The organism is Pseudomonas sp. MF09150 (assembly GCF_059862355.1).
This window is the reverse complement of the sequence record NZ_JCBCUS010000001.1, coordinates 2,042,299-2,099,465: the sequence shown is the minus strand read 5'-3', so window position 1 is coordinate 2,099,465 and position 57,167 is coordinate 2,042,299. Positions and strand designations below refer to the sequence as shown.

Genomic DNA, 57,167 nt, shown 5'->3' with positions numbered 1-57,167 from the left:
GGATACCCGGCCGATGATTGGTTTTACCTTCCGCCAGCTCGAATACTTTGTGGCCGCCGCGGAGCAGGGCAGCATCAGCGCCGCCGCTCGGGCCATGCATATTTCCCAACCCTCGGTGTCCCTGGCCATTTCGCAGCTGGAAGCGATATTGGGTGAAAAGCTGTTTCATCGTCAGGCCAGCCGCGGCCTTGATTTGAGCCCGGCCGGACGCAAACTGCTGGAGCAGGCGCGGGAGATTTTGAGCAAGGCGGGGGCCATGGGTGGCGTTGAGGATGAGCAGGCCGGCTTGCGCGGGACGCTGAGCCTGATCTGCTTCCAGGACCTGGGACCGTACTTTGCGCCGCGCTTGCTGGCGGGGTTTCGCCAGTTGCACCCCGAGGTCAGCATCACCCTGTTTGAAACCGATCTGGCCGGGGTCAACCGCCGCCTGAGCGACGGCAAGGCCGAGCTGGCGCTGACCTATGAGGTCGGGCTCGACCCGCATATCGAGACTCGAGTGCTGGCGCGGCTGGCGCCCTATGCGCTGCTCCCGGCCGACCACCCGTTGGCGCAGCAGGAGCAGGTGTCGTTGGTGGACCTGGCCGACGAGTGCCTGATTCTGGAAGACATCGCCCGGACCCGTGAGTATTTCCTGTCGTTGTTCTGGGCCTGCGATCTGCAGCCCAGGTCACAGCAACTGACCCAGACCTTCGAGATGCAGCGCGGGCTGGTGGCCCACGGTTATGGGGTGGCGCTGTCCTGTACCCGCCCGGTGAGGGATTGCAGCTATGACGGTCGGCCCTTGGCCTGCCGCCCCCTGGTGGAGGCGGTCAGTCCGCAGTCGGTGGTTCTCGCCCAGTCCAGTGCGATGCCGGCGTCGCGGGTGGCGCAGGCGTTCCTGGATTGGGCGATCGAGCAGTTTCCCGCCTAGGGTTGCAGACGTGAGGCGCTGGCCTTGGGCTGTATGCCGAGCAGCTTGTCGTGGCGCGCCAGGCACAGCCAGTAGCCGACCGACAACAACGCCAGCCAGGCGATGCCGACATAGAGCGCCATCCGCGTGTCCGGGAACCAGGCCAGCACGCCGAAGATAAACAGCATGAAGACGATCGCGCAGGCCGGGCCCAGGGGCCAGAACGGCACCGGGAATTGCAGTTCGGCGATGTCCTGGGGGCTCATGCGGCGGCGCATCACGACCTGGGACAGCAGGACCATCAGCCAGACCCAGACAATCGAAAACGTCACCACGGCGGCCAGCATCAGGAACAGGTTTTTCGGCGCCAGGTAGTTGAGCAGTACGCCCAGCAGCAACGCGACAGACATCACCAGTACCGTCATCCATGGCACCCCGAAACGCGACAACCGGGCGAAGCTGGCCGGCGCCTGGCCATTGTTGGCCATGCCGTACATCATGCGCCCGGCGCTGAAAATATCGCTGTTGATGGCCGATACCGCCGCCGAGATCACCACGATATTCAGCAGGGTCGCGGCTGAGCTGATCCCCAGGCCGCTGAAGATCTGCACGAAGGGGCTGCCCTCGCCGCCGATTTTCGGCCACGGGTACAGCGACATCAGGACCAGCAGGGTCAGCACGTAAAACAGCAGGATACGCAGCGGCACCGAGTTGATCGCCCGGGGAATCGCCCGCTGCGGGTCCTTGGCTTCGCCGGCGGTGATGCCGATCATTTCCACTCCGCCAAAGGCGAACATGACCACCGAGAACGACGCGATCATGCCGCTCAAGCCATTGGGGAACAGGCCGCCATAGCTCCACAGGTTACTGATGGACGCGGTGTGTTCAGCGGCATTCCCCAACTTGATGCCAAAAATCAGCACTGTGGCACCGGCGACGATCATCGAGATAATCGCGGTGACCTTCAGCAGCGACAGCCAGAACTCCAACTCGCCAAACACCTTGACGCTGCACAGGTTCAGGGCACCGATAAAAAACACAATGCCCAGCACCCAGATCCAGGCGGGGGTGTCGGGAAACCAGAATCCCATGTAGACGCCGAACGCGGTGACATCCGCCAGGCACACCACCAGCATCGAAAACGCATAACTCCAGCCGGTCAGAAAACCCGGGAAGCGTCCCAGGTACTGACTGGTGTACTGGCCGAAGGAGCCGGAGACCGGGTTGCGCACCGCCATTTCACCCAGGGCGCGCATCATCATGTAGATGGCGGCGCCGCCGATCAGGTAGGCCAGCAATACCGAGGGCCCGGCCAGTTGAATGGCCGACGCGGAGCCGTAGAACAGCCCGGTGCCGATGGCCGAGCCCAGTGCCATGAAGCGAATGTGACGGGCATTCAAACCCCGCCGCATTGCAGGTCTTTTGTCGTTCATCCCAAGTAACTCCTGATTGTTTTTATTATTTGGCGATTAACTGCGGGTGATGAAGCGTAGGAAGTGACCTGCACTTTATTGATCTCAAGGCAATCGGCAGGTCATGGCTATTAACCGGTTAATTGCCGGGCCTGACAACAAGCCGGCCATACAAAGTACCTATAGTGACAAATAAGTAATTTATCGTTTACGGCAAAAGTTAAGCCCTCCAATACTGGGATTTATTACAACAAGAGAGGGCAGGCGGATGAACTCGGATATCGAACAGTTTCAACGTGACGGCGCCATCGTATTGCGCGGCGTATTCAGCGACTGGGTGGAACGCCTGCGCGACGGTTTCGAGCAGAACCTCGCCCAGCCCAGTGCCTTCGCCATCGAGAACGTGGGCAATGGTGAGCGCGGACGCTTTTTCGAGGACTACTGCAACTGGCAGCGCATCGCCCCGTTCAAGGACTTTGTCCTGAACTCGCCGGCTGCGGCCATTGCCGGCCAACTGATGCAGTCGCGGCAGGTGCAGGTGTTCCACGACCATATTTTGGTCAAGGAACCCGGCACCTCCAAAGCCACGCCCTGGCATCAGGACCTGCCCTATTACTGCGTGGATGGCCTGCAAACCGCCAGCTACTGGATCCCCCTGGACCCGGTGACCCGCCACAACACCTTGAGCGTGGTCTTGGGCTCCCATCGCTGGCCCAAGCCGGTGCGCCCGAAAAGCTGGGCCAGCAACCAGGACTTTTACGGCGCCACCGATGAGGTATCCGGCGAAAGCCGGTTCATGGACATGCCGGACGTGGACAACGGCGACTACCAGATCCTGTCCCCTGAACTGATGCCTGGCGACGCCGTGGTCTTCGATTTTCGCACCGTGCACGGCGCCGCCGGCAACATCGGCAACGGTCGCCGCCGAGCGTTCTCGACTCGTTTCATGGGCGACGATGTGCGCTACATCCAGCGCCCCGGGCGCACCTCGCCACCGTTCCCCGGCATTGACCTGAAAGATGGCGATCGCATGCGCGAGGACTGGTTTCCGGTGGTCTGGGAACAGCGCTGACAGGCCTGCACCGGGACCGGGCTGATGCCGGTCCCGGTGTTTTTCTCAGGGTGACTTTGCAATAGGCCCAGCTCTGGAACGGGAGTGGGTCTGCCCGCAGGCAAAAAGGCTTTTTCTTCAGCCAGCAGGCCGTCACACTGCGCGCCTGTCTGCGCACGCGTATGCACTGGCTCCAGCGACGGTTCGACGATTGTGTGCCTTGTCGCTCCCTCGCCACAGCGCTCGCCCGCGCCTTACGTTCAAAGGAAAAATGGATGTTCCGCCTCGCTTTTCGCTCCCGTTTCCGCTTCGCCATCAACTCCATCAGCCCGTCTGTTGCTCCGTTGTCCCGGCCGAACCCGGGTCGCACAAGGCTGCTCTGCGCCGTGCTGCTGGCCCAGGCGTTTGCGGCCCAGGCCGCTGAAGCGAGCAGCGACGGGCCATCGCCCGACGTGTTGGCGCAGCTGTATGTCGAGGCCTTTATCAATGACGACCCGGCGAGCTTCGCCCGCTTGAGTTCGGTCCAGCATTACGCCGATGCGGCAAAGGTGCGGGCCAATATGCAGGCCCTGGCCGAACGTGCCGCGTTGCGGGCCGCGCTGGAAAACCTCGGGGACTTTACCCGCAGCGCCATCAGCCGCAGCCCCACGCTTTCTGCCGATCAGGAAAAGCAGTTGCAGGCCCTGGCGCAAGCACAGGTCCGGGCGATTCGACAGGTTCAATGCAAGGTCACTGACAGTCAGGTCATGGCGGCGTGCTCGGCGGGCGATTCGCCCAAGGTCGAGGTGCACCTCGCCTGCCAGGTGCCGCAGATCCCGGCCTGGTCTGCGACTGGCGGTGGCCAGCAGGATCCGGCGGCGCTGGCGCAGCCGTATTTTGCCGCGCTCTCCAGTGCCTGGCAGGGGCCGGCCAGCAAGGTCTTGCCGGTGAAGCTGCGCCTGGACCGGTCGCAGGAAGGGCAGGGCTGGGAGCTGGACGCGTCCCACGACACGCGCGGGGTGATTGCCGCGATCAGTCGCAGCCTGAGCCCGGATGCCGGGCCCGAGACTAAGCGCACCTATATTCCCGGTGCGACCGACATGACCCTCAACCCCTGCATCTACACCAGCAGCTCGGACTTCAATAACCCGCTGATGCTGCTCAATGAGCGGTTCTGGGAGCACGCGACCCCGGCGGATGTGGAACAGGTGCTGGCCAGGTTCGGCGAGGCCTTGCCGCTGGTGTACGACACCGATGACGACACCACGGCCTTTCATGTGGCGCTCCAGGGCAAGGCCGCGCTGCCGGCCATGCAAGCCTTGCGCAAGCATCTGGCCCATATGCCGGGGCTTGAGGGGTTCCGCACGTCGCTGCTGAATGAGGCGATCAAGGCCCATAACCCGCCGGCGACCATCAAGTGGCTGCTGGATGAGGGCGCACCGGCCGACGAATATCGAAACGACGGCTCCATGCGCCCGCTGATCTACGCGATAACGGAAGGGGCAGATACGCAGACCATCGATCTGCTGGTGGCCGCCGGTGCTGATGTTTCCTACTACAACAACACCGACCATCCCGACCTGGATGCATTTCGCGCGGCGCTGGATACCGATCATCCCGCCGCCCGGCAGGCCATTGCCCGGCACCTGCCGCTGCCCGAGCATGGCAGCGAGTTGATGGAGTACGTGCTGGACCGGCTGTTCGTTGGCGTCCAGTACCGGCCGGAACGCCCCGATGCGGCCGGGGATATCTTGCCCATCTTTATCGAGCGCGGCATGCGCCTGGATGAGACCTACTGCGACACCTCCACCACCCGTCGCTACTCCTGCACCCCGGAGCAGCGCAGCAACCTGCTGGACATGGCACTTGAAATCGGCAACCCGGGGTTGATCGAGTTTTTCAAGAAAAAAGGCCTCAAGCCCCATCCCCCCGAGGGGCAATAGCCACGCGCAACTGTGCGTAGACGCCGATCCCGCGACCTCCCTACACTGGCCCCTGTGTTTTTTGGGGCTGGGGGAGCGCTGATGAATCGCAATGAGCTGCGTAAGGCGGACATCAACCTGATGGTGGTGTTCGAGACCCTGATGCTGGAGCGCAATGTCACGCGGGTGGCGGAAAAGCTGTTTCTTGGCCAGCCGACCATCAGTTCGGCGCTCAACCGCCTGCGGGCCATGTTCAATGACCCGTTGTTTATCCGCGTTGGTCATCGCATGGAGCCCACGGCCCGCGCCGAAGAGCTGATTGCCCATTTGTCGCCAGCGCTGGACGCCTTGTCGTCGGCCCTGAGCCTGACCCGTGATTTCGACCCTGCCAGCAGCACCATGACCTTTCGCATCGGCCTGTCCGATGACGTCGAGTTCGGCTTGTTGCCGCCGCTGCTGCGGGCCTTGCGCCAGGAAGCGCCGCTGGTGGTGTTTGTGGTGCAGCACGTGGATTACTGGCGCATCCCCGACCTCCTGGCTTCCGGCGATATCACCGTAGGCATCAGCCAGACCCGCGGCTTGCCGGCCAATGCCAAGCGCAAGCTGTTGCGGCATATCCAGCCCAGTGTGTTGCGCGCGGATGCCAGCTGCACCCCGCTGACCCTCGATGAATACTGCGCGCGGCCCCATGTGCTGGTGTCGCACACGGCCAATGTCAGCGGCTACGCCGATGAGTGGCTGGCGGAGATTGGCCGCAAGCGGCATGTGGTGCTGTCGGTGCCGCAATACAGTTCGCTGCCGGCACTGCTGGCCGGGACCGACCTGCTGGCCAGCCTGCCGGACTACACCGCCGCCGCCATGGCCGCCTCCGGGCACCTGTTCAATGAGCCGTTCCCGTTCAAGACCCCGACCCTGGACCTGTCCATGGTCTGGCTCAGCCATGTCGACACCGACCCGGCCGAGCGCTGGCTGCGCTCGCGCCTGGAAGCCTTCATGAGTGAGCGCGGCCTGCTGGCGCACTGATTCAGCCGCGGGCTTGCTGGCCCGTGGCGCGGCTGCTTTGCTGTGATGCAGGACCGGTGCACATTTCTGGCGGAGATCCCCATGAGCAAACCCCGTTCGCTGTTGCGTGGCCGTGGCAGTCTCGACAGCGGCAAGGTCGGCATGGTCGAGTTGTTCTTCGACCTGGTGTTCGTCTTTGCCGTGACCCAACTCTCCCATTCGCTGCTGGCGCACCTGAGCGTTGGCGGTGCGGTGCAGGTGGCGTTGTTGATGGTGGCGGTGTGGTGGGTGTGGATTTTCACCTCCTGGGTCACCAACTGGCTCGACCCGGAGCAACTGCCGATCCGCATCGGCCTGTTCGGCCTGATGGTCGCCGGCCTGCTGCTGTCGTCTTCGATCCCCCAGGCCTTTGGCGAACGCGGACTGCTGTTTGCCGGTGCCTATGTGTTCATGCAGGTTGGGCGTACCGCGTTTGCCATCTGGGCGGTACGCGGCGAGGCGCTGAACATGACCCGCAACTTCCAGCGGATCCTGGCCTGGATGCTGTTGTCAGCGCTGTTCTGGATCGGCGGGGCGCTGCTCCAGGGTAATCAGCGCCTGTTGCTGTGGGCGCTGGCGCTGCTGATCGAACTGGTCTCGCCCTCGTTGTACTTCTGGGTCCCGGGCTTGGGCCGCTCGACCCTCAAGGACTGGAACGTCGAAGGCAATCACATGGCCGAGCGTTGCGGGTTGTTTGTGATCATTGCCTTGGGCGAGTCATTGCTGGTGACCGGCGCGACTTTCGCCGAATTGGCCTGGAGCGTTCAAGGGCTGCTGGCCTTCGTGGTGGCGGTGCTGGGCAGCATCGCCATGTGGTGGGTGTATTTCGACAGCGGCGCCGAGCGCGCCCACCACCGGATCGCCCACTCCGACGACCCCGGGCGCCAGGCGCGCATCGCCTACACCTACCTGCACGTGCTGATTGTCGCCGGGATTATTGTCAGCGCGGTGGCCGATGAACTGGTGCTGGTGCACCCGGACCACGCCAGCGATGCCGGGATCGTCGCCATCATCGGCGGGCCCTGGTTGTTCCTGCTCGGTTGCGCGCTGTTCAAGTGGGTCATGGCTGACCGGGTGCTGCCGCCACTGTCGCACCTGGTGGGGCTGGTGCTGTTGTTGGGGTTGCTGCCGCCGGCCCTCAATCATCTGTTTTCGGCCCTGGCCCTGGGCTCGCTGACCACGGCGGTAATGGTGTTGGTGGCGGCCTGGGAGAGCCGGGCATTGCGCGATGACAGGGCGGCCACGGAGCATTGAGGCGGCGCGTTGAGCGTGCGCAGAAATATTTCGGCGTTGGCTGGTGGTGATTCCAGAACAAGGGCGGGCTGAACCGGAAGCGCGGGCGCCGGGTGCTTTTTTTCATCGTCGGCTAACTGTATCGAGTCGCCGAGCGGCGCCTCTGGAAAACCGTTCGGTATGGGTCAGTAGCACATTTTCCAAGGCCCGGCCCTGAATGGCGTCGGGTTAAAAAACGTCTGGAAATAGATAGGAAAAGTAGTGTGGCTTAATGCCTCGGGGATATTGTGTTGGTATTTTTTCTATCTGTTTCAGGGGCTTTGAAGTTGAGACTTGGCTTATATCAAGGTGGCCACGGAAGGATTAGCGTGTCACGTCCTTTTCGCTTGAGTCTGAGTATTTTTTATGAGGAACCTTCAGAGTGTATTAAGTTTTTTGTTGCTATTTGGATTGGTAGGGAATAGCCAGGCATCGCCTGTTGTCAAATTTACCTGCAGCTTGTCAGGGAATTATCAAGAGCGTATGAGCGTTCCCGGCACTATAAATATACCCAATGAAGCGACGCAGGGGACCGTGCTCTGGCGCTCGCCCACAATAAGGGGTGTGTTTTTATGTAAAAATACCCCTAATGGCCAATCGCATGCGCTGGCGTACATACTCAATCCTAACAAAAACGTCGAGCCTCTCGGTCTCAATCTTGACTTGGGTGTTACCTACAATGGGAAGGATTATACGTGTCAATCTTCTTGTAATATAGAATTGAAGGCCATCTTGCCCAGCTGTACCGAAAACTGTCCTAATGTGCTTGTTCCCTTCAATTACAGTTTGTTCATCGTCAAAAAAACGCCGCCCGGAGATAATCAGGACGACGTCGTTACAGGGGTGAATAGCCACAAAGTACTTCAGTTGAGCGGCATGGATGCAGGCACGGATGACCCTGCTAAAATGTGGGGGCTTACCCTTGCAGATCTTCATCTAATAAAATATATAAAGTGTCCGATCACGGTAGGGTTTTCTACCCAGAATATTGATTTTGGTACTATGTCATCCGGAAGCGCCGCCGTTGGTAATGTGGCCAGTACTCGTGAAGTGACTCTTTTTGCCAATAAAGATACTTCAGGGTTGTGCCGTGGTGATAAAACGGTGTTTAGCATAAACGCCTTTATGAAGGCTGCTCCCTTAAGTGCCGTCAATGCTGGCGAGAATTTGCTGATTCCCTATGGGGCTGATAATAAGCCCTTCGACTCGGTGGGCATTCAGTTGCTCAGAAACAAGACCGTCATCCCCTTTAACCAAGAAGCCACGATGTTCGAAGCGAGCAGCGAGATCTCGCGCAGTCAAAAGCTCGACGTCAACTTGATCTGGCGCACTGATCGACCAGTAGCAGGGAGGTTCAGAGGCGGGATCATCATGGAGTTTTACCATCGGTAGGGTAGTTTTTACCCGGTCTCGGCGCTCTGTACGATAAGTGATGATGTTGCCCGGCATGTGTTTGGGGCAGTCAACTCGTCTGAACGCCCCGAACTCGGGTTTGCGTTTCATATCGCGTAACGGAACCGCAGGTTGCACTCGATGGTAATTAATGTGTTGGCGAAAGTGAGCTCTTTTTCATGAAGAATAAGAGCGTATTTCCCAGTACTACCTAGCGGTCCTAAATGTTTTGGCAGTTGCCAACCCTGAAGTGCCTGCCATCGCGGAGCTAATCCTAACCATTGTGGATGAATTTTTATTTGTTGTTCAATCGGTTATCGGTGAGTAACCAAGCTAGGACGTGCGACCTATTGGTCAGAAGGTGTCGTCATATTTCGTGGCGGTGACGATCGTTCGAGGCATTGTCCGGTTTTTGTTTTTGCCAGTTTAAGACGATCCTTATGGAAGAAGCTGTTTTTAAGTTGTTTTAATAGGGCCCGTGGTAAGTTTTTGAGTTTTTTGAGGCCAATGGGTCAATTAAAAAACAGTAGCTTTATAGGCTCTATGGGTCGGCAGGTGTTCATGTTTTTTCGGGGTGTCGGGTTCGCCACGCTATTCAAGCTACGGGTCTTGTGGGTTGGGCTTATGTTGTTTGATGTTGAAAATTAAATCATGGGGGGTATAGGCCTTTTAAGTCTTTGCGGTGACTTCTGGGGCTACTCAGGCTGCATGGCTCTCTTTTATCTAGTAAACGGAAGATGGCATATTTCTCGTTGTCATCAGTAAAGCGCCTGGTATATGAAAAGTTTAAGGTGGTGTTTGGTCAGGATGGAAAACGTTCGGCTCTGTGGGAGGTGTAACAATTTAGGTATTTTATTGATTTTTTCAAACAAGAAGATTTGGTCTGGATGACCGTAAGTTCATGGTGGGTTCGGGCGTTGTTATGCCGTCTGTCCGTAACATTTTCGTCGAGGTCGATAAAAAAGCTAATGGTTCGGGAAAGAGATTTTTAAGTCTGCGGTACAACGTTTTTTTTTTTTTGTGAACTAAAGCTGCTTTGGTTTATGCGGTTCTAGTGGGTTTTTTATTTAACTTTTTGTGTTTCTTCAGTTGAATCTTAAACGTGTTGGGATCTGGTCATGTCGAGCGTTCAGTGCCGTCGGGCATCCCGCTGCGGTCGGCTTATCGCGCGCATCAAGCTGGGCTGGTTAGGTCCTGCCTGTAAAGCAACGGATGGCTCAGATCAGTCGGCAGGTCATTACCAAATTGCGATAAACAGTGGGGAGAGGACGAGTGGAAGCGTTCGGTTGCAAGACTGAGGCTGGCAGGGACAAGCCATTTACTGGTCAATGGGGCGGGCGTGTCGAAGGGCCGAGGCAATGCTGGTCCCGAGGCTGTTTGGGTTTGCTGCTGGTGTTGCCGTGGGCCGCATCGGGGGCGGTGTATGTACCCAACGCGGGGCAAGTGATGCGTGATATCGAAGCGACGCAGCCTTCGTTGCCACAAACCACGGAACCTGAGTTGGACCTGCCAACGGTCGATCAACCGAGCGCGACGGCCCCAGATACCTCCGGGTTTCGTTTGCAGGTCAACGATTTTGTCATTGTCGGTAACCAGCAGTTCAGCAGCGAGGTGCTGCAACCCCTGCTGGCGGACTTGAAAGGGCAGGAGCTGGACCTGAACCAGTTGCGTGCGGCTGCCGAGCGTTTAACCCTCTATTACCAGGGGCAGGGGTACATGCTGGCCCGGGCCTTCCTGCCGGCCCAGGAGATCGAAGACGGTGTCGTACGCATCGAGGTCCTGGAGGGCCGTTACGGCCGTATCGAACTGCACAACCAGTCCCGAGCGCTGGACTCGGTGATTCGCGGTCCATTGTCGTCGCTCAAAAGCGATGCCGCGGTATACAGCGACGATCTTGAGCGCAGCCTGCTGCTGCTGAGTGACCTTCCCGGCGTGCGGGTCAAAGGCACCTTGAGCGCCGGTGCGCACCGCGGAACCACCGACCTGCTGATCGATGCCCAGCCCGGCCCATGGGCCAGCGGTACCCTGGAGGCGGATAACTACGGCGGTTTCTACACGGGCGAGTATCGACTCGGGGGCAGCTTCAACCTCAACAACCCCTTGCGCCTGGGTGACCAGCTCAACCTGCGAGTGCTCGGCAGTGACGAGGATCAGCGCTACTACCGCGCCGCCTACAAACTTCCGGTAGGTCCCTGGTCGACGGGCTTGGGCATGGCTTACTCACACATGAGCTATCAGTTGAGCAAGGACTTCGAGGTGCTGGAGGCCCATGGTCAAGCCAGTATCGGCAGCCTCTTTGTCACTCAGCCCCTGGTCCGCAGTCGTTCCTTCGACCTCAGCGCGCAGTTGCAGTACGAAGACAAGCGGCTGCGGGACGACATCGACCTGTTTGAGGCCAGCAGCAGCAAGCATGTCGAACTCTGGAGCCTAAGCCTCAATGGCAACCATCAGGACGGATGGCTTGGGGGCGGGCAGAACATTTTCTACCTCACTTATGGCAGTGGCCGTTTGAGCCTCGACGGACCACAAGACCAGTGGCGTGATCGCCTCACTGCTGGTACGGCCGGCGGTTTCCAGAAGATCAATCTCAACACCGCGCGGATGCAGTACCTGAGCCCGCGCTTTCAGCTCTATACCCAGCTCAATGCGCAGTGGGCGTCGTCCAACCTGGACAGCTCGGAAAAATTCGGCATTGGCGGTCCATTCGATGTGCGCGCCTATCCCCAAGGAACTGGCAGCGGTGACCAGGGCTGGCAGGCGAGCTTGGAGCTGCGTTACGCCCTGGCCCCCCGCTGGCAGCTCAAGGCGTTTGTCGACCACGGCGCGGTGGAGGTCAACAAACACCCCTGGACCCGTGAAGACAACCGTCGCCAGCTCTCGGGCGCGGGCCTGGGCGCCAGTTGGATCGGGCCCTCGCAGCAGATCAGCGTGACCAGCTCCTGGACGCTGGATAACAACAGTGAAGGCAGTGGCCCCGAGCGTACGCCTCGGATCTGGGCCGTCGCGACTCAGTATTTCTGAAGCCCTGTGTGCGCTTTGGAGGCGGTGCCGTCTTGCAGGACTGCAGGACGTTAATTGGAAAAGACAGGAGTTAACGTGAATAGAGTGTATGCATTGGTGTGGAATCAGGCCCTGGGCTGCTGGAACGTGACCCCCGAAGGCGCACGTCGCCGTCGGCGGGCAGGCAGTGGCAAAGGCCTGCTCGTGGCGGTGGCCAGTGTTCTGACAATCGGCGGGCTGCCATCAGCGTTCGCTTTGCCGAGCGGAGAGACGGTGGTATCTGGAACCGCGAATATTCTGACGTACGACAATCAGCAGCAGATGTCTATCAATCAGCACTCTGACAAGCTGATCCTCAACTGGAACGATTTTAATGTGGGCGGCGGCCAGACGGTGACCTTCAACCAGCCGAAGTCGACCTCCATCGCGTTGAATCGGGTCATAGGCGCTAACGGCAGTAATATCCAGGGCCGGATCAACGCCAACGGCCAGGTGTTCCTGATCAACCCTAACGGTGTGATGTTCAGCAACAATGCTCAGGTCAATGTCGGTGGCCTGGTGGCCTCGACCCAGGACATGAAAAACGCCGATTTCATGGCTGGCAACTACAAGTTTGCAGGCACTTCGACGGGCAGGATGATCAACGATGGATCCATCACCGCGGCTGATGGCGGGAGTGTGGCGCTGATCGGCAGAGTCGTTAACAACCAAGGCACCATCAAGGCGAAAAATGGGCGCATAGCCTTGGGTGCGGGCGACGGATTCACCGTCAGCTTCGACAGCAACAACCTGTTGGACCTGAAAGTCGATGCCGCTGCGATCGATGCGCTGGTGAGCAATGGCGGGCTGCTCAAGGCCGATGGCGGGCAAGTACTGATGACCGCCAAAAGTGCTGGCGCGATGCTCAATACCGTGGTCAACAACACGGGCGCCATCGAGGCCCTGACCTTGTCGAAGAAGGCCGGAAAAATCACCCTGGACGGTGGCGACGTAGGTGTGGTGGTGGTCGGCGGCTCATTGAACGCCAGCGCCCTGACAGAGATAGGCGACGGTGGCGTGGTCGAAACCAAGGGCGCCGTCACCCAGGTGCAACTGGCCGCTCGGGTCAATACCCAGGCGGGCAATGGCAAGACCGGAACCTGGAAAATCAGCTCCTCCGAAGTCAAGGTCAATCCAGTCTCCGCTCCACGTAACAACACCGTTTATGGCGATACCCTGGCGCATAACTTGGCCACCACCAATATCGCGTTGAGCAGCCGGGGAGACGTTACGGTGGACGGCGCAGTTTCCTGGGCCAGCGGCAATCATTTGAGCATTGCGGCCGATAAGAATATCCAGATCAACAACAGTCTCAAGGGCAGCGGCGGCGCAACCCGTATCGAGCTCAATGCCGGACAAGACATCGCGCTCAACAGCACGCTGGAACTCTCCGGGACCAACAGCAGCCTCGGCCTGGATTACGGCGGCGCCTATATCCAGGGCAAGGATGGCAAGGTCACGCTGTCCGGCAGCGGCGCGGCGTTCGACTCGCAGGGTCAGCTGTACAGTGTGATTCAGAACGCCACTCAGTTGCAGGGGATCGGTAGCAGCCTTGGTGGCCGGTATGTACTGGGCAACGACATCAAAGGCAGTGGCAGCATCAAGACCATTGGTGGCAGCGCTGAGTTCAGCGGAACGTTCGATGGCCTGGGCAACACCATCAGCGGTTTCACTGTCAATACAGACGGTCCTTACGGTGGTCTGTTCGCCCGATCGTCCGGCAGCATCAGCAACCTCAATCTGGCGGGGATGACCATCTACGGCACGACCTCCAATGCCGGCTTCAGCTATGTCGGCGGGCTGGTGGGCATGAACCACGGGATGATCAGCAACGTCAATGCCACTAATCAGCGGGTCTACGCCAACAGCAATAATTACAACAATTTGGGTGGGCTAGTGGGCGTCAACTCCGGCGGCTCCATCGATCGTTCATCGGTGGCTGGTATTGTCAGCGGTAATGGCTTGACTCTCGCCGTCGGTGGCTTGGTGGGGGAAAACAGCAACAGTCCCAATCCGTTCGGCAGGGGCAGAATTTCCAATAGCCACACCAACGTACAGGTTCTTGGGACCATGCAGATCAGTCCCATTGGCGGTATGGGGGGGCTGGTAGGTCTCAACAAGAACGGTCTGATTACCGACTCGTCAAGTGCTGGAACGGTCGGGACCGGTTTCACCACTTACAAGAAAGACCCGAACTTCGGCGGGTTGGTGGGGTACAACCAGGGTGGCGAAATTAGGAAATCTCACTCCTCGGTCAACGTAGTGGGTTATGTCGCCAGTGTTATTGGTGGCCTGGTGGGCCTCAATGAGGGCTACATCACGGAGTCCAGCGCCTCGGGTACGGTCAGCGGCTTTGGAAGTATGGCTGCAGGTGGCCTGGTGGGTATAAACAGCTACGGCACTCTGGTCAACGTCAAGGCTTCCGGCAAGGTGGTTGATTCCTCAGGCGCCAATGTCGGTGGCCTGGTAGGCAAGAGCATTCGCGGCGCGATCCAATTCGCTGAAGCCACCGGTGCGGTTGTGGGCGGTAACAGCGCCAATATCGGTGGGCTCATCGGGCACAACATTTGGGGCACAACCTCGGAGGCTGCGGCTTGGGGCAAGGTTGATGGCGGAGCTCTAAGCAGTGTGGGTGGGCTGGTGGGTTACAACGAGGGCGACCTGTTATCGGTTGAAGCCCACGGTAAGGTCAATGCTGGTAACAGTAGCGCTGTTGGCGGTTTGGCGGGTACCAATAGCAACAAATCCTCGACCATTTTTTCTGCATCGGCCCACGGTGACGTTGCTGGCGGTAACCAGAGTTCTGTAGGCGGCCTGGTCGGGCAGAACAATGCGTGGATCAGCAACTCCTTGGCCACGGGCCAAGTGAGTGGCGGCAGTTATGCGCGCATGGGGGGCTTGGCTGGCTTGAATTTGGGCTCTGTTCGGGAGTCCGTAGCCTACGGCAAGATCAACGTCGTTCCGCGCAACTACCAGGCCTACGGCGGCCTGGTTGGCGTCAACTACGGCAGCCTGGCCCATAACACCGCATTGGGCTTGGCGGCCTCGGTGCCACCGGTTGGTATCAACCAGGGTGACATTCTTGAGTGATGGCTAGCTCCCGTTAAAGCAGGGCAATTGCAGCCCCTTGGTACGCCTGGCAGGTGCTGGGCGTATCGAGTGACGGTTGCTAGCGGATGCTTTTTATCTCGTGCCTTGTTGCTCCTCTTCCCTGATGGCCGCAAGCAACTGGCTATTGCGCTGCCACCCGATGCGTTGGCGCAGAACGCGTGCCATCTCACAGAGGACAGCGCAGTTCACTTTTACTTTTGTGTACTCACTGAGCGGTGTGCAGTCGGGGCTGTGTTTTGCCTGCTGCGTGCGCCTGTACAGCTTTTTTGAAAGCCTCCGGGCCTCAGAGGGAGTGCCGCTCAGGGCGTTTTATTAATCAAAGGAGTGGTTATGAACAAGATTTATGCATGGGTGTGGAATCAGGCCCAGGGCTGCTGGAACGTGACCCACGAAGGCGCACGTCGCCGTCGGCGGGCAGGCAGTGGCAAAGGCCTGCTCGTGGCAGTGGCCAGTGCTCTGACAATCGGCGGGCTGCCCTCCGCGTTCGCCTTGCCGAGCGGAGAGACGGTGGTATCTGGAACCGCGGATATCCTGAGGTACGACGAGCAGCAGCAGATGTCTATTAATCAGCACACTGACAAGCTGATCCTCAACTGGAACGATTTCAGTGTGGAGGGCGGCCAGACGGTGACCTTCAACCAGCCGCAGTCGACCTCCATCGCGTTGAACCGGGTGATTGGCGCTAACGGCAGTAACATCCAGGGCCGGATCAATGCCAACGGCCAGGTGTTCCTGATCAACCCTAACGGTGTGGTGTTCAGCAAGAGTGCCCAAGTCAATGTCGGTGGCCTGGTGGCCTCGACCCAGGACATGAAAAACGCCGATTTCACGGCTGGCAACTACACGTTTGCAGGTACTTCGACGGGCAAGGTCGTCAACGAAGGCTCCATCACCGCGGCTGATGGCGGTAGCGTGGCCCTGATCGGCAGAACCGTTGACAACCAGGGCACCATCACCGCGCAAAATGGGCGCGTAGCCTTGGGTGCGGGGGACGGATTCACCGTCAGCTTTGACAGCAACAACCTGTTGGACCTGAAAGTCGATGCCGCTGCGATCGATGCGCTGGTGAGCAATGGCGGGCTGCTCAAGGCCGACGGCGGGCAGGTGCTGATGACGGCCAAAAGTGCTGGTGCGATGCTCAATACCGTGGTCAATAACACGGGCGCCATCGAAGCCCTGACCTTATCGAATAGGGCCGGCAAAATCACCCTGGACGGTGGCGACGTAGGCGTGGTCAAGGTTGGCGGTTCATTGAACGCCAGCGCGGCGATAGGGATGGGCGATGGTGGCGTGATCGAGACCAAGGGCGCTATCACTCAGGTGGAACGAGACACTCGGGTCAACACCACGGCAGGTTACGGCCAGACCGGCACCTGGAAAATCAGCTCTGCCGAGGTCAAGGTTGATCCAGTCTCCACCCCTGGGAGCAATACCATTCATGTCGATACGCTGTCGCGCAACCTGGCGACGACCGAGATCGAACTGGCCAGTAGCAAGGGCGACGTGGTGGTAAACGACGCTATCGTCTGGGACAGCGGCAAACGACTGATCCTTTCGTCGGCCAAGGACATTCACCTTGATAAAAACATGAATGGCCAAGGGGACGGTACTCAGGTCCTGCTCGATGCCAAGGGCAGCATCAAGCTCAACAGTCATGTGCAGCTTTCCGGGATCTTCAGCAGTCTTGTGCTCAATTACGCTGGCAACTTTGTCTCGGGTACGAACGGTCGGGTGACCCTCGCGGGCAAAGGTGCCATGTTTGCCGCCAACGGTGCCGAGTACACCGTCATTCAGAACGCCGCGCAACTGCAAGCGATCGATAACAACCTGCAGGGGCGTTATGTCTTGGGGCAGGCCATCCACGGCAACGGCAACCTCCAGTCCATTGGTGATGGAAGGCAGGCGTTCAGCGGGGTCTTCGAGGGGCTGGGCAATACCATCAGCGGCTTTGCCGTCGATACTAACGGCACCTACGGTGGCCTGTTCGCCAGGTCGAGCGGCAGTATCAGTAACCTCCAACTCGCCTCGATGCGTATCAACGGTGCAATGTATGTCCCCGGTGCTTCTGTCAGTGTTATTGGCGGTTTGGTTGGGCTTAACAGTGGCAGTATCGCCAACGTCAGTGCCAGCGACTTTACGGTGGACGCCAACAGCCACCAGAAAAATATTGTCGGCGGGCTGGTAGGGATCAATTCCGGCGGCACCATCGATCATTCGTCCATGGCGGGGTTGGTGACTGGCAACCAATTCACCGTCGCAGCGGGCGGTCTGGTAGGGGAGAACACCCATAGCCTCGTCGCTACCGGCTCCGTGACCAACAGTTGGGCCAATGTCGATGTCCGCACGCCCATAGGTGTTTTTACCATGGGAGCGGCGGGCGGTATGGGCGGGCTGGTTGGCGTCAACAAGGGCGGGAGTATTGTCGATTCATCCAGCTTTGGCAGGGTTGGCCAAGATGCCAGTCGTGACAGTTACAGCGGCCTTAGCGTTGGTGGGTTGGTGGGTGTCAACCAGGGGGGCCGTATTGAGCGCTCTCGTTCATCAGCGGCGGTAATCGGCTATGTCAACGGCATAGCAGGAGGTCTGGTCGGCTCCAATCATTCCGGCGTTATCAGGGATTCTGAGGCTCGCGGCGTGGTAGTGGGTTACGGCTCAGCAACGGTCGGGGGCTTGGTCGGTTTGAATCAGAACAGCGTGTTATTCATGGTCAAGGCCAGCGGTTCGGTTGTGGGGCAAAACGATTCGAATATCGGTGGCCTGATTGGCAAAAACATAGAGAGCGATATCCAGCAGGCCGAGGCATCAGGCGGCGTGACAGGTCGTCGGGGCGCGCGTATTGGTGGGCTCATCGGCCATAACTTCGGTGGTATTACTCAGAACGTCATGGCCAGCGGTGATGTCCTGGCTGGCGACAATAGCGTTGTCGGCGGCCTGGTCGGACAGAACGAGGGCCGGATCATCAACGCCCTGAGCAGTGGCCAGGTCCGTGGCGGTAGGTTTGCCTCTCTGGGTGGTCTGGCCGGCTTGAACCTGGGCCATATTGCTCAGTCTTCAGCCTTGGGCCGCGTTATCGTCTACGCGAACATTGGCCAGAACTACGGCAGCCTGGCCGGTATCAACCGTGGTTCTCTGACCGATAACAAGGTTTCGAGCGAGTTGGCCCAGCTGCCGCTGGCCGGCATCAACGAAGGTGTAATCAGTCACTGATGAGGAGAACCCGCTGCTAGCGGGCTTGTAACTTCGGGTACGCCGTGGCCACAACCGGCGTGCCCGAACCCACCGTTCAACGCCGCTATTGGCCACTGAGCGGGCCGGGACTAGAGCAACCCCTGCTCGGCACACACCTTCACCACCTGTTCGCGAAACCAGGTGTTGGCCCGGTCCTGATCGGTGATCGGGCTCCATTGCATATCCAGAGTGAACCCCGGCAGGCCGCTGGGGGGCGAGCAGTGGCTGAACAGGGTATCGCTGGCCAGCAGTGCCTGGATGCGGCGCGGCAGGGTCAGGATGAAGTCGGTGCCGGTAATCAGCTTCAGCGCGGCGCCGTAGCTGTTGGCCCGGGCGACGATCTGCCGTTTTTGGGCCTGGCTTGCCAGCCAGCCGTCGACCATGTTGCTGTCCGACGTCCAGGGCGTGGGGAACACATGACGGCGCTCGACAAACGCCTGCAGGCTGAAGCGCGGGTGCTGGGGCGCGCTGGCGCGTTTGTCGAACACGCACACCAGTTCGTCCTCCAGCAGCATCTGCGATTTGAAGTCGGCGTGGGTGCGGTGGAAGTTGGGTCCGAAGCAGATCACCAGGTCCAGCTGGCCGCTGCGCAGCTCCTCGGCGGGGATGTCGGTTTCCAGCTTGTGCACATTGACCGTCACTGGCAGGTCGGCGAAATCGAACTGCTTGAGCAGGCGCGGCAGAATCAGCAGCTCGAAATATTCCGGCGCGCAGATGTTGAAGGTCACGGCCTGGCGGATCGGGTCGAAGGCCTGGGCCCCGGAATGGCAGAGGTTGATGCTTTCGAGGATCTTCAGCACATGGCTGTACATGGTGCTGGCTTTGTAGGTGGGACGCATGCCGGTGCGGGTGTTGATGAACAGTTCGTCCTCAAAGGCGTTGCGCAGTTTTTTCAGGCAATAGCTGACGGTCGACTGGCTGACGCACAGGCTTTCCGAGACCCCGGTGACGCTGCTCTGCTCGTACACGGCGATAAACACCATGAGGTCCTGCATATCGAGCTTTCTAAGCAAGTTGCTGTTGAGCATCAGATCCATCTCGTTGAGCTTGGCGCCGGGTGAACGCAAGGGCGTCTGATGCTAACGCAGCGATGGAGCTGATTAAATGCCTGCTTTGGGGCAGGCGGACAGCAGAGAGACAAAACCTTCCGTGAACACGACCTGCGCAGGGTTGCGCAAGTCGTGCACGGCCGCTTCAGCCCAGGGCGGGCGTGCTGCGGCGGCTGAGCAGGATCAGGGCGAGCATGCCCCCCGCCACCAGCAGGGCACCGAGCAGCTCGGTCGGCAAAGGTGGCTGGCCGAGCCAGACCCAGTGGAACAGGGTCAGGAACAAGGTGCTGAGGTAGATGTAGGAAATCACCGTGGCCGGGGCGATCACGCCGATGGCCCGGTGCAGCAGCCAGAAGGTGGCGAGGGTGGCGAACAGGGCCAGGTAGATCAGCCACAGCAGGTCGTTGGCGGTCAGTTGCCCGGCGCTGCGCCAGCCACCGCTGAACAGGCAGAAGACCAGCAGAAACAGCGCCCCGAACAGCATGTTCCAGAAGGTCATGGCCGCCGGGCTGCGGCCTTTGAGGTGGCCGGCCTTGAAGCGTTGGCTCAGGGGCGAGTACAGCGCCATGGCCAGGCAGCCAAGGCCATAAACCGTCATCGCGTACAGCGAAGGCATGGCGTTGGGCCCGCTGCCCTTGACGATCAGCAGCACGGCCCCGGCCGCTGCGATCAGTGTCGGCAGCACCCGCTGCCTGAGGCTGTTGCCCGGCAGCAGGAACCCCTCGAACAGCAGGGTCAGTAGCGGCACCAGGGTGAACAGGGTCCCGGTGTTGACCGCCGAGGTGTAGCGCAGGGCTTCGAACAGCGAACCAAAATACAGCGCCAGCAGCAACCCCAGCACGCCATGGTCACGCAGCCCGCCGCGGGTCATGGGTGTCGAGCCCTTGAGCAGCAGCAAGGGCAAAAACATCAGCGCCGAAAACAGCAGGCGCAGACCGGTCAGCAGCACCGGGTCGATGCCCTGGCCGACCTGGGCGGCGGCGAAGAACGAGGCGGCGATCAGCACGGCCCAGAGCAGCATGCCGATATGGGCGCTGGTGAAGCTTGTGGGTTGCATGGGGGCGTCCTGTCGGTCAGTGAATGTGCCGGGCGTAATGCCGCGGGTCGAAGCGCAGCACCATCAGCAGCATCAGCGCCATGACCGCGGTCAGCGACCACCAGGCCCATTCGAAGCTCCCCAGCTGATCGCGGATCATCCCCGCCAGCAGCGGCGAGAGGCCGGCGATCAGGTAACCGATGCCCTGGACGAAAGCGGTCAGGCCCCCGGCGCGGCGCGGGTTTTCCAGGTGGTCGAGGGACACGATCAGGCTCATCGGAAACAGCCCGCCGATGCCCAGGCCCAGCAGGCAAGGCCACAACAGGCTCAGGTGTTGCGGGCTGAGGATCAGGCCGCAGAAGCCGGCGATGATCAGCAGCAACAACACGCTGAGCACCAGGCGCCGGTCCTGGCTGCGGTTGGCAATGGCCGGGGTGATCAGCCCGGACACCACTTCCATGGCCGTGAGAAAGCCCAGCAGCAGACCGGCGTTCTGTTCGCTCCAGCCCTGCTCCACGTAATAGGGCGCCAGCCAGGCCAGCACGCAGGTGTAGGACGCTGTGCCGAGGCCGAAGAAAATCGCCAGCAACCAGGCCCGGCGATTGCCGAAGAACGACTCATTGCCCGCCGCCGCTGCCGGCAACCGGGGCATGGCGGAGCGCTGGGCGTACCAGAACAGCAGGGCCAGCACCGCCAGTCCGGCCCAGATCGCCAGGCCCAGGCGCCAACTGCCGCTGCGGCTCATCACCAGTGGGCCGAATGAGGCGGCGATGGCGGCGCCGCCCATGATCGAGGTGACGTACAGGCCCATGAACAGCGAGACATTGTGGGTAAAGCGTGACTTGATCAGTGCCGGCATCAACGACTGGATCAGGGCAATGCCGATCCCGGCCAACACCGCGCTCAGAATCAGCTCGGCGGCGGAATCGAGGAACAGCCGCGACACCGTGGCCAGGCCAATGATCAGTAGTGAAATGACCACGGTGCGCTGGTCGCCCAGGCGCTGGCTGATGCGCATGCCGAAGAACATCGCCAGGCCCATGGCCATGACCGGGAGCATGGTCAGCAGCGAAGCGGCGGTGAAACTCAACGCAATATCGCCGCGTATTGCCGACAGCAACGGGCCGACGGCCGCCATCGACGGCCGCAGATTAAGGGCCACCAGAACCACACTGAGCATCAGCCAGACGGCGGGGCGGGTTGTCGCACGAACGTTTTCCATAACCAGACCTTGAGGGAACAGGGCCTGATTAGGCGGCGCCGGGCAAAAGAGGGCAAATCAGAAAGTCGGCCGGCTTATTTAAAAACTAAATAAGACGTCGAGCCCGCTGCACGAACCCAACGTCGAAATATGAACCCGGCAGCGGTTACAGGTATGCGCTGTATTTCCGGTTCAGGGCGCGGCCAACCATTGATTGACCACGCCGTCATAGAACCCGGTGGCCTTGCTCAGGTGCAGCCACTGGTCGACGTAGCTTTTCCAGGCCACATCGTCGCGGGGCAGGAGGAAGGCTTTCTCGCTGTATTGCAGGTAGCGCTCGGGGTTGACCGCACACAGGCCCGGCTTGAGCTTTTGCTGGAAGCGCGCCTCCGAGGCGTCGGTGATCATCACGTCGGCCTTGTTCGCCAGCAGTTGCTCGAAGATCGTCACGTTGTCCGGGAATAGGGTCAGCGCAGCCTTGGGCAAATGGGCGCGGGCGAAGATCTCGTTGGTGCCGCCCGGTGGCTCGATCAGGCGCACCGAAGGCTGGTTGATCTGTTCCACCGTCTGGTAGCGCGCGACGTCGGCGCAGCGTACCAGGGGGATCTTGCCGTCGACCCCGAGGGTGTCGCTGAAGAACGCCTTTTTCTGCCGCTCCAGGGACACCGAAATACCGCCGACCGCGATGTCGCACTTGTTGGCCAGGAAGTCCGGCATCAGGGTTTTCCAACTGGTTTTCACCCACCTCACCTCCACGCCCAGACTTTTTCCCAGAGACTGGGCCATGGCGATGTCGATGCCTTCGTAGCTGCCATCGTCGCGCAGGTAGGTGTAGGGCTTGTAGTCGCCGGTGGTGCAAACGTTCAGGTGGCCGCGTTCGATGACCTGGTCCAGGTGCGAGGCGCTGGGCTCGGCCAGGAGCGGGGTGCTGAGGGTGAGCAACGAGCAGAGTAAAAGACGTGCGTGCATGCGGTCCGATCCTTGAGTGCTGCCGGGGAAGAAGAGGGCGCGGGCATTATTTGCATCAGCGCGCGGCGCGGGCAAGTCTCGATCCGCTCAGGGCCAGTGGCGGGTCAATGTTTAGCCATTTTGCAACCAAGGTTCTTCAAGTGTGGATTTAACGGCTTATGGCAGCGTGTGAGTCTGCCCGGCATCTGTTGTCTGCGGTTTTTCCTATGGACGCTTGGCCCGCTGCGATCAAACCCGAGGTTGTGCCTGGTGCGCCTGCACCCTGCCGTCAGCCCCGTCCTCGCTGCACGCCCGCCACTGCGCCAAAACTCTGTGCTCTCCCTTCCGAACTGGCCTTCTGGGCGCTGTGGCATTGCCGCCATGCGCGCCCGCCGGATGCTCGTATTGCCTGTTGATCCCTCCCACGGATAGCCGTTTGCCCGCTGCGGCGAGCGCTGTCTGCACGACGCTGCCTGCGCGCGTCCGACACGCCAATACGAGAATGACCATGCCTGCCAACACTCCTTTTGCCCCCTTGCAAGAAGCCGAGGATTTTCTTCAGCAGCACCCGGATATCGAGATGTTCGAATTGTTCATCCTCGACAACAACGGCGTCCCGCGTGGCAAGTTGCTGCACCGCGACGAACTGTTGGCGGTGTACCAGAGCGGCCGGCCGCTGCCGAGCACCATCCTGGGCCTGACTATCAACGGCGACGATGTGGAAAACTCCGGCCTGGTCTGGGACGTGGGGGATATCGATTGCCGCGCCTACCCCCTGAGCGGCAGTTTGCAGCCCATGCCCTGGCGGCAGATTCCGACCGCCGCGGTGCAGGTCAGCATGCACCCGGAGCAAGGCTTGCCGGCCACCGTGGCCGACCCGCGGCAGTTGCTGGTCAAGGTCATCGATGGCCTCAAGGCCGACGGCTATTACCCGGTGATGGCGGCCGAACTGGAGTTCTACCTGCTGGATCAGCAACGTGACAGCAACGGCCGGCCGCAACCGGCACGGGATGCCGATGGCGGCCGGCCGCGAGCGACCCAGGTCTATGGCCTGCGCGAGCTGGAGCAGATCGAGCCGTTCCTCGCCGACCTCTACAGCGCCTGCAAGCTGCAGGGCATTCCGGCGCGCACGGCGATTTCCGAGTACGCGCCGGGGCAGGTGGAGATCACCCTCGAACACCGCGCCGATGCCTTGCAGGCGATGGACGAGGCAGTGCGCTACAAGCGCCTGGTCAAGGGCGTGGCCCACAAGCACGGGATGCGCGCGTGCTTCATGGCCAAACCGTTCGCCGACCTGGCCGGCACCGGGATGCACATGCACGTGAGCATTGCCGACCGGCACGGCAACAACCTGTTCGCCAGCGAGGCGGCCGATGGCACGCCGCTGCTGCGCCACGCGGTGGGCGGCATGCTCGACACCTTGCTCGACTCGCTGCTGCTGTTTTGCCCGAACGCCAACTCCTACCGACGTTTCCAGAGCAACAGCTATGCGCCGCTGGCCGCCACCTGGGGCGTCGACAACCGCACCGTAAGCCTGCGGGTGCCGGGCGGGCCGGCGTTCTCCCGACACATCGAGCACCGTATCTGCGGCGCCGACGCCAACCCCTATCTGGCGGCGGCCGCCATCCTGGCGGGCATTCACCGCGGCATCCGCGAGCAGAGCGACCCCGGCGCGCCGGTCGAGGGCAACGGATATGCCCAGGCCACGCATTTGCTGCCCACCGACTGGCTGACCACCTTGCGCGCCCTTGAGGCTTCGGCCTGGGCCCGGGATGCCTTTGGCAGTGAGTTCCTCGGGGTCTACCTGGCAGTGAAACGCGAGGAGTATCGGCAGTTCATGGGCGAGGTCGGCGAGCAGGACTGGCGCTGGTATTTGAACGAGGCCTAAGGGCGGACGCGGCTTTCGACCTTTTTTTCACGAACGCCTGGTTAATCTGGTACGACCCGCACCCACCAAGAGTTCGCGAGTCATGTCAGCGCAACCCCCATCGGCCATGGAACGTGAGTTCGCCCGGCGTTACGACCAGGAGCACGCGCGCGACTGCCTGCAACAGCATCCGCTGAAAACCGGGCGGCGCCTGGCGCTGTGGCGCAGCGAACAGCTGGTGCGCCAGGCCCTGAAAATGGCCGGCGAACCGGGGTTGATCCTGGATGTGGCGTGCGGAGCGGGGCGTTTCTGGCCGGTGTTGGCCGAACATGGCAACCGGGTGATCCTGGCGGCGGACAACTCCCAGGACATGCTCGACCACGCCCAGACCCATCACCCGGCCAGCGTGCTCAAGCGGGTCAAGCCCTTCCAGAGTTCGGCGTTCAACATCGGCTTGTCGGCCAATGCGGTGGATTGCATCTGCTGCCTGCAGTTGTTCCAACACCTTGCCAGCGGCGAACACCGCCTGGCGCTGTTGCGCGAGTTGCACCGGGTCAGTCGCGATGCGGTGATCGTCGCGGCGCGGGTCGATAGCCGTTGCACCGCCCTGCAAAGGCTCCTCGAAAAGCCCCGCAGTCTGGTTCCGGACGGCGCGCCGCAGCTGGCCGGCAAGGTGCAACTGGAGGCCGAGTTCCAGCAGGCCGGTTTTGAGGTGTTGAGCCACCATGACTTCATTCCCGGCTGCGCCGCGTCACGTATTTACGTGCTGCGTAAGCAGGGGTGAGCCGGTTATCTCAGACTATTCTTGGGCTCTGTAAGGCAATTTCGCACGTGCCTCGTCGAGTCAGTGCTCAGAAGTTGCCGGTGGCGATATATACTGCGCGCCATTCTTCAAGGGAGAGCCGTGTGGCCATCGATATTCACTGGATTCGCGACAACGATAGCCTCGGCCGCTTTTGCGCCGAGTGGCAGCAGCTGCCATTCGTCGCCCTCGACACCGAATTCATGCGGGTCGACACCTTCTACCCCATCGCCGGCCTGTTGCAGATTGGCGACGGCCAGCGCGCTTACCTGATCGACCCGTTGACCATCGACGACTGGCAGCCCCTCGCGGCGCTGCTGGAGAACACGGCCGTGGTCAAGGTGGTGCATGCCTGCAGCGAGGACCTCGAAGTCCTGCTGCGCCTGACTGGCAGCCTGCCGGCACCTTTGTTCGACACCCAACTGGCGGCGGCTTACCTGAACCTGGGCTTCTCCATGGGCTATTCGCGCCTGGTGCAGTCGGTCCTGGGGATTGAACTGCCCAAGGGCGAGACCCGTTCCGACTGGCTGCAACGCCCGCTGTCGGAAACTCAGATCAGCTACGCCGCGGAAGACGCGGTGCACCTGGCCGAAGTGTATGTACAACTGCAGCCCAAATTGTCGGCCGATAAATACAGCTGGGTGCTCGAAGACGGCGCCGAGCTGGTGGCCAATCTGCGCCGCGAAGTGGACCCGTACGAGGTGTACCGCGACGCCAAACTGGCCTGGAAACTGTCCCGGGCCCAACTCGCCGTGTTGCGCGAACTCTGCGCCTGGCGCGAGATCGAGGCCCGTGCCCGCGACCTGCCGCGCAACCGTATCGTACGCGAGCATTCGCTCTGGCCCCTGGCCAAGAGCCAGCCGGACAACCTCGGCGCCCTGGCGAAAATCGAAGACATGCACCCGCGTACCGTGCGTCAGGACGGTGAGTTCCTGCTGGACCTGATCAAGCGTGCCGGCAGTGTCGGGCCTGATCAATGGCCGCCGGCGGTGCCGGAGCCTTTGCCGATCGAAGCCTCGGCCCTGCTCAAGCAGATGCGCGCCCTCGGCCAGGCCGAAGGCGAACGCCTGGACATCGCGCCGGAACTGATGCTGCGCAAGAAAACCCTGGAAAGCCTGCTCAAGAGCGGCTACCCCAACGGTCCTTACCAATTGCCCGATTCGTTGCGTGGCTGGCGCCGCGAATTGATGGGCCAGGCCTTGCTCGACTGCCTGGCCGCCGCCGGAGAACAGCCTTGAAACGTATCTGCTCCATCTACCGCAGCCCGCGCAAGAACGAGATGTACCTGTATGTGCTCAAGAGCGATGCTCTGGAGCGCGTGCCGGAAAACCTGCTGCTGGCCTTTGGCAAGCCGTTTCACGCCTTCGACCTGGTGCTGAGCCCCGAGCGCAAGCTGTCGCGCGAGGATATCCACCAAGTGCTGGAGAACCTGGAGAAGCAGGGCTACCACCTGCAGATGCCGCCGGCCGAAGACGAATACATCGAGCATTTGCCCGAAGAGTTGCTGCGCCGTAATGACCCGATGTGATGGATGCCTGTAGATGCTCTGTCCAGGGCATCGAGAAATAATGGAATTGAATATCTGGCGGTGGCCGCGAGCGATGGAGCAAGACTCCGTCGGCGGTCACCCGCGCCTTTTTGATAGGTTTGAACCATGCGCGTTCTGATTGCCGAACACGATCACGCTATTTATGCCCGTTTGTTGAGCCAGGCCGTTCCCGAACTGCAAGTGCTGACCAGCGGTGACTCCGCCGAACTGGCGACCCTGGCCGCCGATTGCCCGATCTGGCTCGGCCAGCCGGACCTGCTGGCCACCCTGCTGCGCCAGGGCCATCAGCCGCAGTGGCTGCAATCGACCTGGGCCGGAATCACCCCGTTGCTCGCCGACGGCTTGCCGCGTCATTACCGCCTGACCCGGGCGGTGGGGATTTTTGGCCAGGTCATGGCCGAATACGTGCTCACTTACATGCTCGGTCACGAGCGTGAAGTGCTGGCGCGGCTGGTCAGCCAGGTTGAGCGCAAGTGGGATAACCGCATGGGCCAGAGCCTGGCCGGGCGCAAGGTGCTGATCGTCGGCACCGGCGATATCGGCCAGAGCGTGGCGCAATTCCTGGTGCCGTTTGGCGTGGAGCTGTATGGCATCGCCAGTGAAGCCCGGGAGCAGGCGCCGTTCGTTGAAGTGGCGGCGCTCAAGGACCTGGGACGCCTGGTGGGTGAGGTCGATTACGTGATCAACCTGCTGCCCAATACCCCGGAAACCCACGATCTGTATGACGCAACGCTGTTCAAGCAGTTCAAGCCCAGCGGCCTGTTCATCAACGTCGGACGCGGCGTGGCGGTGGTCGATGCGGATCTGGTGGAGGCGCTCAAGGAGGGCTATCTGGCGGGGGCGGTGATTGATGTCTGCCGTCAGGAGCCCTTGCCGCAGCGCCATCCATTCTGGACGGCCTGGGGCCTGTTGCTGACGGGCCACAGCTCGGCGCCGACTTCACCGGAGATGATGGTGCGGTTGTTCGTCGATAATCTGCGGGCCTACCAGAGTGAACAGGCGCTGCGCGGTGAAGTGGACTTCAACCGCGGTTATTGACCCGTCCCGGCAGCGGCTACCGTAGCCGCTGCCGCAGGCTGCGCTGGCCCGTTCAAACAACACGCCATTGCCTGACACTCCACGGCATGCATGCTGGCCAGCGCAGCCTCGTCCCTCGGCAGCAGCTACATGACATGGCCAGAAGGATGTTGGCGTCGATTTACAGGGTGAACTCACCCTCGGCCGCCAGCTCGCGCAATGGGCGGCGCGGGCTTGGTTCTTCGCGGGCTTGCAGGTACTCGGCGAGGGTTGCCTTGTCGCCCAGCTTGCCCACGGCCACGGCGGCGTGCAGGTCATAGCCTTCGGGGATCTTCAGTTCCTTGCGGGTCAGTTCCTGGTCGAAACCTGCCATGCCGTGGGTGTGCCAGCCGCTGATACTGGCTTGCAGCGCCAGGTGGCCCCAGGCCGAACCGGTGTCGAAGGTGTGCCACAGGGCCGGGGTTTCTTCGGTTGCGCCGGGCGCGGTGAAGGTGGTTTTCGAAATCACGATCACCAGGGCCGAGGCGTGTTGCGCCCAGCCACGGTTGAATTCATTGAGCAGGCCCAGGAAACGTTCCCAGTTCGGCGTGTCGCGACGGGCGTAGAGGAAGCGCCATGGCTGCGAGTTGTAGGCCGATGGCGCCCAGCGTGCGGCTTCGAAAAAGCTCAGCAGGGTTTCTTCGGGGATGGTTTCACCGGTGAAGGCGCGGGGCGACCAGCGATCGGTGAACTGAGGGTGGATGGCATATTCGGCGACGCGTGGGTTGGCGCTCATAAAACGACTCCTGACGGGCTGTGATAATCGAATGTGGGGTAAACCGGCTGGCGCAGTTGAGCTGGGCGATGAGGTTTTCCTGACCCTTTGCCATTCACCGGGTGCGACGCGTCGAGCGTTAATGGCACGCGGACATGGGCCGTTACGACCCGCAAAGCTACTGCGCGGCGTATCGCCTGACAAGTCTTGATCTACCGACAGTCGCCAGCGCTTGGCCCCAGGGCCCGCGGGCACTAGACTGGCGGCCTTTTCACTGCCTGATATTGATGCTTGAGCCATGGCCGCCAAAGTAGAACCCTTCTGGATACGCAAGACCCTCGACCAACTCGATCAGGAGGAGTGGGAGTCGTTGTGCGACGGCTGTGGCCTGTGCTGCCTGCAAAAGCTTGAGGACGAGGACGACAACAGCGTCTATTACACGCGTATCGCCTGCAAACTGCTGGACCTGAAAACCTGCCAGTGCACCGATTACCCCAACCGCCGCGACTCGGTGCCGGACTGCATCCAGCTCACCCCGGGCAAGGCCGACGAGTTCAAATGGTTGCCGCCGACCTGCGGTTATCGCCTGGTCAGCGAAGCCAAGGACCTGCCGCTGTGGCACCACCTGGTCTGCGGCGATCGCGATGCCGTGCACCATGAGCGTATTTCCCAGTCCGGGCGCATGCTCGCCGAAGGCAGCGTCGCCGAAGACGATTGGGAAGATCATCTGATTTTTCGCGCCGGCTGATGCCCGGCGCCCAGGCTGCGATCTGCGGCCTGCATGAGCCACGAAGGAGTGTGTATGGCTGTTGGGGCAAGGCTGTCGCTGGCCGCGCTGGCGTTGGTGTTGAGCGCGCCGGTATGGGCGGCGAAGAAAGTCGATCTGGATTACCACGTGCGTTTCCTGCCGCAGAGCGATCAGGCCGAAGTGCGCCTGACTCTGGCCGATGGGGCGGCGGTGCGCAGCCTGGATTTCGACCTGGGCCGCAGCGGTGATTACAGCGACTTCCAGGCCGAAGGCCAATGGCAGGGCACGGCGCCCCAGGCCGGGGCCGAGCAACGCGGGGTCTGGCGCCCGGCCAGCGGCAAGGCCAGCCTGAGTTATCGGGTACGCATCAGCCACAGCCCGAAAAAGGGCAGTTTCGACAGCCGCATGACTGCCAAGTGGGCGCTGTTACGGGGTGAAAGCCTGGTGCCGGCGGCCAAGCTCGATCAGCAGGACGGCATCGAGCTGGTTTCGCGGCTGGAGTTTGAATTGCCCAGCGGCTGGAAAAGCGTCGAAACCGCCTGGCCACGCATCGGCAAGAACCGTTTTCGCATCGACAACCCCTCACGCCTGTTCGATCGCCCCAGCGGCTGGATGCTGGCCGGCAACCTTGGCAGCCGCCGCACACGCCTGGGGGAAACCGAGGTCACGGTCACCTCGCCTCTGAGCCAGGGCATGCGCCGCATGGATGTCCTGACCCTGCTGACCTTTGTCTGGCCCCAGGTGCAGGCGCTGTTTCCACGGCACCCGGACAAACTGCTGATTGTCGGCGCCGCCGACCCCATGTGGCGCGGCAGCCTGGCTGGGCGCGATTCGATCTACCTGCACAGCCATCTGCCGCTGATCAGCGAAAGTGGCAACAGCCCGCTGTTGCGTGAGTTGGTGCAGGTGATTGCGCGGATCAACGACAGCGAGCGCAGCGACTGGATCAGCGAAGGCCTGGCCGAGTACTACTCGATCGAGCTGCTGCGCCGCGCCGGCGGCATCAGCGATGAGCGTTACCAGACGCTGGAGCGTGGATTGGCCAAGCGCAGCCACGCCGTCAGCAGTTTGCGAGGGGAACAGGTGAATGAGGCGACGGTGGCCAAGGCGGTGTTGCTGCTGCAGGAACTGGACCGCGAGATCCGCCTCAAGACCCGCAACAAGCGCTCCCTGGATGATGTTCTGGGCGCGTTGATGCGCCTGGAAAGCGTCAGCACCAAGGAGTTTGTGCAGATCAGTGAAAGCGTGCTGGGAGAGACGTCGACGGTGCTGGATACCGACCTGTTGCACTGACCCCGCCAAGCCTGAGTCCGGCGCCCACGCAGCAAGCGCGGGGGGCCGGTGTCAGGCGTCAGGGCTTAAACCCCGGCTTTGGGGGACTTCAGCGATTCATTGCCGGTGACTGTCGCTGTACGGGTCGCCGCCTCGGCATTGGCCTTGAGGTTTTTCAGCTCTTCGCCTGCGCGTTCGATTTTCGCCCGCACGTTGTTCATGTCCTGACGGCTTTTCTCCAGCAGGCTTTTTGCCGAACTGTGGCCGGTAATGCCACGAGCCAGGGCGACCCCGCCGATGGCCACCTGGATCAGGCCGAATACGCCGCCACGGCGCAGGCCCTTGCCCATCATCACCACGCCACCGGCCAGCGAGCCGATACGCTCCCAGCCCTGGACGTTCTGCTCAGGCAGGGTTTGAAACGGGGTGGAGTCGATGCGTTGAATCCGGTTGCTGTCGCTCATGATCTGTCTCCAGAGGGGTAATGGATATAAAGCTGACTGCACAAGGGCGTCGCTTGTTCCATTCAATGTGCGGGCGGTGGCTCAGAATTTGGGGCCGGAGCGGGTGTTGTTGCCTTTGGCCAGACGGTCGTAAAGCACCACGTTGACGGTGGCGGCGAGGTTCATGCAACCGGTGGTCGGGATGTACACCACGTCCTCGCACCAGTCACGGATGTCCTTGTCCAGGGAGCCGTCCTCCGGGCCGAAAATGTACAGCGCGCGGTCCGGGTGGGTGTATTCGGGCAGCGAACGGGCGCCTTCCACCAACTCCACCGCCACCGGCACGCAGCCCAGGGGCAGGATCTTCTTCAGGTCGTCGATGCCGATCAGCGGGATGTCCTGATGCACTTTCTTGGTGTCAGTGACAAAGTCCCGGGCCCGTTCGTAGCGCTTGCCGGTGTAGAACACCGAGGCGACGCCATAGCAGCCGGCGGCGCGCATCACCGAACCGACGTTCTCCGGCGACTTGGGGTTATACAAACCAATGCAGCTGTACCTTTTGTTTGCCACGAGCGGGGAGCCTTCGAGAAAAAGCGCGATTATACGGGGATTGCCCCAAGCCTGGGGGCGCGATGGCGTGCTGTTTGTGGCGGGGGGCTTGTTCCCCCCAAGGCCGAGCTGACGCTGCCGCGCGAAGCGGCCGCACGCCAGTCGGCGGGATCTTCAATCATCCGTGCGGGGCTGGAGTTGCGGCGGTCGCGCAACCGAGCGGGAGCAAACGCCCCCGCCACCCAAAGAATCTGCCGGGCGGCTTACTCGTCTTTCTTCATCAACCCTGCCAGCGCAGCGAAGGGGTTGTGGGTGGCCTTGGCGATGGTCGGGGAACTCAGGGAACCGTCGCCGAAGTACTGCTGGTCGGTGTAGCGCGAGTGCTCGTTGTCGTGGCAGTACAGGCACAGCAGTTCCCAGTTGGAACCGTCCTGCGGGTTGTTGTCGTGGTTGTGGTCGCGGTGGTGCACGGTCAGTTCGCTCAGGCGCTTGCCGGCGAACTCGCGTGCGCAGCGCCCGCAGACGTGGGGGTACATCTTCAGGGCCTTGTCGCGGTAACCCATTTCCCGGTCGCGCTGGGCGTCGGCGAGGATGCGGTCCAGTTTGGAGGTGTTGGTCGAACTCATGGGTTCACCTTTAGTTAGGAAGACTAATGACGGTAATGGACGAAGTTTAGCTCAGCCCTTGAGCTTCTCGGCAATCCAGATGGTGTGCCGGGTGCCCTTGTTGCCATGGGCAAAGACTTGCACTTCCTCGGCCTTGAAGCCGGCCTTGCGCAGCTTGTCGGAAAACTGTTTGTCAGCACTGGCCGACCACACCGCCAGCACGCCCTTGGGCCGCAGGGCCTTGGCGCAGGCCGCGAGGCCGCCGGCGGAGTAGAGCCAGCTGTTGGCTTTCTGAGTCAGGCCTTCGGGGCCGTTGTCGACGTCGAGCATGATGGCGTCGAAACCCTGGGGTTCGGCTTGCAGCACCTTGGCCACATCTTCCAGGCGGATCACGGTGCGGGGATCGAGCAGCGGGCGCCCGGATTTTTCCCCCAGGGGGCCGCGGTTCCATTCCACGACGCCCGGCACCAGCTCGGCCACCACCACTTCAGCGCTCTTGCCCAGGTGCTTGAGGGCCGAGGCCAGGGTAAAGCCCATGCCCAGGCCGCCAATCAGTACACGTGAGCCCGGGCGTCCGGCGACCTTGCGGCAGGGAATCTCCGCCAGGGCGTCTTCGGAGCCGTGCATGCGCGTGTTCATCAACTGGCCGCCGTCACCGCCCTGGATCTTGATCACGAAATCCTCGCCGTATTCGAACAGGCACAGGGCACCGCCGTTTTCAGGAATCGGGGTGGTGTCGAGCAGAACGAAACGTTTCATGAGGGTCTCATTAGAGGAAGGCAAATAGGCCCGGTTGGGAGTAGCCTGACGGCTGATAATTGCGATGGAGCCATTGATGAAGCGCACTATTCTAACGGTCATTGCCCGCGGCGCGCTCTTGCTAAGTGCGGCGCTGTCGATCAGCGGCCTGCAGGCCGAGGAGCTGCAAAGCGTCCCGGTGACCCCGACGCCGGCGATCGGCGCACCCGGCACGGCCACCCCGACCCCCTACCCGCAGGTCACCCCACCCAGCACGCCCAAGGCCGGGGCCCATGGCGGCGCGCCGTTGCTGCCGCCGATCGACATGCCCAAGCCGCCCAAGGACCAGACCCTGCCGGGCCTTGAGCAAAGCGAGAACAAGAGCAAGACGCCAGGCGGCTAGAACTGTTGCGAGAGCAGTTGCCCGTCGGCCATGCGCAGGCGCCTGGACAGCGACACGGCGATGGCGCGAATGATCTTGGCGGCGATTTTCGGCGCATCGTTGAGCATCTTCTCCAGGGAGTCCTTGCCCAGGTTCAACAGCTGGCAATCGCTGGCGGCGACGCAACTGGCCGAGCGTCGCTCGCCGTCGAGCACCGCCATTTCACCGAACGCCCGGCCACTGCGCAGGGTGGCGATGGTCACGGGCTGGCCGTCGCTGGTACGTTTTTGTACCGCCACCTGGCCGGAGTGGATGATGCACATGAAGCTGCCGGCATCGCCCTCGTGAAAGATTTCTTCACCCTGAGCGATGCTGCTGATGCTGAAGTAGCCGGCCGCCGCTACGAAGTCGGCGGGCAGGAGTTGATCGAACAGGCCGCAATCCATCAGCCAGTCGCGAATCTCGTTGTTCAGTAAGGTCGGTTCAGACATATCGTCACGGTCTTTTTCTTGTGTCTGTAGCGGGTCCGGGCGCGCTTGATCGCGCAAGGAGCCGGCGGTGCAATGTAAGACACAGCCGCCGGCGGGAGTTCCTCAGGCCAGGCCCAGAATCTTCAAAACAAATGCATATTCGAGTGCTACGTCACGCAATCCCTGGTAACGCCCGCTCATGCCGCCATGGCCGGCACCCAACTCGGTCTTGAGCAGCAGCAGGTTGTCGTCGGTTTTGCTGGCCCGCAGCTTGGCCACCCATTTCGCGGCTTCCCAGTACTGCACGCGGCTGTCGTTGTAGCCGGCGATCACCAGGGTCGCCGGGTAGGCCTGGGCCCGGACGTTTTCATAGGGCGCGTAGGCCTTGATCCGATCGAAGACCTCGGGCTCCTCGGGGTTGCCCCATTCGTCGTATTCGGTGACGGTCAGCGGCAGTTCGGGGTCGAGCATGGTGTTGAGCACATCGACGAACGGCACCTCGGCAATCGCCGCCTTGAACAGCTCGGGGCGTTGATTGAGCACCGCGCCGATCAGCAGGCCGCCGGCGCTGCCGCCGCTGATCACCAACTGCTCGGGGCTGGTCAGGCCTTCGGCGATCAGGTGTTCGGCGCAGGCGATAAAGTCGCTGAAGGTGTTCTGCTTGTGTTCCTGCTTGCCGGCGCGGTACCAGGCCTCGCCCAGCTCGCCGCCGCCGCGCACGTGGGCGATGGCAAAGGCCACGCCGCGGTCGAGCAGGCTCAGGCGGGCGTGGGAGAACCAGGGGTCGAGGCTCTCGCCGTAGGCGCCGTAGCCATACAGGTACAGCGGCGTCGGCTGGCCCAGGGCTTCGCGCTTGATCACCAGGCTGATGGGCACCTGGGTGCCGTCCGCAGCGCTGGCCCACAGGCGCTGGCTGACATAGGCCTCGGGGTCGAACACGCCCAGTACCGGAGTCTCCTTGAGCACGCTCTGGGCACCGCTGGCCAGTATCAGCTGGCGCACCTGCGCCGGACGGTTCAGGGCTTCGTAGCGCAGGCGGATGCGATCGCTGACGAACTCCAGAGTGTTCTGCACATGCAGGCTGTAGGCCGCATCCGGCAGTTGCACGCGGTAGGCGGGCAGGCCGTCGGGGTGCACCTCGATGATCGGCAGGCCGCCTTCGCGCAGGCTCAGGGTCATGGCGCCAGCGTTCAGGCTCAGGCCATCGAGCATCACCGTGTCGCTGTGGGGGATGAGCAATTGCCAGTCGGCTTCTTCAGGTGCCTGGCCCAGGTCCGGGGCCTGGTACAGGGCGTAGTTGATGCCGTCGCGGTTGCTGCGGATAAACCAGGTCCACTGGCCGTCGAGGAGGCCGTGGTCGACATCGTATTCATGGTCTTCGACCCGTGGCGCCAGGCAGGCGAAGGCCTCTTGCGGCCGCGAGGCATCCAGGGCCCAGACTTCGCTGGTGGTCTTGCTGCCCAGGGACAGCAGCAACTGGCGCTCGGAGCTTGCGCGGTAGCAATGCAGGAAGAAGCGCCCGTCCGGCTCGTGGAACACCTCTTCGGCCGCGGTGCCGTCCAGGCGATAGCGGTACAGCTTGTGCGGGCGATGGGTGTCGTCCAGCTCGCCGAAAAACAGGGTCAGGCTGTCGTTGGCCCAGGTCATGCTGCCGTCGCAGTCCTCGAACGCCAGCTCGCTGAGCTTGCCGTTGGACAGCTCCTTGACGAACAGGGTGTAGACCTCTTCGCCGGTGGTGTCGAGGCTGTAGGCCAGGCGCTGGTGGTCGGGGCTGATGCTGAAGGCGCCCAGGGAAAAGAACCCGCCGCCTGCCAGTTCATTGGGGTCGAGCAGCAGCTGTTCGGCGCTTTCGTCGACGCTCAGGCTGTCGTCGGCCGGGCGCGGGCAGCGGTAGTGCCGTGCGTACTCGTCGCCGGCGGTGGTGCGTGTGTAATACAGGTAGGGGCCCCAAGGCGAGGGCAGGGACAAGTCGGTTTCGAGGATCCGGCCCTTGATCTCCTGGAACAGGGTCTCGCGCAGCGCGGCCTGGTCGGCCAATGCGCTTTCCTGGTAGCTGTTTTCAGCCTTGAGGTAGTCGAGCACCGCGTCGGTGTCGCGTTCCTGCAGCCAGGCGTACGGGTCAGAACCTTCGGCCTTGTGGGCGATCGGGGCGCTGGTGGCGTTGGCAGATAGGGGCATGAATGGCTCTCGGGGGATGACAAATGAGGGCTTGGCAGACGGCGTTGCAGCCTGACATGCGAAAAGCCGTTATCATAAGCGCCTCTTTGCCTGCCTTGCCATGGACACCATGACCGAGAACGACTATCTGATCGCCTGGGGCCTTTACGCCTTTGCCGCCTTGGGCTGCCTGCTGGTGTGCATGCGCATGACCCGCTGGATGTGGCGCTGGCTGCGCGAACCGCTGCGGGTGGTGGTGGCGGTGCTGCTGTTCTGCCCGACCATCATTGACCCGGTCAAGGAAAAGTACGCTCCGGCCGTGGCCATCACCGCCCTGGACCTGGCGTTCAAGGTGGGCAACAACGCCTGGCGCGCGGTTTCCGACCTGCTCATGTACGGCATGATCGCCTTTGGCCTGTACCTGGTCTTTGTGCTGATCCGCTGGCCGATCGAACGTGCATCCGCTGCACGCAAGGAACGCAACGAAGCCGCGAAGGCCGCTGCCCAGGCCGCCGAGCGTGATGATGATCAACCCTTTGGCGGCGCCGGCGACGATCGTTATGGTCGCCCTCCGGTTTCCGGCAGTCCCCAGCGGTCGCGCGTCGAACCGCGTTTGTAAGCCTGTACCGGCATTGAAGCGAGAGTCCGAGCATGTGTGAGTTATTGGGCATGAGCGCCAATGTCCCGACCGATATCGTGTTCAGCTTTACCGGGCTGATGCAGCGCGGCGGCCGTACCGGTCCGCACCGTGATGGTTGGGGCATCGCCTTCTACGAGGGGCGTGGCCTGCGCCTGTTCCAGGACCCGGCGGCCAGCAGCGAGTCGGAAGTGGCCAACCTGGTGCAACGCTATCCGATCAAGAGCGAAGTGGTGATCGGCCATATTCGCCAGGCCAACGTCGGCAAGGTCTGCCTGTCCAACACCCATCCGTTTGTCCGCGAACTGTGGGGGCGCAACTGGTGTTTCGCCCATAACGGCCAGTTGGCCGAGTTTCAGCCGGCGCCGAGTTTCTACCGCCCGGTGGGCGATACCGACAGCGAAGCGGCGTTCTGCGACCTGCTCAACCGCGTGCGTGCGGCGTTCCCCGAGCCGGTAGAGGTCGAGGAACTGCTGCCGTCGCTGGTGGCGGCCTGCGCCGAGTACCGCAGCAAGGGCGTGTTCAACTGCCTGCTCAGCGACGGGGACTGGCTGTTCTGCTACTGCTCGACCAAGCTCGCGCAGATTACCCGGCGCGCGCCTTTCGGCCCGGCGCGCTTGAAGGATGTCGATGTGATCGTCGACTTCCAGGCCGAGACCACACCCAATGACGTGGTGACGGTGATCGCCACCGAACCCCTGACCGAAAACGAAACCTGGACCCGTTACGAACCGGGCCAATGGAGCCTGTGGCGGCGCGGCGAATGCGTCAGCCACGGCCAGACCGAATAAGGACATCCCCTATGTTGCTCAGTTATCTGCGGCTGGTGTTGTTTGCAGCGGGCCTGTTGATTGGCGTGCAAGTGCCGGGTTTTATCAGCGATTACGCCAAGCGCGTCGAAGCCCACCTGATCGAGGCGCAAACCGGCCTGCAAGGCTTCCAGGGCACCGCCCAGCAGTTCTTCAAGGGTGATCTGCAAGCCCTGGTGGCGCATTACCGCGCCAGTGACGACCCGGTGTTCCGCAGCGATGCCGACAGCCTGAGCGCGATGCTCAACCGCCAGTTGGCGCTGGACAAGCAGTTCCAGGCGATGCAGGGCCCGTGGTACATCCGCGTGCTGCAGGTGGCGCTGGCGGCCGATCCGGATATCCGCAAGGAAACCTGGAACGGCTACAGCTATCAGATCCTGCTGACCCCGGAGGCGATGATCTGGGGCATGAGCGGCGCCTTGCTGCTGTCGTTCGGCATCGAGTGCCTGTTCCGCCTGATCGACTGGGTGGTGCTTGGCGGCAAGCGCCTGCGCCAGAGCCGGCCGATCGAAGAGCGCGACTTGCGCGGTCTGTAAACCTGCGGAGCCGGGCGTCGCATCAGCGGCGCCGGCTCACTCGGCCAGGACCATATGGTCCGGGCCCACCTGCCGGGCGTAGCGCTGCACCACCTGCTGGCACAGTTCGACCACGCTTTCGGCCAGCTCCACCCCGATTCGCCACGACACCACTACCTGCAAGTTCGGCGGCCGCTGCTCGATCGGCAGCAGGGTCAGCTCGCCGCGCGCCAGCTCTTCGCTGACCAGCACCGGCGGCAACGCGCCGATACCGAAGCCATCACGCAGCAGGCGGGTGATCGCCGACACCGAGTTCACGCAGTTGAGCCGTGGCGTCAGCACACCATTGGCCTGCATCAGGCTCAGCACATCCTGGTGCGGCAGGGAGTTTTTCGAGTAGGTGATGATCCGTTCCCGGGCCAGTTCGGCGACGCTGGCGTACTCGCGGTTGTAGATCGAATGGCTGGCGACTATCCAGCCCACCGGGTGGCTGGCCAGCTCCAGGCTGCGGATGCTTTCCTGGCGCAACAGGTCGGTTTGCAGGGCCAGGTCGAGAAAGCCTTTTTGCAGTTGATCGCAGAGGTTCAGCGAGGTATCGGCCACCAGCTCGATTTCTACCAGCGGATAACCGTCCATGATTTCCGCCACCAGGGGGCTGAGCCAGGTGTGGATCACGGTGTCCATGACCCCGATGCGGATCCGCCCGACCTTGCTCGACGGGGCCTCGATCGACTGCTTGAGCGACTGCATGGTGTCGAGCATCTGTTCGGCGTAGTCCAGCACCTTCAAGCCGTCGGGCGTCAGGCTCACCCCGCGCGAGTCGCGCAGGAACAGCTTGACCCCCAGTTCGCCCTCGAGCACGGCGATACGGCTGGAGATCGAAGCCTGGGTGGTGAACAGTTTGTCAGCGGTCAGGCGAAAGCTTTTCAGCCGTGCAACCCAGACAAAGGTTTCGAGAAACTTGAGGTTCATGCGATCAACTTTTTCTTATGCCATGAGGCGGTTTTTATTAGTTGGACGGGTAGGGCGCCTGCGTCGAAGAATGCGTCCAGCCCACGATAGGCGTCGTTGTGGCGCACAACAATACCAATAAAATCGACAGGGAGATTTGCCATGAGTGCTTCCGACACGCCCGTCGCCAGCCAATGCCGGCACCGCGCCATCGCGCCCCCGCAAGCCACGCCAGGCTGCTAACTGATAATCTGCGGAGCGCCGTACCCCGCAGTCAAAAGAATAAAACCCCACAGGAGCACCGACCGTGAGCCGCCTGTTATTGAATTGCGACATCGGCGAAAGCTTTGGCAACTGGACCCTGGGTCTGGACGCCGAGGTCATGCCGTTTATCGATTGCGCCAACATTGCCTGCGGTTTCCATGCCGGGGACCCGAGCATCATGCGCAAGACCGTGAGCCTGGCCCTGGCCCATGGCGTGCAGATCGGCGCCCACCCGGCGTACCAGGACCTGGCCGGTTTCGGCCGGCGCTCCATGGCCTACAGCCCGCAGGAAATCCGCGATCTGCTGCACTACCAGATCGGTGCCTTGGATGGCATCTGCCGGGCCCAGGGCAGCCGCGTGAGTTACGTCAAACCCCATGGCGCGATGTACAACGACATGATGGCCAACCCGGCCCAGCTGCGGGCCGTGATCGAGGCGGTAGCGGCCTACAACCCGGAGCTGCCGTTGATGCTCATGGCCACCCGCGACAACAGCGCGGCCCAGGCCCTGGGCGATGAATATGGCGTAACCCTGTGGTTCGAAGCCTTCGCCGACCGCGCCTACGACCACGCCGGGCATCTGGTGTCGCGGCAGTTGCCGGGGGCGGTGCACCATGAAGCGCAAACCATCATCCAGCAGGCATTGACCATCGCCCGGGGCGACGAGTTGCAGGCCAGCGATGGCAGTGCCTTGCTGTTGCGCGCCAATACCCTGTGCGTGCACGGCGACAACGCCAGTTCGGTGGCGGCAGTGCAGCGCATCCGCGAGGCCTTGAACCAGCAGAGCCCAGCATGAAGGCGCGGGTCGAAGTGGTGGCCATCGACTGCTTGATGGTGAGGTTGTTCGACGTGATCGCCGAACCCAACATGCCGTGGATGCTGGCTGCCAGCCAGCGTCTGCGGGCCAGTTTTGCCGGACACCTGATCGATCTGGTGCCGTCCTACACCACCTTGATGGTGCATTACGACCTGCGCGCCTTGAGCCCATCCCAGGCCCGGGAGCTGATCGACACCGCGTTGACCGATCTGCAACCGGATGCCCAGGCGGGCGGGCAGTGCCATGTGCTGCCGGTGTGGTACGACCTGAGCGTCGGGCCGGAGCTGAGCCTGTTGGCCCGGCGCAGCGGCTTGTCGGTGGCCGAGGTGATTGCTCGGCACAGCGGGCGTGAGTACCAGGTGTTTGCCCTGGGTTTTGCCCCCGGATTTGCCTTTATGGGGCTGGTCGACGAAGTGCTGGCGGCGCCGCGCTTGAATACGCCACGCAAGCGCGTGGCCATGGGCAGCGTGGGCATTGCCGAACGCCAGACCGCGGCGTACCCGGTGGTATCCCCCGGTGGCTGGAACCTGATCGGCCGTACCCCAAGCAAACTGTTCGACCGCGAGCGCGACGGCTACAGCCTGATGCAACCCGGCGACCGCGTGCGTTTCGAAGCCGTCGAGCACGCCGAGTTCATTCGCCTCGGCGGGGATGATCGGCCCCTGGAGGTGTCGCCATGAGCCGCCTGACGATCGAAGCCAGCACCCCGTTGTGCCTGTTGCAGGACGCCGGGCGTTTTGGCGTGCGCCACCTGGGGGTGACCCAGGGCGGGGCGCTGGATTGGGTCTCGATGTCCTGGGCCAACTGGCTCCTGGGCAATGCCCTGGATGCACCGGTGATCGAGGTGACCCTGGGCGGCTTCAGCCTGCTGGCCGAGGACTACTGCGTTCTGGCGTTGGCCGGTGCGGATCTGACGGCCTGCATCGATGAGCGGCCGATCAGCCCGGGCCGCAGTTTTATTCTGCAAAAGGGCCAACGCCTGCACCTGACCCAGCCGGTACTGGGAGCCCGGGCCTATCTGGCGGCGCCCGGGGGCTTTGATGCACCGCAGGTGCTGGGCAGTTGCGCCAGTGTGGTCCGTGAGGAGCTGGGCGGGCTGGACGGATTTGGCCGGCCATTGGCGGCAGGCGCGAGCCTGGGCTATTCGGGGAGCGCGACCCGGTTGCGGGAGCTGACTGCCGAGCAGCTGCCGGACCTGCAATCCGCAGCGCCGCTGCAGGTGATCCTGGGGGCGCAGATCGGCGAGTTCAGCGGGCAGAGCCTGTTCGATGCCTTCAATCATCCCTGGACCCTCGACAGCCGGGCCGACCGCATGGGCATGCGCCTGCTGGGGACGCCGTTGCAGTACCAGGGGCGGCCGATGATCTCCGAGGGCATTCCCCTGGGCGCGATCCAAGTGCCGCCGGACGGTCAGCCGATCGTGTTGCTCAATGACCGGCAGACCATCGGCGGCTACCCGCGCCTGGGGGCGTTGACACCGCTGGCCCTGGCGCGCCTGGCGCAATGCCTGCCCGGCCACGAAGTGCGCCTGGCCCCGGTGGTGCAGGAGACGGCGTATCGGCAGCAAGTGGCGTATTTGCGGAAACTTGAAGGGCAGTAACGTGCGGTTAAGCGCGATGCAGTTCTGCCTGACACTTCACGGTGTGTAGAAGGGCCAGCGTTCGGACGCTGGCCCTCCAGAACGCAGACACCTACCTGACACCCCTCAGCGTCCTTCCTGGGCAGCGTCCGAAACGCAGCTACAGGCTCCTCGACTCTACTTGGAAAGAAACCGCATGCCTTCTTCCAGGCCGCGCAGGGTCAGGGGGAACATCCGGTCTTCGATCAGGTCGCGCACGATGTTGGTCGAGGCGGTGTAACCCCAGGTGTCCTTGGGGTAAGGGTTGATCCAGATGAGTTTCTTGTACTTCTCCATGAAGCGCTGCATCCACACATAGCCGGCTTCTTCGTTCCAATGCTCGACACTGCCGCCGGCCTGGGTGATTTCGTAGGGGGCCATGGCGGCGTCGCCGATAAAGATCACTTTGTAGTCGGCGCCGTATTTGTGCAGCAGGTCCATGGTCGAGGTGCGTTCCGAGCCGCGACGCAGGTTGTTCTTCCACACCGATTCATAAATGAAGTTGTGGAAATAGAAGTACTCCAGGTGCTTGAACTCGGTCTTGCAGGCCGAGAACAGCTCCTCGCAGATCTTCACGTGGGCGTCCATCGAGCCGCCGATGTCGAACAGCAGCAACAGCTTGATGGTGTTGCGCCGTTCCGGGCGCATCTGAATATTCAGCAGCCCGGCATCGCGGGCGGTGTGGTCGATGGTGCCATCGATGTCCAACTCGTCTGCCGCACCCTGGCGGGCAAACTTGCGCAGGCGGCGCAGGGCCACCTTGATGTTGCGCGTGCCCAGTTCCACCGAGTCATCGAGGTTCTTGTAGTCGCGCTGGTCCCAGACTTTCACCGCCTTGCCCTGGCGCTTGCCGGCATCGCCGACGCGGATGCCTTCCGGGTTGAACCCGCCGGAGCCAAAGGGGCTGGTGCCGCCAGTGCCGATCCACTTGTTGCCGCCGGCGTGGCGTTCCTTCTGTTCTTCCAGGCGCTTCTTGAATTCTTCGATCAGCTTGTCGAGGCCACCCAGGGACTGGATCTGCGCCCGTTCTTCATCGCTCAGGGAGCGTTCGAACTCCTTGCGCAGCCAGTCTTCGGGGATCAGCGCCTGCAAGTGGTCGTCGAGCTTTTCCAGGCCATTGAAGTAGGCACCGAAGGCTCGGTCGAACTTGTCGTAGTGGCGCTCGTCCTTCACCAGGATCGCCCGGGCGAGGTAATAAAACTCGTCCATGTCGGCGAAGGTCACGCGCTGCTTGAGCGCGTTGATCAGGTCGAGCAGCTCGCGCACCGACACCGGGACCTTGGCGGCGCGCATTTCATTGAACAGGTTGAGCAACATGACAGCAGCCTCTTAGCGGGTGCCGCGACGGCTCATGAACGCCAGGCGCTCCAGCAACTGCACGTCCTGCTCGTTTTTCACCAGGGCGCCGGCCAGGGGCGGAATGGCTTTGGTCGGATCGCGCTCGCGCAGCACCGCTTCGCCGATGTTGTCGGCCATCAGCAGTTTCAGCCAGTCCACCAACTCCGAGGTCGAAGGTTTTTTCTTCAGGCCGGGGACTTTGCGCACGTCGAAAAACACGTCCAGGGCTTCACTGACCAGGTCTTTCTTGATGTCCGGGTAGTGCACGTCGACGATTTTTTGCAGGGTGGTGCGGTCGGGGAAGGCGATGTAGTGGAAGAAGCAGCGGCGCAGGAAGGCGTCCGGCAATTCCTTTTCGTTGTTGGAGGTAATGATGATGATCGGCCGCTGCTTGGCCTTGATAGTCTCGTCGATCTCGTAAACGTAGAACTCCATCTTGTCGAGTTCCTGCAACAGGTCGTTGGGGAACTCGATGTCGGCCTTGTCGATCTCGTCGATCAGCAGGATCACCCGCTCTTCGGATTCGAAGGCCTCCCACAGCTTGCCCTTCTTCAGGTAGTTGCGGATGTCATGGACCTTGTCCACCCCCAGTTGCGAGTCGCGCAGGCGGCTGACCGCGTCGTACTCATACAGGCCCTGGTGCGCCTTGGTGGTGGATTTGATGTGCCAGGTGATCAGGCGTGCGCCGAAGGACTCGGCCAGTTGTTCGGCGAGCATGGTCTTGCCGGTGCCCGGTTCGCCCTTGACCAGCAGCGGCCGCTCCAGGGTGATGGCGGCGTTGACCGCCAGCTTCAGGTCATCGGTGGCGACGTATGCACGGGTGCCTTCGAACTTCATCTGCAATTCCTCGAACGGTAACGCCGGGCTGCCACAGGCAGGCCGGAACAATAAACGGGATGGCCGACTATAGCGCGGCGCCCCGTCGACTGTGAACGCAGACGCCCCATTCAGTCTCTGAATGGGGCGTCACTTGCTGACTCGGTCAGCGCAGACTCAGTCAGCCGACGGCTTGGGTTGCTCGTAGCGGGCGTTGAATGCCTGGACAAAACCATTGCGCAGGATCTGCAAAAACGCCTGGAACGCGCTGATGTCCTGCTGGTGCACGTTGCCGCTGAGCTCGACCCGGGTGGCGAACTGGTTTTTGCTCTGGTTCTTGAGCACGGTCTCGCTGGCGCCCACCAGGGCCTCCCAGACCGAGCGGAAAATGCTTTTGTTCTTGTTCTCCACATCCTGTTGCCAATTGAACACTTCGACGTCGCGCAGCAGCGGCTTGATATAACCCTTGAGCTGGCCTTTGGTGGCTTCGGCCTCGATCACCACATCGCCGTGACCGGCATTGAAGTCGAACTTGCCGTAGGCCGAGGCGAAGTCGTTGAGGCGCTTGAGTTCGATGTCCTTGGCCCGCAGGCGGAACTCGAAATCTTCGAAGTTGCTCAGGGGGTCGAAGGTGGCGCTGCTTTCCAGGGGCGCGTGGCCCAGCAGCAGGGCTTTGCCTTCGAAGCGGGCATCGCGCCGGCCTTTGACGTCGACCACGTTGGTCAGGTTGTACAGGCTGGCATTGACCTGGGTCGCGTTCATGTTGACCGGTGGCTTGGAGTTGAAATTGCGAAAGCTGATCTTGCCGTCGTCGATCCGCACTTCGTCGAGGGTGATCGGCAGCAGCTTGCTCAATTGCGCGCGCCAGTCGGTGCCCTGACCGGTCTGCGACGCCTGTTTGTTGGGGCCGCCGTCGACGAAGTTCAGCTCGGGATTGACGAACTGCACCTTGGCCACCACGGCATGGTCGTACCACAGCGAATGCCAGCTCACCGCCAGGTCGATCAACGGTGCATCGACGAACGGCACCGGCACCTTGCCGTCGACCTTGACGATCTTCAGCCCGTTGATTCGATACGCGCCGCGCCACAGCGCCAGGTCGACATCGGTGATCTGGCCCCGGTAGTCGCCCATGTCCGCCAGCTTGTCGTTCAAGTAGTCGCGTACCAGGTAGGGCAGGGCGATGTGCACGGCCACCAGCAGCACCACAACTGCGGCCAGGGTCCATAGCGGCCAACTGTAACGACGTTTCATGAGCGTGAGTCTCCATCTGTCATTAAAGGGATTGACTGCCACGGCTCGCAGTCGTTCGAAGCAACTGTCGAGGCATGGACGCCGAGCGGCTTTTGTACGATGGTCGGCAGCGCTGTCGGGCCTTGTCTTTCGCCAAAGAAGGTAATTATGGATACCAGGAAGCTGCGTCATGTTCTGGGGCTGGTGGAGCACCTGACCTTCAGTCGAGCCAGTATCGAGGTCAACCTCAGCCAGCCGGCGCTGTCGCGCAGCATTGCCTCGATCGAGGCCGAGCTTGGGGTGCAGTTGTTCGATCGCGGCCCGGCGGGGGTCGAGCTGACGCCCTACGGCCGGGTGTTCACCGAGCGTGCACGCAAGGTGCTGGCCGAACTCAACGAACTGCGGCGCGACATCGAGTGGGTGCGGCGCGGCGAGTATGGCGAGATCGCCCTGGGCTTCGGGCCCACGGCAGCGGCGCTGCTGAAGGCGCCGTTACTCGAGCATTTTGCGCGCAACGCCCCCCGGCTGCGGCTGACCGTCAAGGGCGGGACCTACGAGGAACTGTTGCGGCTGTTGCTGGAGGAGCGGATCGATATCTTCTTTGGCGATGTGGCGCTGCTTTCTTATCGCCATGACCTGCAGGTCGACCCCTTGCCGTGCTGGCTCAGCGGGTTTTTCTGCCGTGCCGGGCACCCCTTGTTGCAGGGCGAGCCGGTGTCGCGGGCACAACTGCTGGCGTATCCCCTGGGCAGCATCCAGTTATCGGCCTGGGCCATGGCGGATCTGGAAGCGTATTTCGAGTGTTCGATCGAGACCGCCCTGCACTTTCAAACCGATCTGCTGAGTGATCTGGAGGCCTTGGCCCTGGCCGGAAACAGCGTGGTGTTCGGCAGTCGGCCGGCGTTCTGGCAGGCGCTGGGCAGCGGCCGCTTGTGCGAAATACCGCTGGACCCGCCCTTGCAACGCAGCGCGCGCTTCGGCTCGGTGAGCCTGGCGGGGCGCACCCTGGCGCCATCGGTGGAAAGCGCCAAGGCCGAGGCGCAGAAGATCTTTGCCGGCTATGCGGGGCAGTTGGCGCTGCCGGTTTGATCAGTCTTCGGCAGCGGCCGAGCGCTGCAACTCTTGGAGCAATGGGTCGATGTAGCGGTTGGCGTGCCAGGTGTAAAAGCCGGTGACCGCGACGCAGAACCCGTACAGGCCGACCCCGACCAGGATTCCGCTGGTCACGCGTGACTCGCTCGACAGCGGCAGGGTCAGCCAGTGCGGGACAAAAGCCACCAGCAGGATAAAGCCGAAGTAGGCGCCCAGGGTCAGCAGGCTCAGGCCCAGGCTGAACCGTGTGCGCAGTTTCTTCAGGCGACGCAGCAGGTGATCGGAGTGGCGGGCGGTGCTGGGCATGGCGGTTTCCTCGTTGTCAGTCAGGGCTCAGTGGGCCACGGCGGCATGGGCGTTGATGCCGGTCAGGGAGCGGTAGTGCTGGGCGTCGAAACGCGCACGCTCGGCCGCGCCCGAGGGGCTGTGATCGGTGACCGAGGCCACCCAGGCGGCGAGGAAGGCCAGGCTCATGGAGAACAGGGCGGGGTTGGAGTAGGGGAAGACCGGCGCCGCATGCCCCAGCACCCCGACCCAGATCGCTGGCCCGAGTATCAGCAGCCCCACGGAGCTGGCGAGCCCGCAGAGGCAGGCGGCGACCACCCCGCGCGTGGTCAGTCCGCGCCAGAAGATCGACAGGATCAGCATCGGGAAGTTGGTGCTGGCGGCAATCGCGAACACCAGCCCGGCGAGGAAGCTGATGTTCAGGTGCTGCACCCATTGCGACAGCAGCAGGGCGACGACAATCAGGGTGACGCTGGCGATCCGGGAGATCTTCAGCTCGCGCTCGGGGTTGCTGGTGGGCTGGCGGAACAGGTGGGTGTAGATATCGTGGCCGACCGCCGAGGCGCCGGAGATGGTCAGCCCGGCCACCACCGCGAGGATGGTGGCAAAGGCCACGGCCGACATCAGGCCGAGGAACAACTGGCCGCCAAAGAAGCTGCCCAGGTGCATGGCCGCCATGTTGTTGCCGCCGATCAGGTCCTGGCTGCCGGCTTCGAGAAACGCCGGGTTGCCGAGGACGAAGATCGCCGCCCCGGCGCCGATCACCAGCAGCAGGGTATAGAAGTAGGCAATGATGCAGGTGGCGTAGAACGCCGATTGGCGGGCGGCGGCGCCATCCTTGACGGTGAAGAAGCGGATCAGGATATGGGGCAGCCCGACCATGCCGAAAATCAGCGACACGCCGAGGGAAATGGCGTCCACCGGGTCGGCGATCAGCTTGCTCGGGGCCAGCACCGACAGGCCCTGGGGATGGGCCTGGATCACCCGGTCGAGTAACTGGTTGGCGCTGAAACCCACGCTGCGCAAGACCATGAAACACAGGAAGCTGCCGATCGCCAGGATCAGCAGCGCCTTGATGATCTGCACCCAGGTGGTGGCCAGCATGCCGCCGATCAGCACATACAGCAGCACCAGGACCCCGACCATGGCCACCGACGCCAGGTACGGCGTGCCGAACAGCAGCTGGATCAACTTGCCGGCGCCGACCATCTGCACCACCAGGTAGAACAGCACGATGACCAGGGAGTTGGCAGCGGTCAGCAGATGCACCGGGCGCTTTTGCAGGCGGAACGAGACCACGTCCGACAGCGTGTAATGCCCCAGGTTGCGCAAGGGCTCGGCCACCAGAAACAGCAGGATCGGCCAGCCGACCAGGGTCCCGACCCCGTAGATCAGGCTGTCGTAGCCATACATCGCCTGCATCGCCACCGCGCCAAGAAAGGTCGAGGCCGACATGTAGTCGCCGGCCAGGGCCAGGCCGTTCTGCCAGGGCTTGATGCCGCCGCCGGCGTTGTAGAAGTCTCCGGTGCCGCGGCTGCGGCGACCGGCCCAGCGGGTGACGCCCAGGGTCAGGCTCACCAGCAGCAGGAAGGGCACCAGGGTGTGCCAGTTGGCGGCATAACTGGTGCCGGAAGCCGCATGGGCGGTGGGCGCCAGTAACAGCAGGGGCAGGCAGGCGAACAGGGTTCTGGGCTTCATGGCGGCTTCCGGGCTGGCGTGTTGTTGTTGTTGTTGTTGTTGTTGTTGTTGTTGTTGTTGTTGTGTCAGGCAGCCAGGCGCAGGCGTACCAGTTGCTCGAACATGGCAACGCCAATGCCGGCCACGTCGTCGTTGAAGTCATAGTGCGGGTGATGGCACATGGGGCCGTCCTGCCCCAGCAGGAAATGGCAGCCGGGACGGGCCTGGAGAAACACCGACACATCGTCCCCGGCCATGATCGGCGCCACGTTTTCAATCAGGTTTTCCGGCCCCACCACCTGCTGCGCCGCCTGCACCACATAGCGGGTCGGCTGCGGGCTATTGACCACCGGCGGGGTGCTGTTGGCCAGGCTCATGTCGATCTGGCAGCCATGGGCCAGGGCCAGCCCCTGGCAGACCTGCTCCATGCGTTCGACCACCTGTTGCCGAACGGCGGTGGACAAGGTGCGAACGGTGCCGTCGAGCACGGCGAATTCGGGGATCACATTGTTGGTTTCCCCGGCCTGGAAGCGGCAGACACTGATCACTGCGTTTTCCAGCGGGTCGATGGTGCGGCTGACGATCCCTTGCAGGGCGCCGACCAGGGCCGCGCCGATCACGATCGGGTCGACACTCAAATGCGGCATGCCGCCATGGCTGCCAACCCCGGTGATACGGATCGAAAAGAAGTCGACCGACGCCAGCTGGGCACCGACCCGCACGCCAATGGTGCCGGCCGCCAGGGTCGGGTGGTTGTGCAGGGAATACACCTCATCGAAGGGAAAACGCTGCAACAAACCGTCTTCGAGCATGGCCAGGCTGCCCTGGATGATCTCTTCGGCGGGCTGGAATATCAGCACCACCTGGCCGCGAAACTGGCGCTGCCGGGCCAGCAGGCAGGCGGTGCCCAGCAGGATGCTGGTGTGCCCGTCGTGGCCGCAGCCATGGAACACTCCGTGATGCTGCGAGCGATAGGCGGGCTGGCCCTCCTCGATGATGGGCAGGGCGTCCATGTCGGCGCGAAAGGCGATGCTCGGGCCGGGGCCGAGGGCGCCGTGAATCACCCCCACGACTCCGGTCTGGCCGATGCCGGTATGGGTTTCGATGCCCCAGGAGCGCAGCAGGGTGGCGACGAAGTGGGCGGTCTGGTGTTCGTTGAAGGCGATTTCCGGCTGGCTGTGGATCTGCTGGCGCCAGGCGCGCATGTCGTCGGCCAGGGACTGGATTTCTGGGGCAATAGCCATCTGCATGATTCCTTTGACGGGGCGGGTAGGGGAGCTGGCCAACTCTTGGGCGGCATCATGGCCCAGACCCGATTGGCCCGACCAATGCGAACTTCAGTCCCGGCTATGCGTCTCTTGCATAGCCCCGGCCCGGGTTTTGCGCGGCCTGTGGCTACGACTGGACGCTCATGGGCCCGAGGCATACCCTTGAGCACTTCTTCAATGCTGCATAAGGACCCAGCCATGAGCCGCATTTTTGCTGACAACGCCCATTCCATCGGTAATACGCCCTTGGTGCAGATCAACCGCATCGCGCCCCGTGGCGTGACCATTCTGGCCAAGATCGAAGGGCGCAACCCGGGCTACTCGGTGAAGTGCCGGATCGGCGCAAACATGATCTGGGACGCCGAAAGCTCGGGCAAACTCAAGCCGGGCATGACCATTGTCGAGCCGACGTCGGGCAACACCGGTATCGGCCTGGCGTTTGTCGCGGCGGCGCGGGGCTACAAGTTGATGCTGACCATGCCGGCCTCCATGAGCGTCGAGCGGCGCAAGGTGCTCAAGGCCCTGGGCGCCGAACTGGTGCTGACCGAGCCGGCCAAGGGCATGAAAGGCGCAATCGACAAGGCGGCGGAAATTCTTGCCAGTGACCCGGCCAAGTACTTCATGCCCCAGCAGTTCGATAACCCGGCCAACCCGGCAATCCACGAAAAAACCACCGGCCCGGAAATCTGGAACGACACCGACGGCGCAGTGGATGTGCTGGTGGCCGGCGTGGGCACGGGCGGCACCATCAGCGGGGTGTCCCGTTACATCAAGAAGACCCAGGGCAAGCCGATCATCTCGGTGGCGGTGGAGCCGGCGGGTTCGCCGGTGATTACCCAGAAGCTCGCCGGTGAAGAAATCAAACCCAGCCCCCACAAAATCCAGGGCATCGGTGCCGGTTTCGTGCCGGGCAACCTGGATTTGTCGATGGTCGACCGGGTCGAGTTGGTGACCGACGAAGAGTCCAAGGCCATGGCCCTGCGCCTGATGCAGGAAGAGGGGATCTTGTGCGGCATTTCCTGCGGTGCGGCGATGGCGGTGGCGGTACGCATGGCTGAAACCCCGGAAATGCAGGGCAAGACCATCGTCGTGATCCTGCCGGACTCGGGCGAGCGCTACCTGTCGAGCATGCTGTTCAGCGACCTGTTCACCGACCAGGAAAACCAGCAGTAACTCCGGCCTTCTCGGGTGCGGCACCTGACGCGAACCGGCCAGCCGCCTTGCCAATGTGCTGATCCACATCAGCCGGGGTTTGGCGGCCTTATGCTAATTAACGCTTTGTTGCGCGACCGTTAACGCTGATTGTTCGGTTGCGCGGGTTTTTCCAAGGCCCAGGAGTGTTTATCATGGCCGGCTGCCAGGTCGGGTGAACGCAACCCCGCAAGTGCCTATTTTCAAGGAGTTGTTGCATGAGCTTTTCCTTCGCTGCCAAGTTCGGGGTGCTGCTGGTGTTTATCGGCAGCACCCTTTACGTGCATTTGCGCGGCAAGGCGCGTCTGCCGGTATTGCGCCAGTTCGTCAACCATTCGGCGCTGTTCGCCCCTTACAACGCCTTGATGTATCTGTTTTCCGGTGTGCCTTCCAAACCATACCTGGACCGCAGCAAGTTCCCGGAACTGGACGTGCTCAAGGACAACTGGCAGGTGATCCGCGACGAGGCCATGCACCTGTTCGACGAGGGTTATATTCGCGCCGCCGAAAAGAACAACGACGCCGGCTTCGGTTCGTTCTTCAAGAAGGGTTGGAAGCGTTTCTACCTCAAGTGGTACGACAAACCCCTGCCCTCGGCCGAAGCGCTGTGCCCGAAGACCGTGGAGCTGGTCAGCCGCATTCCCAACGTCAAGGGCGCGATGTTCGCGCTGTTGCCAGGCGGCAGCCACCTCAATCCGCACCGTGACCCGTTTGCCGGCTCCCTGCGTTATCACCTGGGCCTGTCCACGCCGAACTCCGACGCCTGCCGGATTTTCGTCGACGGCCAGGAATATGCCTGGCGCGATGGCGAAGACGTGATGTTCGATGAAACCTACGTGCACTGGGTGAAGAACGAGACCGAGCAGACGCGGGTGATCCTGTTCTGCGACATCGAGCGTCCGCTGAGCAACCGCCTGATGACCCGCGTCAACCGTTGGGTCAGTGGCCTGCTGGGGCGCGCCACCGCGCCGCAGAACCTCGACGACGAACGCGTCGGCGGGATCAACCAGGCCTATGCCTGGAGCAAGAACTTCAGCGACGGCTTCAGTGGCGTGGTCAAGCAATGGAAACGCCGCAATCCCAAGCTGTATCGGGTCATGCGTCCGGTGCTGGCGGTGGTGGTGCTGGCAGCCCTGGGTTACTGGTTGTTTGGATAAAGCGTTGCAAAGGCTATCGAGCGCTGGTTATAGTCGGCGCTCGGTGCATCAGAAGATTCACCTTCCCTCTTAAGAAAGATCTGCACATGCCCCTTTCCCCGATCAATGCGGTAGTCGATTCAGCGGTCAACGCTGGCGTCGTGCCGTGCGGGAATCAGCAGCCTGCGCAGATCAGTCACTACCCCCCACCTGTCAGTAGCACGCCGGTGTACGCCGTCGTATCACCGCCGGGCGTTGTTGTCCGGGGCTGATCAGCAGTCACTGCTGTGCCCTGTACCCGCCAGAAAAAACTACTGAATTTCAGCCTCGGCTGAGTTGGCTTTTTGCCTGATTACAGGTGGTCTCCATGTTTGTCATTTCGAAAAAGTCCGCGCTTGCGGCGGCCTCCACGAGCCTGTTCGTCCTGCTCTGGAGCAGTGGCGCGATCTTCTCCAAATGGGGGCTGGCCCATGCCTCGCCCTTTGCCTTCCTGCTGCTGCGTTTCGCCATCGCCCTGTGCGGGCTGGTGCTGTTGATTCCACTGCTCAAACTCAGGCTGCCCCGTGGGCGGCAGTCGATGCTGTACGCGGCGGCCACCGGGCTGGTGCTGTTGGGGGCCTATCAGATCTTTTACCTGCTGGCGCTGGACTTGAAGGTCACCCCCGGGGTCATGGCGACCATCATGGGGGTGCAACCGATCCTCACCGTGGTGCTGATGGAGCGTCAGCGCTCCTGGAGCCGGATGTTCGGCCTGGCGCTGGGCCTGGCCGGCCTGATCATGGTGGTGTACCAGGGCATCGGCCTGGCGGGGATGTCCCTGGCCGGGATGCTGTTCGGCCTGCTGGCGCTGGCGAGCATGACCCTGGGTTCGATCATGCAGAAGCGCATCACCGACAACCCCCTCGGCACCCTGCCAGTGCAGTACCTGGCCGGCTTGCTGTTGTGCGGGGTGTTCGTGCCGTTTCAACCTTTCCACTTCGAGCAGTCGACGGGCTTTTTCGTGCCGGTGCTGTGGATGGGCCTGGTGGTTTCGGTGCTGGCGACCCTGTTGCTGTATCGCCTGATCGCCCGCGGCAACCTGGTCAATGTCACCAGTCTGTTTTACCTGGTGCCGGCGGTAACGGCGGTCATGGATTACCTGATCTTCGGCAATCGCCTGGCCAGCCTGAGCATCCTCGGCATGCTGCTGATCATTGTCGGGCTGGTGTTCGTCTTCCGTAAAAACACCTGATACCCATTCGATGACGCTCCTTGCCTGCAACGGGCAAGGTTGCGTCGCGGGTTCGCCCGGTGTCGGAAAGCATTATCGATTTCATCGTTCCGATGAAATTAAATAAGACAATCCTTAAAGTTAAAGAGCCCGCCTAAGCTGACGACATAGTGGCTACACACGGAGGGCGCAGCATGAACGTAAACCACCTATCAGCAGCAGTCGGGTTGTTTTTTGGGGTCATTGGCCCGACCTTCGCTGCAACGCCCTTGTCTCAAGGGGTCATCCACTTCTACGGCAGTATCGTTGAATCTCCTTGCTCGCCTGATACCCATTCAGCCCATCAGGACAGCGGTGCAACCCTCAGCCTGAGCAGGTGCCCGCAGGCCGCACGCGCAGGTTCGCTCAGCGTGCAGCCCGTCGCCACGGTGGCGGCGCTGTCGCCCTCGGCGGTCAAGGTCAAATTGGTCGCCGACAGCGGCCGGTCCGAGCGCTACTACAGCCAGCAATACGCCCTGGTCGATGGCGCAGGGAAGGCAGTCAACAGCGGCGCCTACATCATCACCCTGACGTCGCCTTGAACCCTGCCGATGATGAGCCGGAGGTTTTCGCCAAGCCCTAGGGCCGCGCTCCGGCTTGCTCGACCCGCACCGAGTGCATGAACGCCTGCATGGCCGATGACTGGATGCGATGGCGCCGGGTAATCAGGCCAAAGGGCGGCAGGCGCGTTTCGAAGCTGATCGGCAGTACCGCCAGCAGATCGCGCCCCGGGTAGTCCTCGACCACCGAGACCGGGGTCACGCCAATCATGTCGGTCTGCTGCACCAGTGACAGCAGGGTCATGATCGAGGTGGTCTCGACGATGCTGCTGGGGATGTCGACCCGGGCATTGTGAAACACCTGATTGATGATCGCGCGCATGGGGCTGGGGTGCTGTTGCAGGACCCAGGTTTCGTTCTGCAGCTCGGCCCAGCTCAGTCGGGTACTGTGTGCCAGCGGATTCTGCGCACCGGCGATCACGCACAATTCCTCCTCGCCCAGGCTGTCGAACAGCAGCTCCTCGGCCCTTGCACCGGCGGGGATCCGGCCGAGCACGATGTCCAGTTGATCCTGCAACAAGGCCTGCACCAGCACGTCGCTGGTGTCGACCTGAATGCTCATGGACAAGCGTGGGTGGCTCTTTTTCAAGGTGGCGATGGTTCGCGTCAGCAAGCCCGAGGCCAGCGCCGGAATGGCGCCGACGGCGACCCGTCCGAGGTTGCCGGACTCCAGGGCCACCAGTTCTTCGCGCATGCCGCTGACTTCGGCGAAAACCATCTGCGCGTAATAAATCACTGTTTCGCCAAACGGCGTCGGGCGCATGCCTCGTGGCAGCCGCTCGAACAGCTCGACCCCCAGCAGGTCTTCGGCTTCGTGAAGCATCTTGGTCGCCGCCGGCTGGGTCATGCCGATATTGTCGGCCGCCCGGCGCAACGAGCCGAACTCCTGCAGCGCCAGCATCAGCCGCAATTGGCGCAGGCGCAGGCGACTGTGGATTACGTTGGCATCAGGAATTCGGGTCATCGGGCCGGGCTCGCAAAAGGGACAGTGGCAAGCCTGCCAACAAATGCCAGGCGCTACCAGCGACCATGATCAGGTTCGGGGTTTCTCCCGATAACCCTAAGTGGGCAGGAAGCGCCTTCTGCTATCACCTGAGGCTATCGGTGGATATGCATAAGTGATTAGCCGCTGTGTCGGGCGCTGGCTAAAGTCGCGCCATCGCTCAAGACGCACCGGCCACCGAGGCGTTTCTTCGGGCGACTCAACAACTACAAAAAGCCAGCCCTGGCGCTTGCCCGGGGCCTGTCTCAAGGAACACTCAAATGACCCGTCCAGATCCTGCCCTGGCGTTGTCCAGCGCCATCTCCAAAAGCCGGCTGCGTTTGCTGCCGTTCCTGATCCTGATGTACATCCTGGCGTTTATCGATCGCTCCAATGTCGGCTTCGCCAAAGCCGCGCTGCAGGCCGATACCGGTCTGGGCGACGCGGCGTTCGCCTTCGGCGCGAGCATCTTTTTCGTCGGTTACGCGTTCTTCGAGGTGCCGAGCAATTACATGCTGCACCGCCTGGGCGCCAAGGTCTGGCTGTGCCGGATCATGGTCACCTGGGGCCTGGTGTCGGCGGCGATGATGTTCGCCCACAACGCCGAAACCTTTTACGTGCTGCGCTTCATGCTGGGGGTGGCCGAAGCCGGTTTCTTCCCGGGGATCATCCTTTACCTCACCTATTGGTTCCCCGCGCAAAGCCGTGGCCAGGCCCTGGGCCTGTTCTATTTCGGCCTGCCGCTGGCGCTGGTGTTGGGCAGCCCGCTGTCGGGCTGGTTGCTGGAGTTCCATGGCGTGTTCGGCCTGACCAACTGGCAATGGCTGTTTGTGGTCGAAGGCCTGATGGCTTCGGTGGTTGGCATCGCCGCCTACTTTTACCTGGTCAACCGTCCGGCCGATGCGAGCTGGTTGAGCCCTGAACAGAAGCAGGCGCTGCAAGACGCCCTGGCCGAAGAGGACGCCCAGAAACAACACAGCAGCCCCCACGGTTTCCTCAGCGCCTTGCGCAACCCTCGGGTGCTGCAATTCTGCCTGGCCTATTTCACCATCCAGATGAGTGTCTACGGTGTGGTGTTCTACCTGCCGACCCGTATCGCCGGGCTGCTCGATGGCCATGTCGGGCTCAGTGTCGGCCTGATTACCGCGATCCCCTGGGTCTGCGCCCTGGTTGTCACGCGCCTGGTCACCCGCTATGCCGACCGCAGCGGCCAGCACCGGCGCATGGCGGTGTGCATGCTGACCATGGCCGCACTGGGCATCGCGGCCTCGGCCCTGGGCAACAGCATGGTGCCGGTGGTGCTGGCATTCTGTTTTGCCGCCGCCGGATTCGTCGCGGTGCAGCCGCTGTTCTGGACCATCCCCACCGGTTACCTCAGCGGTGCCGCCGCCGCTGGCGGGATCGCCCTGATCAACTCCATCGGCAACCTGGGCGGCTTTGTCGCCCCCAACCTGAAAACCGTGATGGAAAGCCAGTTTGCCGATCCGCGCGCGGGCATGTTTGCCCTGGCCCTGGTGGGCATCCTCGGCGCCATCCTGCTGGCTCGACTGCGCACCGGCACTACCCCGAACTCTCCCCAACAGCTCAAACCAGCCCAGGTTGGCTGAACTCTACCCAAGCGTTAGCAAGGAACTGTATCCATGAAAATCAAAGCGATCCGTACCCGCGTTTTCGAGTGGAAAGGCAAGGTCGTCCCACCCCAGGCGCACTTCTGCACCAACGCCAGTGACATCCTGTTCGAGCGTGGCGATGCCATGGGCTCGTTCCGTTTCCACGGCTGGCTGGTGGTTGAAGTCGAGACCGACACCGGCCTCGTCGGTATCGGCAACTGCGCCCTGGCACCGCGGGTGGCCAAGGAAATCATCGATACCTACCTGGCACCCATCGCAATCGGCGAAGACCCGTTCGACAACGAATACATCTGGCAGAAGATGTACCGCCAGAGTCACGCCTGGGGCCGCAAGGGCATCGGCATGGCGGCGATCTCGGCCATCGATATCGCCATCTGGGACATCATGGGCAAGGCGGTGAACAAGCCGGTGTTCAAGCTGCTGGGCGGGCGCACCAAGGAAAAGATCTGGACCTACGCCTCCAAACTGTACGCCAACGACAACCTCGACCTGTTCCTCGAAGAGGCCCAGGGCTATCTGAACCAGGGCTTCACCGCGCTGAAAATGCGCTTCGGCTACGGCCCCAAGGACGGCCCGGCCGGCATGCGTCGCAACATCGAGCAAGTGCGCGCCCTGCGTGAGCTGGCCGGACCGGACATCGACATCATGCTGGAGTGCTACATGGGCTGGACCCTGGAATACGCGCGCCGCATGTTGCCCAAACTGGCCGAGTTCGAGCCGCGCTGGCTGGAAGAGCCAGTGATCGCCGATGACATCGAGGGTTATATCGAACTGAAGAAGATGGGCATCATGCCGATCTCCGGCGGTGAGCACGAGTTCACCTCCTATGGCTTCAAGGACCTGCTGGAGCGGCGTGCGGTGGACGTGATCCAGTACGACACCAACCGGGTCGGCGGCATTACCGCGGCACGCAAAATCAACGCCCTGGCCGAAGCCTGGTCGGTGCCGGTGATTCCCCATGCCGGGCAGATGCACAACTACCACCTGACGATGTCCACCACCGCTTCGCCAATGGCCGAGTTCTTCCCGGTGTTCGACGTCGAAGTCGGCAATGAGCTGTTCTATTACGTGTTCAAGGGTGAGCCGCAGCCGGTCAACGGTTACATCCAGCTCGACGATCACAAGCCGGGCCTGGGCCTGGAAATCTCCGACGACTACCTCGGTGATTTCAACAT

General features: G+C 62.1%; 51 protein-coding genes (1 of these 51 running past the window's edge). 30 read left to right on the top strand and 21 right to left on the bottom strand.

The genetic code is table 11. The features are described 5' to 3' along the window. Positions 1-13: 13 nt before the first annotated feature. Positions 14-910 (top strand): LysR family transcriptional regulator, encoded by an 897-nt coding sequence (locus AC19YX_RS09505; protein WP_500606113.1) that lies wholly within the window; start codon positions 14-16, stop codon positions 908-910. On the opposite strand, the gene AC19YX_RS09500 is transcribed toward AC19YX_RS09505, so the two are convergent. Beyond that, positions 907-2,322: an amino acid permease gene (locus AC19YX_RS09500; RefSeq protein ID WP_500606112.1), complete on the bottom strand. Its 1,416-nt coding sequence runs from the start codon at positions 2,320-2,322 to the stop codon at positions 907-909. The genes AC19YX_RS09505 and AC19YX_RS09500 overlap by 4 nt on opposite strands. Positions 2,323-2,569: 247 nt before the next feature. On the opposite strand from AC19YX_RS09500, the gene AC19YX_RS09495 reads away from it, so the two are divergent. From AC19YX_RS09495 to AC19YX_RS09460, 8 genes are all read left to right on the top strand, one after another. Beyond that, a complete protein-coding gene (locus tag AC19YX_RS09495; RefSeq protein WP_078473201.1) occupies positions 2,570-3,373 on the top strand; it encodes a phytanoyl-CoA dioxygenase family protein in 804 nt (267 codons plus the stop codon). Between the two features lie 254 nt (positions 3,374-3,627). After that, on the top strand, positions 3,628-5,274 hold the full coding sequence (locus AC19YX_RS09490; RefSeq protein ID WP_500606111.1) for an ankyrin repeat domain-containing protein: 1,647 nt from the start codon (positions 3,628-3,630) through the stop codon (positions 5,272-5,274). A gap of 81 nt (positions 5,275-5,355) precedes the next feature. Then, positions 5,356-6,276: a LysR substrate-binding domain-containing protein gene (locus AC19YX_RS09485; protein WP_500606110.1), complete on the top strand. Its 921-nt coding sequence runs from the start codon at positions 5,356-5,358 to the stop codon at positions 6,274-6,276. 81 nt (positions 6,277-6,357) lie between these two features. Then, the gene (locus tag AC19YX_RS09480) at positions 6,358-7,548 is read left to right on the top strand and encodes a low temperature requirement protein A (protein WP_500606109.1); all 1,191 of its coding nucleotides are present in this window, start codon (positions 6,358-6,360) and stop codon (positions 7,546-7,548) included. 384 nt (positions 7,549-7,932) lie between these two features. Continuing rightward, positions 7,933-8,958 (top strand): hypothetical protein, encoded by a 1,026-nt coding sequence (locus AC19YX_RS09475; RefSeq protein WP_500606108.1) that lies wholly within the window; start codon positions 7,933-7,935, stop codon positions 8,956-8,958. Positions 8,959-10,335: 1,377 nt separating this feature from the next. Beyond that, positions 10,336-11,979, top strand: coding sequence for a ShlB/FhaC/HecB family hemolysin secretion/activation protein (locus tag AC19YX_RS09470; protein ID WP_500606107.1), 1,644 nt, complete (start codon positions 10,336-10,338; stop codon positions 11,977-11,979). Between the two features lie 75 nt (positions 11,980-12,054). Then, positions 12,055-15,087, top strand: a complete 3,033-nt coding sequence (locus AC19YX_RS09465) for a two-partner secretion domain-containing protein (protein WP_500606146.1) — start codon at positions 12,055-12,057, stop codon at positions 15,085-15,087. 351 nt (positions 15,088-15,438) lie between these two features. Then, positions 15,439-18,315: a two-partner secretion domain-containing protein gene (locus tag AC19YX_RS09460; protein WP_500606106.1), complete on the top strand. Its 2,877-nt coding sequence runs from the start codon at positions 15,439-15,441 to the stop codon at positions 18,313-18,315. Between the two features lie 110 nt (positions 18,316-18,425). Here the strand turns inward: AC19YX_RS09460 and AC19YX_RS09455 are convergent, their stop codons facing one another. The 4 genes from AC19YX_RS09455 to AC19YX_RS09440 form a co-directional block, all read right to left on the bottom strand. After that, on the bottom strand, positions 18,426-19,364 hold the full coding sequence (locus tag AC19YX_RS09455; protein ID WP_078473254.1) for a LysR family transcriptional regulator: 939 nt from the start codon (positions 19,362-19,364) through the stop codon (positions 18,426-18,428). A gap of 166 nt (positions 19,365-19,530) precedes the next feature. Beyond that, positions 19,531-20,442 carry a DMT family transporter gene (locus tag AC19YX_RS09450; RefSeq protein WP_500606105.1) on the bottom strand — a complete coding sequence of 304 codons (912 nt, stop codon included), beginning with the start codon at positions 20,440-20,442 and terminating at the stop codon, positions 19,531-19,533. Between the two features lie 16 nt (positions 20,443-20,458). After that, the gene (locus tag AC19YX_RS09445) at positions 20,459-21,643 is read right to left on the bottom strand and encodes a cyanate transporter (protein ID WP_500606104.1); all 1,185 of its coding nucleotides are present in this window, start codon (positions 21,641-21,643) and stop codon (positions 20,459-20,461) included. Between the two features lie 171 nt (positions 21,644-21,814). Next, complete coding sequence (locus AC19YX_RS09440) at positions 21,815-22,591, bottom strand: transporter substrate-binding domain-containing protein (protein ID WP_500606103.1); 777 nt, start codon at positions 22,589-22,591, stop codon at positions 21,815-21,817. Between the two features lie 487 nt (positions 22,592-23,078). Between AC19YX_RS09440 and AC19YX_RS09435 the strand changes: the two genes are divergently transcribed. The 5 genes from AC19YX_RS09435 to AC19YX_RS09415 all read left to right on the top strand — a co-directional run bounded on the left by AC19YX_RS09435 (position 23,079) and on the right by AC19YX_RS09415 (position 27,826). Beyond that, positions 23,079-24,458, top strand: a complete 1,380-nt coding sequence (locus AC19YX_RS09435) for a glutamine synthetase family protein (protein ID WP_421547798.1) — start codon at positions 23,079-23,081, stop codon at positions 24,456-24,458. A gap of 82 nt (positions 24,459-24,540) precedes the next feature. After that, on the top strand, positions 24,541-25,221 hold the full coding sequence (locus AC19YX_RS09430; RefSeq protein ID WP_500606102.1) for a class I SAM-dependent methyltransferase: 681 nt from the start codon (positions 24,541-24,543) through the stop codon (positions 25,219-25,221). Between the two features lie 122 nt (positions 25,222-25,343). Next, entirely contained in the window at positions 25,344-26,477 is a 1,134-nt protein-coding gene (rnd, locus tag AC19YX_RS09425; protein ID WP_078473214.1) for a ribonuclease D, read from the top strand. Continuing rightward, the gene (locus AC19YX_RS09420) at positions 26,474-26,767 is read left to right on the top strand and encodes a YcgL domain-containing protein (RefSeq protein ID WP_078473215.1); all 294 of its coding nucleotides are present in this window, start codon (positions 26,474-26,476) and stop codon (positions 26,765-26,767) included. The genes rnd and AC19YX_RS09420 overlap by 4 nt, the downstream gene beginning before the upstream one ends. Before the next feature lie 126 nt (positions 26,768-26,893). Continuing rightward, the gene (locus AC19YX_RS09415; protein WP_421547796.1) at positions 26,894-27,826 is read left to right on the top strand and encodes a D-2-hydroxyacid dehydrogenase; all 933 of its coding nucleotides are present in this window, start codon (positions 26,894-26,896) and stop codon (positions 27,824-27,826) included. A gap of 160 nt (positions 27,827-27,986) precedes the next feature. Here AC19YX_RS09415 and AC19YX_RS09410 read toward each other — a convergent pair whose 3' ends face one another. Continuing rightward, entirely contained in the window at positions 27,987-28,580 is a 594-nt protein-coding gene (locus AC19YX_RS09410; RefSeq protein ID WP_020300506.1) for a nitroreductase family protein, read from the bottom strand. Positions 28,581-28,857: 277 nt separating this feature from the next. On the opposite strand from AC19YX_RS09410, the gene AC19YX_RS09405 reads away from it, so the two are divergent. Both AC19YX_RS09405 and AC19YX_RS09400 read left to right on the top strand, forming a co-directional pair. Further along, positions 28,858-29,307 (top strand): YcgN family cysteine cluster protein, encoded by a 450-nt coding sequence (locus AC19YX_RS09405; RefSeq protein WP_020300507.1) that lies wholly within the window; start codon positions 28,858-28,860, stop codon positions 29,305-29,307. A 54-nt stretch (positions 29,308-29,361) separates the two neighbouring features. Beyond that, on the top strand, positions 29,362-30,600 hold the full coding sequence (locus AC19YX_RS09400; protein ID WP_500606101.1) for a hypothetical protein: 1,239 nt from the start codon (positions 29,362-29,364) through the stop codon (positions 30,598-30,600). 65 nt (positions 30,601-30,665) lie between these two features. Here AC19YX_RS09400 and AC19YX_RS09395 read toward each other — a convergent pair whose 3' ends face one another. The 4 genes from AC19YX_RS09395 to AC19YX_RS09380 all read right to left on the bottom strand — a co-directional run bounded on the left by AC19YX_RS09395 (position 30,666) and on the right by AC19YX_RS09380 (position 32,935). Continuing rightward, positions 30,666-31,043, bottom strand: a complete 378-nt coding sequence (locus AC19YX_RS09395) for a YgaP family membrane protein (protein WP_020300509.1) — start codon at positions 31,041-31,043, stop codon at positions 30,666-30,668. Positions 31,044-31,124: 81 nt separating this feature from the next. Further along, positions 31,125-31,592 carry an RNA methyltransferase gene (locus tag AC19YX_RS09390; protein WP_007926908.1) on the bottom strand — a complete coding sequence of 156 codons (468 nt, stop codon included), beginning with the start codon at positions 31,590-31,592 and terminating at the stop codon, positions 31,125-31,127. A gap of 242 nt (positions 31,593-31,834) precedes the next feature. Further along, a complete protein-coding gene (locus AC19YX_RS09385; RefSeq protein ID WP_020300511.1) occupies positions 31,835-32,197 on the bottom strand; it encodes a YajD family HNH nuclease in 363 nt (120 codons plus the stop codon). 51 nt (positions 32,198-32,248) lie between these two features. After that, a complete protein-coding gene (locus AC19YX_RS09380; RefSeq protein WP_020300512.1) occupies positions 32,249-32,935 on the bottom strand; it encodes a spermidine synthase in 687 nt (228 codons plus the stop codon). 76 nt (positions 32,936-33,011) lie between these two features. Between AC19YX_RS09380 and AC19YX_RS09375 the strand changes: the two genes are divergently transcribed. Continuing rightward, entirely contained in the window at positions 33,012-33,317 is a 306-nt protein-coding gene (locus AC19YX_RS09375; RefSeq protein ID WP_020300513.1) for a hypothetical protein, read from the top strand. Here AC19YX_RS09375 and AC19YX_RS09370 read toward each other — a convergent pair. Both AC19YX_RS09370 and AC19YX_RS09365 read right to left on the bottom strand, forming a co-directional pair. Beyond that, entirely contained in the window at positions 33,314-33,787 is a 474-nt protein-coding gene (locus AC19YX_RS09370) for a cyclic nucleotide-binding domain-containing protein (protein WP_020300514.1), read from the bottom strand. The two genes, AC19YX_RS09375 and AC19YX_RS09370, sit on opposite strands and share 4 nt — an antisense overlap. 102 nt (positions 33,788-33,889) lie before the next feature. Further along, on the bottom strand, positions 33,890-35,944 hold the full coding sequence (locus AC19YX_RS09365; protein WP_500606100.1) for a S9 family peptidase: 2,055 nt from the start codon (positions 35,942-35,944) through the stop codon (positions 33,890-33,892). A 100-nt stretch (positions 35,945-36,044) separates the two neighbouring features. Between AC19YX_RS09365 and AC19YX_RS09360 the strand changes: the two genes are divergently transcribed. The 3 genes from AC19YX_RS09360 to AC19YX_RS09350 are packed head-to-tail and all read left to right on the top strand — an operon-like array spanning position 36,045 to position 37,905. Continuing rightward, entirely contained in the window at positions 36,045-36,542 is a 498-nt protein-coding gene (locus AC19YX_RS09360; protein ID WP_078473219.1) for an MFS transporter, read from the top strand. A 32-nt stretch (positions 36,543-36,574) separates the two neighbouring features. Beyond that, positions 36,575-37,351 carry a class II glutamine amidotransferase gene (locus AC19YX_RS09355; protein ID WP_500606099.1) on the top strand — a complete coding sequence of 259 codons (777 nt, stop codon included), beginning with the start codon at positions 36,575-36,577 and terminating at the stop codon, positions 37,349-37,351. 11 nt (positions 37,352-37,362) lie between these two features. Further along, on the top strand, positions 37,363-37,905 hold the full coding sequence (locus tag AC19YX_RS09350) for a DUF2937 family protein (protein WP_078473221.1): 543 nt from the start codon (positions 37,363-37,365) through the stop codon (positions 37,903-37,905). A 36-nt stretch (positions 37,906-37,941) separates the two neighbouring features. Here the strand turns inward: AC19YX_RS09350 and AC19YX_RS09345 are convergent, their stop codons facing one another. Beyond that, positions 37,942-38,856, bottom strand: a complete 915-nt coding sequence (locus AC19YX_RS09345) for a LysR family transcriptional regulator (RefSeq protein WP_078473222.1) — start codon at positions 38,854-38,856, stop codon at positions 37,942-37,944. Beyond that, the gene (locus AC19YX_RS09340; RefSeq protein WP_156882760.1) at positions 38,853-38,999 is read right to left on the bottom strand and encodes a hypothetical protein; all 147 of its coding nucleotides are present in this window, start codon (positions 38,997-38,999) and stop codon (positions 38,853-38,855) included. Before AC19YX_RS09340 ends, AC19YX_RS09345 begins: the two co-directional genes overlap by 4 nt. Before the next feature lie 143 nt (positions 39,000-39,142). Between AC19YX_RS09340 and AC19YX_RS09335 the strand changes: the two genes are divergently transcribed. From AC19YX_RS09335 to AC19YX_RS09325, 3 genes are read left to right on the top strand one after another with little or no spacing between them, the layout of a single operon-like run. Continuing rightward, positions 39,143-39,895 carry a 5-oxoprolinase subunit PxpA gene (locus AC19YX_RS09335; protein ID WP_078473223.1) on the top strand — a complete coding sequence of 251 codons (753 nt, stop codon included), beginning with the start codon at positions 39,143-39,145 and terminating at the stop codon, positions 39,893-39,895. Then, positions 39,892-40,596, top strand: a complete 705-nt coding sequence (locus AC19YX_RS09330) for a 5-oxoprolinase subunit B family protein (RefSeq protein ID WP_421547792.1) — start codon at positions 39,892-39,894, stop codon at positions 40,594-40,596. Before AC19YX_RS09335 ends, AC19YX_RS09330 begins: the two co-directional genes overlap by 4 nt. Beyond that, entirely contained in the window at positions 40,593-41,516 is a 924-nt protein-coding gene (locus AC19YX_RS09325; RefSeq protein WP_078473225.1) for a 5-oxoprolinase subunit C family protein, read from the top strand. The genes AC19YX_RS09330 and AC19YX_RS09325 overlap by 4 nt, the downstream gene beginning before the upstream one ends. A gap of 156 nt (positions 41,517-41,672) precedes the next feature. Here the strand turns inward: AC19YX_RS09325 and AC19YX_RS09320 are convergent, their stop codons facing one another. The 3 genes from AC19YX_RS09320 to AC19YX_RS09310 all read right to left on the bottom strand — a co-directional run bounded on the left by AC19YX_RS09320 (position 41,673) and on the right by AC19YX_RS09310 (position 44,942). Continuing rightward, positions 41,673-42,851, bottom strand: a complete 1,179-nt coding sequence (locus AC19YX_RS09320; protein ID WP_020300523.1) for a vWA domain-containing protein — start codon at positions 42,849-42,851, stop codon at positions 41,673-41,675. A gap of 12 nt (positions 42,852-42,863) precedes the next feature. Further along, on the bottom strand, positions 42,864-43,709 hold the full coding sequence (locus AC19YX_RS09315; protein WP_078473226.1) for an AAA family ATPase: 846 nt from the start codon (positions 43,707-43,709) through the stop codon (positions 42,864-42,866). Between the two features lie 156 nt (positions 43,710-43,865). Then, on the bottom strand, positions 43,866-44,942 hold the full coding sequence (locus tag AC19YX_RS09310; RefSeq protein WP_201129922.1) for a DUF748 domain-containing protein: 1,077 nt from the start codon (positions 44,940-44,942) through the stop codon (positions 43,866-43,868). 147 nt (positions 44,943-45,089) lie between these two features. Here AC19YX_RS09310 and AC19YX_RS09305 point away from each other — a divergent pair, with 147 nt between their 5' ends. Next, positions 45,090-46,010, top strand: coding sequence for a LysR family transcriptional regulator (locus AC19YX_RS09305; protein ID WP_500606098.1), 921 nt, complete (start codon positions 45,090-45,092; stop codon positions 46,008-46,010). Here AC19YX_RS09305 and AC19YX_RS09300 read toward each other — a convergent pair whose 3' ends face one another. From AC19YX_RS09300 to AC19YX_RS09290, 3 genes are all read right to left on the bottom strand, one after another. After that, positions 46,011-46,319: a DUF485 domain-containing protein gene (locus AC19YX_RS09300; RefSeq protein WP_078473229.1), complete on the bottom strand. Its 309-nt coding sequence runs from the start codon at positions 46,317-46,319 to the stop codon at positions 46,011-46,013. It abuts the gene before it with no gap. A gap of 27 nt (positions 46,320-46,346) precedes the next feature. Next, positions 46,347-47,996 (bottom strand): sodium:solute symporter family transporter, encoded by a 1,650-nt coding sequence (locus AC19YX_RS09295; protein WP_201129926.1) that lies wholly within the window; start codon positions 47,994-47,996, stop codon positions 46,347-46,349. 65 nt (positions 47,997-48,061) lie between these two features. Further along, a complete protein-coding gene (locus AC19YX_RS09290) occupies positions 48,062-49,219 on the bottom strand; it encodes a M20 aminoacylase family protein (RefSeq protein WP_500606097.1) in 1,158 nt (385 codons plus the stop codon). 222 nt (positions 49,220-49,441) lie between these two features. Here AC19YX_RS09290 and cysK point away from each other — a divergent pair, with 222 nt between their 5' ends. From cysK to AC19YX_RS09270, 4 genes are all read left to right on the top strand, one after another. Further along, complete coding sequence (cysK, locus tag AC19YX_RS09285) at positions 49,442-50,416, top strand: cysteine synthase A (protein WP_020300530.1); 975 nt, start codon at positions 49,442-49,444, stop codon at positions 50,414-50,416. A 236-nt stretch (positions 50,417-50,652) separates the two neighbouring features. Next, the gene (locus AC19YX_RS09280) at positions 50,653-51,591 is read left to right on the top strand and encodes an aspartyl/asparaginyl beta-hydroxylase domain-containing protein (RefSeq protein ID WP_500606096.1); all 939 of its coding nucleotides are present in this window, start codon (positions 50,653-50,655) and stop codon (positions 51,589-51,591) included. Between the two features lie 346 nt (positions 51,592-51,937). Next, positions 51,938-52,801, top strand: a complete 864-nt coding sequence (locus tag AC19YX_RS09275; protein WP_078473232.1) for a DMT family transporter — start codon at positions 51,938-51,940, stop codon at positions 52,799-52,801. Between the two features lie 173 nt (positions 52,802-52,974). Continuing rightward, entirely contained in the window at positions 52,975-53,361 is a 387-nt protein-coding gene (locus tag AC19YX_RS09270; protein ID WP_500606095.1) for a type 1 fimbrial protein, read from the top strand. A gap of 37 nt (positions 53,362-53,398) precedes the next feature. On the opposite strand, the gene AC19YX_RS09265 is transcribed toward AC19YX_RS09270, so the two are convergent. Then, positions 53,399-54,343 carry a LysR family transcriptional regulator gene (locus tag AC19YX_RS09265; RefSeq protein WP_078473234.1) on the bottom strand — a complete coding sequence of 315 codons (945 nt, stop codon included), beginning with the start codon at positions 54,341-54,343 and terminating at the stop codon, positions 53,399-53,401. A 299-nt stretch (positions 54,344-54,642) separates the two neighbouring features. On the opposite strand from AC19YX_RS09265, the gene AC19YX_RS09260 reads away from it, so the two are divergent. Beyond that, a complete protein-coding gene (locus AC19YX_RS09260; RefSeq protein ID WP_500606094.1) occupies positions 54,643-55,968 on the top strand; it encodes an MFS transporter in 1,326 nt (441 codons plus the stop codon). Positions 55,969-56,001: 33 nt separating this feature from the next. Continuing rightward, positions 56,002-57,167, top strand: partial view of an L-rhamnonate dehydratase gene (locus AC19YX_RS09255; RefSeq protein WP_078473236.1) — the 5' portion only. Its footprint extends 10 nt past the window's final position; the window shows 1,166 of its 1,176 coding nt (coding positions 1-1,166); its start codon is at positions 56,002-56,004; the stop codon falls past the right edge of the window.

Coding starts and splice junctions, on each gene's coding strand:
- AC19YX_RS09505 (WP_500606113.1), top strand. CDS start 14: ATGATTGGTTTTACCTTCCGCCAGCTCGAATACTTTGTGGCCGCCGCG.
- AC19YX_RS09500 (WP_500606112.1), bottom strand. CDS start 2,322: ATGAACGACAAAAGACCTGCAATGCGGCGGGGTTTGAATGCCCGTCAC.
- AC19YX_RS09495 (WP_078473201.1), top strand. CDS start 2,570: ATGAACTCGGATATCGAACAGTTTCAACGTGACGGCGCCATCGTATTG.
- AC19YX_RS09490 (WP_500606111.1), top strand. CDS start 3,628: ATGTTCCGCCTCGCTTTTCGCTCCCGTTTCCGCTTCGCCATCAACTCC.
- AC19YX_RS09485 (WP_500606110.1), top strand. CDS start 5,356: ATGAATCGCAATGAGCTGCGTAAGGCGGACATCAACCTGATGGTGGTG.
- AC19YX_RS09480 (WP_500606109.1), top strand. CDS start 6,358: ATGAGCAAACCCCGTTCGCTGTTGCGTGGCCGTGGCAGTCTCGACAGC.
- AC19YX_RS09475 (WP_500606108.1), top strand. CDS start 7,933: ATGAGGAACCTTCAGAGTGTATTAAGTTTTTTGTTGCTATTTGGATTG.
- AC19YX_RS09460 (WP_500606106.1), top strand. CDS start 15,439: ATGAACAAGATTTATGCATGGGTGTGGAATCAGGCCCAGGGCTGCTGG.
- AC19YX_RS09455 (WP_078473254.1), bottom strand. CDS start 19,364: ATGCTCAACAGCAACTTGCTTAGAAAGCTCGATATGCAGGACCTCATG.
- AC19YX_RS09450 (WP_500606105.1), bottom strand. CDS start 20,442: ATGCAACCCACAAGCTTCACCAGCGCCCATATCGGCATGCTGCTCTGG.
- AC19YX_RS09445 (WP_500606104.1), bottom strand. CDS start 21,643: ATGGAAAACGTTCGTGCGACAACCCGCCCCGCCGTCTGGCTGATGCTC.
- AC19YX_RS09440 (WP_500606103.1), bottom strand. CDS start 22,591: ATGCACGCACGTCTTTTACTCTGCTCGTTGCTCACCCTCAGCACCCCG.
- AC19YX_RS09435 (WP_421547798.1), top strand. CDS start 23,079: ATGCCTGCCAACACTCCTTTTGCCCCCTTGCAAGAAGCCGAGGATTTT.
- AC19YX_RS09430 (WP_500606102.1), top strand. CDS start 24,541: ATGTCAGCGCAACCCCCATCGGCCATGGAACGTGAGTTCGCCCGGCGT.
- AC19YX_RS09415 (WP_421547796.1), top strand. CDS start 26,894: ATGCGCGTTCTGATTGCCGAACACGATCACGCTATTTATGCCCGTTTG.
- AC19YX_RS09410 (WP_020300506.1), bottom strand. CDS start 28,580: ATGAGCGCCAACCCACGCGTCGCCGAATATGCCATCCACCCTCAGTTC.
- AC19YX_RS09405 (WP_020300507.1), top strand. CDS start 28,858: ATGGCCGCCAAAGTAGAACCCTTCTGGATACGCAAGACCCTCGACCAA.
- AC19YX_RS09400 (WP_500606101.1), top strand. CDS start 29,362: ATGGCTGTTGGGGCAAGGCTGTCGCTGGCCGCGCTGGCGTTGGTGTTG.
- AC19YX_RS09395 (WP_020300509.1), bottom strand. CDS start 31,043: ATGAGCGACAGCAACCGGATTCAACGCATCGACTCCACCCCGTTTCAA.
- AC19YX_RS09385 (WP_020300511.1), bottom strand. CDS start 32,197: ATGAGTTCGACCAACACCTCCAAACTGGACCGCATCCTCGCCGACGCC.
- AC19YX_RS09380 (WP_020300512.1), bottom strand. CDS start 32,935: ATGAAACGTTTCGTTCTGCTCGACACCACCCCGATTCCTGAAAACGGC.
- AC19YX_RS09375 (WP_020300513.1), top strand. CDS start 33,012: ATGAAGCGCACTATTCTAACGGTCATTGCCCGCGGCGCGCTCTTGCTA.
- AC19YX_RS09370 (WP_020300514.1), bottom strand. CDS start 33,787: ATGTCTGAACCGACCTTACTGAACAACGAGATTCGCGACTGGCTGATG.
- AC19YX_RS09365 (WP_500606100.1), bottom strand. CDS start 35,944: ATGCCCCTATCTGCCAACGCCACCAGCGCCCCGATCGCCCACAAGGCC.
- AC19YX_RS09360 (WP_078473219.1), top strand. CDS start 36,045: ATGGACACCATGACCGAGAACGACTATCTGATCGCCTGGGGCCTTTAC.
- AC19YX_RS09355 (WP_500606099.1), top strand. CDS start 36,575: ATGTGTGAGTTATTGGGCATGAGCGCCAATGTCCCGACCGATATCGTG.
- AC19YX_RS09350 (WP_078473221.1), top strand. CDS start 37,363: ATGTTGCTCAGTTATCTGCGGCTGGTGTTGTTTGCAGCGGGCCTGTTG.
- AC19YX_RS09345 (WP_078473222.1), bottom strand. CDS start 38,856: ATGAACCTCAAGTTTCTCGAAACCTTTGTCTGGGTTGCACGGCTGAAA.
- AC19YX_RS09340 (WP_156882760.1), bottom strand. CDS start 38,999: ATGGCAAATCTCCCTGTCGATTTTATTGGTATTGTTGTGCGCCACAAC.
- AC19YX_RS09330 (WP_421547792.1), top strand. CDS start 39,892: ATGAAGGCGCGGGTCGAAGTGGTGGCCATCGACTGCTTGATGGTGAGG.
- AC19YX_RS09325 (WP_078473225.1), top strand. CDS start 40,593: ATGAGCCGCCTGACGATCGAAGCCAGCACCCCGTTGTGCCTGTTGCAG.
- AC19YX_RS09320 (WP_020300523.1), bottom strand. CDS start 42,851: ATGTTGCTCAACCTGTTCAATGAAATGCGCGCCGCCAAGGTCCCGGTG.
- AC19YX_RS09315 (WP_078473226.1), bottom strand. CDS start 43,709: ATGAAGTTCGAAGGCACCCGTGCATACGTCGCCACCGATGACCTGAAG.
- AC19YX_RS09310 (WP_201129922.1), bottom strand. CDS start 44,942: ATGAAACGTCGTTACAGTTGGCCGCTATGGACCCTGGCCGCAGTTGTG.
- AC19YX_RS09305 (WP_500606098.1), top strand. CDS start 45,090: ATGGATACCAGGAAGCTGCGTCATGTTCTGGGGCTGGTGGAGCACCTG.
- AC19YX_RS09300 (WP_078473229.1), bottom strand. CDS start 46,319: ATGCCCAGCACCGCCCGCCACTCCGATCACCTGCTGCGTCGCCTGAAG.
- AC19YX_RS09295 (WP_201129926.1), bottom strand. CDS start 47,996: ATGAAGCCCAGAACCCTGTTCGCCTGCCTGCCCCTGCTGTTACTGGCG.
- AC19YX_RS09290 (WP_500606097.1), bottom strand. CDS start 49,219: ATGGCTATTGCCCCAGAAATCCAGTCCCTGGCCGACGACATGCGCGCC.
- cysK (WP_020300530.1), top strand. CDS start 49,442: ATGAGCCGCATTTTTGCTGACAACGCCCATTCCATCGGTAATACGCCC.
- AC19YX_RS09280 (WP_500606096.1), top strand. CDS start 50,653: ATGAGCTTTTCCTTCGCTGCCAAGTTCGGGGTGCTGCTGGTGTTTATC.
- AC19YX_RS09275 (WP_078473232.1), top strand. CDS start 51,938: ATGTTTGTCATTTCGAAAAAGTCCGCGCTTGCGGCGGCCTCCACGAGC.
- AC19YX_RS09270 (WP_500606095.1), top strand. CDS start 52,975: ATGAACGTAAACCACCTATCAGCAGCAGTCGGGTTGTTTTTTGGGGTC.
- AC19YX_RS09265 (WP_078473234.1), bottom strand. CDS start 54,343: ATGACCCGAATTCCTGATGCCAACGTAATCCACAGTCGCCTGCGCCTG.
- AC19YX_RS09260 (WP_500606094.1), top strand. CDS start 54,643: ATGACCCGTCCAGATCCTGCCCTGGCGTTGTCCAGCGCCATCTCCAAA.